The 55,753-nt window shown below is 72.1% G+C and carries 54 protein-coding genes and 1 riboswitch (1 of these 55 cut by a window edge); of the genes, 26 read left to right on the top strand and 28 right to left on the bottom strand.

Going from position 1 to position 55,753, the window contains the following annotated elements; all coding sequences use genetic code 11:
• From ABTX62_RS17995 to ABTX62_RS17960, 8 genes are all read right to left on the bottom strand, one after another.
• On the bottom strand, nucleotides 1–1,245 hold the 5' portion of the coding sequence (locus ABTX62_RS17995; RefSeq protein WP_352117066.1) for a cobyrinic acid a,c-diamide synthase CobB. Its footprint begins 132 nt before the window's first position; only the first 1,245 of its 1,377 coding nucleotides appear in the window; its start codon is at nucleotides 1,243–1,245; the stop codon falls past the left edge of the window.
• Nucleotides 1,242–1,841, bottom strand: coding sequence for a cob(I)yrinic acid a,c-diamide adenosyltransferase (cobO, locus tag ABTX62_RS17990; protein WP_352117065.1), 600 nt, complete (start codon nucleotides 1,839–1,841; stop codon nucleotides 1,242–1,244). The genes ABTX62_RS17995 and cobO overlap by 4 nt, the downstream gene beginning before the upstream one ends.
• Nucleotides 1,841–3,838 (bottom strand): putative cobaltochelatase, encoded by a 1,998-nt coding sequence (locus tag ABTX62_RS17985; RefSeq protein WP_352117064.1) that lies wholly within the window; start codon nucleotides 3,836–3,838, stop codon nucleotides 1,841–1,843. Before ABTX62_RS17985 ends, cobO begins: the two co-directional genes overlap by 1 nt.
• A complete protein-coding gene (gene cobN / locus ABTX62_RS17980; protein WP_352117063.1) occupies nucleotides 3,835–7,491 on the bottom strand; it encodes a cobaltochelatase subunit CobN in 3,657 nt (1,218 codons plus the stop codon). The genes ABTX62_RS17985 and cobN overlap by 4 nt, the downstream gene beginning before the upstream one ends.
• Nucleotides 7,488–9,035, bottom strand: coding sequence for a cobyric acid synthase (locus ABTX62_RS17975; RefSeq protein WP_352117062.1), 1,548 nt, complete (start codon nucleotides 9,033–9,035; stop codon nucleotides 7,488–7,490). Before ABTX62_RS17975 ends, cobN begins: the two co-directional genes overlap by 4 nt.
• Before the next feature lies 1 nt (nucleotide 9,036).
• Complete coding sequence (locus ABTX62_RS17970) at nucleotides 9,037–9,972, bottom strand: cobalamin biosynthesis protein (protein WP_352117061.1); 936 nt, start codon at nucleotides 9,970–9,972, stop codon at nucleotides 9,037–9,039.
• A 100-nt stretch (nucleotides 9,973–10,072) separates the two neighbouring features.
• Nucleotides 10,073–10,192, bottom strand: a riboswitch (cobalamin riboswitch).
• Between the two features lie 153 nt (nucleotides 10,193–10,345).
• Nucleotides 10,346–10,567 carry a hypothetical protein gene (locus ABTX62_RS17965; RefSeq protein ID WP_283972122.1) on the bottom strand — a complete coding sequence of 74 codons (222 nt, stop codon included), beginning with the start codon at nucleotides 10,565–10,567 and terminating at the stop codon, nucleotides 10,346–10,348.
• A 34-nt stretch (nucleotides 10,568–10,601) separates the two neighbouring features.
• Nucleotides 10,602–11,849: an inorganic phosphate transporter gene (locus tag ABTX62_RS17960; protein WP_352117060.1), complete on the bottom strand. Its 1,248-nt coding sequence runs from the start codon at nucleotides 11,847–11,849 to the stop codon at nucleotides 10,602–10,604.
• Nucleotides 11,850–12,438: 589 nt separating this feature from the next.
• On the opposite strand from ABTX62_RS17960, the gene ABTX62_RS17955 reads away from it, so the two are divergent.
• From ABTX62_RS17955 to ABTX62_RS17945, 3 genes are all read left to right on the top strand, one after another.
• Nucleotides 12,439–13,167: a class II aldolase/adducin family protein gene (locus ABTX62_RS17955; RefSeq protein WP_352117059.1), complete on the top strand. Its 729-nt coding sequence runs from the start codon at nucleotides 12,439–12,441 to the stop codon at nucleotides 13,165–13,167.
• Between the two features lie 81 nt (nucleotides 13,168–13,248).
• The gene (locus ABTX62_RS17950) at nucleotides 13,249–14,373 is read left to right on the top strand and encodes an alpha/beta hydrolase family protein (protein ID WP_352117058.1); all 1,125 of its coding nucleotides are present in this window, start codon (nucleotides 13,249–13,251) and stop codon (nucleotides 14,371–14,373) included.
• 271 nt (nucleotides 14,374–14,644) lie between these two features.
• A complete protein-coding gene (locus ABTX62_RS17945) occupies nucleotides 14,645–16,045 on the top strand; it encodes a hypothetical protein (RefSeq protein WP_502997971.1) in 1,401 nt (466 codons plus the stop codon).
• Between the two features lie 37 nt (nucleotides 16,046–16,082).
• Here the strand turns inward: ABTX62_RS17945 and ABTX62_RS17940 are convergent, their stop codons facing one another.
• Nucleotides 16,083–16,496: a VOC family protein gene (locus ABTX62_RS17940; RefSeq protein WP_352117056.1), complete on the bottom strand. Its 414-nt coding sequence runs from the start codon at nucleotides 16,494–16,496 to the stop codon at nucleotides 16,083–16,085.
• 252 nt (nucleotides 16,497–16,748) lie between these two features.
• On the opposite strand from ABTX62_RS17940, the gene ABTX62_RS17935 reads away from it, so the two are divergent.
• The 3 genes from ABTX62_RS17935 (at nucleotide 16,749) to ABTX62_RS17925 (ending at nucleotide 19,854) form a co-directional block, all read left to right on the top strand.
• Entirely contained in the window at nucleotides 16,749–18,347 is a 1,599-nt protein-coding gene (locus tag ABTX62_RS17935) for an ABC-F family ATP-binding cassette domain-containing protein (RefSeq protein WP_352117055.1), read from the top strand.
• 335 nt (nucleotides 18,348–18,682) lie between these two features.
• Nucleotides 18,683–18,901 carry a helix-turn-helix domain-containing protein gene (locus ABTX62_RS17930; RefSeq protein WP_010037790.1) on the top strand — a complete coding sequence of 73 codons (219 nt, stop codon included), beginning with the start codon at nucleotides 18,683–18,685 and terminating at the stop codon, nucleotides 18,899–18,901.
• A gap of 149 nt (nucleotides 18,902–19,050) precedes the next feature.
• On the top strand, nucleotides 19,051–19,854 hold the full coding sequence (locus tag ABTX62_RS17925; protein WP_352117054.1) for an enoyl-CoA hydratase/isomerase family protein: 804 nt from the start codon (nucleotides 19,051–19,053) through the stop codon (nucleotides 19,852–19,854).
• 27 nt (nucleotides 19,855–19,881) lie between these two features.
• Here the strand turns inward: ABTX62_RS17925 and ABTX62_RS17920 are convergent, their stop codons facing one another.
• Nucleotides 19,882–20,601, bottom strand: a complete 720-nt coding sequence (locus tag ABTX62_RS17920; protein WP_352117053.1) for a nucleopolyhedrovirus P10 family protein — start codon at nucleotides 20,599–20,601, stop codon at nucleotides 19,882–19,884.
• 87 nt (nucleotides 20,602–20,688) lie between these two features.
• On the opposite strand from ABTX62_RS17920, the gene ABTX62_RS17915 reads away from it, so the two are divergent.
• The 5 genes from ABTX62_RS17915 to amaP are packed head-to-tail and all read left to right on the top strand — an operon-like array spanning nucleotide 20,689 to nucleotide 23,046.
• Entirely contained in the window at nucleotides 20,689–21,162 is a 474-nt protein-coding gene (locus ABTX62_RS17915; protein ID WP_352117052.1) for an Asp23/Gls24 family envelope stress response protein, read from the top strand.
• Between the two features lie 45 nt (nucleotides 21,163–21,207).
• Nucleotides 21,208–21,390: a hypothetical protein gene (locus ABTX62_RS17910; RefSeq protein ID WP_352117051.1), complete on the top strand. Its 183-nt coding sequence runs from the start codon at nucleotides 21,208–21,210 to the stop codon at nucleotides 21,388–21,390.
• Complete coding sequence (locus tag ABTX62_RS17905; protein ID WP_352117050.1) at nucleotides 21,387–21,770, top strand: hypothetical protein; 384 nt, start codon at nucleotides 21,387–21,389, stop codon at nucleotides 21,768–21,770. The genes ABTX62_RS17910 and ABTX62_RS17905 overlap by 4 nt, the downstream gene beginning before the upstream one ends.
• Nucleotides 21,767–22,462, top strand: a complete 696-nt coding sequence (locus ABTX62_RS17900) for a DUF6286 domain-containing protein (RefSeq protein WP_352117049.1) — start codon at nucleotides 21,767–21,769, stop codon at nucleotides 22,460–22,462. Before ABTX62_RS17905 ends, ABTX62_RS17900 begins: the two co-directional genes overlap by 4 nt.
• A complete protein-coding gene (amaP, locus tag ABTX62_RS17895) occupies nucleotides 22,459–23,046 on the top strand; it encodes an alkaline shock response membrane anchor protein AmaP (protein ID WP_352117048.1) in 588 nt (195 codons plus the stop codon). The genes ABTX62_RS17900 and amaP overlap by 4 nt, the downstream gene beginning before the upstream one ends.
• 8 nt (nucleotides 23,047–23,054) lie before the next feature.
• On the opposite strand, the gene ABTX62_RS17890 is transcribed toward amaP, so the two are convergent.
• From ABTX62_RS17890 to ABTX62_RS17870, 5 genes are read right to left on the bottom strand one after another with little or no spacing between them, the layout of a single operon-like run.
• On the bottom strand, nucleotides 23,055–23,810 hold the full coding sequence (locus ABTX62_RS17890; protein ID WP_352117047.1) for an SDR family oxidoreductase: 756 nt from the start codon (nucleotides 23,808–23,810) through the stop codon (nucleotides 23,055–23,057).
• Nucleotides 23,811–23,815: 5 nt separating this feature from the next.
• Nucleotides 23,816–25,600 (bottom strand): glycoside hydrolase family 15 protein, encoded by a 1,785-nt coding sequence (locus ABTX62_RS17885; RefSeq protein ID WP_352117046.1) that lies wholly within the window; start codon nucleotides 25,598–25,600, stop codon nucleotides 23,816–23,818.
• 33 nt (nucleotides 25,601–25,633) lie between these two features.
• The gene (locus tag ABTX62_RS17880) at nucleotides 25,634–25,966 is read right to left on the bottom strand and encodes a hypothetical protein (protein ID WP_352117045.1); all 333 of its coding nucleotides are present in this window, start codon (nucleotides 25,964–25,966) and stop codon (nucleotides 25,634–25,636) included.
• Nucleotides 25,963–26,562 (bottom strand): sigma-70 family RNA polymerase sigma factor, encoded by a 600-nt coding sequence (locus tag ABTX62_RS17875; RefSeq protein ID WP_352117044.1) that lies wholly within the window; start codon nucleotides 26,560–26,562, stop codon nucleotides 25,963–25,965. Before ABTX62_RS17875 ends, ABTX62_RS17880 begins: the two co-directional genes overlap by 4 nt.
• Nucleotides 26,559–28,121 (bottom strand): sodium:solute symporter family protein, encoded by a 1,563-nt coding sequence (locus ABTX62_RS17870; RefSeq protein ID WP_352117043.1) that lies wholly within the window; start codon nucleotides 28,119–28,121, stop codon nucleotides 26,559–26,561. The genes ABTX62_RS17875 and ABTX62_RS17870 overlap by 4 nt, the downstream gene beginning before the upstream one ends.
• A gap of 178 nt (nucleotides 28,122–28,299) precedes the next feature.
• Between ABTX62_RS17870 and ABTX62_RS17865 the strand changes: the two genes are divergently transcribed.
• The 4 genes from ABTX62_RS17865 (at nucleotide 28,300) to ABTX62_RS17850 (ending at nucleotide 32,053) form a co-directional block, all read left to right on the top strand.
• Nucleotides 28,300–28,524 carry a DUF3311 domain-containing protein gene (locus ABTX62_RS17865; protein WP_352117042.1) on the top strand — a complete coding sequence of 75 codons (225 nt, stop codon included), beginning with the start codon at nucleotides 28,300–28,302 and terminating at the stop codon, nucleotides 28,522–28,524.
• 80 nt (nucleotides 28,525–28,604) lie between these two features.
• Entirely contained in the window at nucleotides 28,605–30,761 is a 2,157-nt protein-coding gene (locus ABTX62_RS17860) for a carbon starvation CstA family protein (RefSeq protein ID WP_352117124.1), read from the top strand.
• The gene (locus tag ABTX62_RS17855) at nucleotides 30,758–30,949 is read left to right on the top strand and encodes a CstA-like transporter-associated (seleno)protein (protein ID WP_502997970.1); all 192 of its coding nucleotides are present in this window, start codon (nucleotides 30,758–30,760) and stop codon (nucleotides 30,947–30,949) included. The genes ABTX62_RS17860 and ABTX62_RS17855 overlap by 4 nt, the downstream gene beginning before the upstream one ends.
• Before the next feature lie 162 nt (nucleotides 30,950–31,111).
• On the top strand, nucleotides 31,112–32,053 hold the full coding sequence (locus tag ABTX62_RS17850; RefSeq protein ID WP_352117041.1) for a hypothetical protein: 942 nt from the start codon (nucleotides 31,112–31,114) through the stop codon (nucleotides 32,051–32,053).
• A gap of 27 nt (nucleotides 32,054–32,080) precedes the next feature.
• On the opposite strand, the gene ABTX62_RS17845 is transcribed toward ABTX62_RS17850, so the two are convergent.
• From ABTX62_RS17845 to ABTX62_RS17820, 6 genes are all read right to left on the bottom strand, one after another.
• Nucleotides 32,081–32,881: an SURF1 family cytochrome oxidase biogenesis protein gene (locus tag ABTX62_RS17845; protein ID WP_352117040.1), complete on the bottom strand. Its 801-nt coding sequence runs from the start codon at nucleotides 32,879–32,881 to the stop codon at nucleotides 32,081–32,083.
• Between the two features lie 49 nt (nucleotides 32,882–32,930).
• Nucleotides 32,931–33,164: a metallothionein gene (locus tag ABTX62_RS17840; protein ID WP_078615365.1), complete on the bottom strand. Its 234-nt coding sequence runs from the start codon at nucleotides 33,162–33,164 to the stop codon at nucleotides 32,931–32,933.
• Nucleotides 33,165–33,243: 79 nt separating this feature from the next.
• Nucleotides 33,244–34,245 (bottom strand): DEDDh family exonuclease, encoded by a 1,002-nt coding sequence (locus tag ABTX62_RS17835; protein ID WP_352117039.1) that lies wholly within the window; start codon nucleotides 34,243–34,245, stop codon nucleotides 33,244–33,246.
• A 297-nt stretch (nucleotides 34,246–34,542) separates the two neighbouring features.
• Nucleotides 34,543–35,571, bottom strand: a complete 1,029-nt coding sequence (locus ABTX62_RS17830) for a CopD family protein (RefSeq protein ID WP_352117038.1) — start codon at nucleotides 35,569–35,571, stop codon at nucleotides 34,543–34,545.
• 171 nt (nucleotides 35,572–35,742) lie between these two features.
• Entirely contained in the window at nucleotides 35,743–37,269 is a 1,527-nt protein-coding gene (locus ABTX62_RS17825; protein WP_352117037.1) for a S8 family peptidase, read from the bottom strand.
• 62 nt (nucleotides 37,270–37,331) lie between these two features.
• A complete protein-coding gene (locus tag ABTX62_RS17820; protein WP_352117036.1) occupies nucleotides 37,332–38,858 on the bottom strand; it encodes a S8 family serine peptidase in 1,527 nt (508 codons plus the stop codon).
• A gap of 254 nt (nucleotides 38,859–39,112) precedes the next feature.
• Between ABTX62_RS17820 and ABTX62_RS17815 the strand changes: the two genes are divergently transcribed.
• The 3 genes from ABTX62_RS17815 (at nucleotide 39,113) to moaA (ending at nucleotide 42,252) form a co-directional block, all read left to right on the top strand.
• Complete coding sequence (locus ABTX62_RS17815) at nucleotides 39,113–39,469, top strand: DUF485 domain-containing protein (RefSeq protein WP_352117035.1); 357 nt, start codon at nucleotides 39,113–39,115, stop codon at nucleotides 39,467–39,469.
• Nucleotides 39,466–41,091, top strand: coding sequence for a monocarboxylic acid transporter (locus ABTX62_RS17810; protein ID WP_352117034.1), 1,626 nt, complete (start codon nucleotides 39,466–39,468; stop codon nucleotides 41,089–41,091). The genes ABTX62_RS17815 and ABTX62_RS17810 overlap by 4 nt, the downstream gene beginning before the upstream one ends.
• Nucleotides 41,092–41,262: 171 nt before the next feature.
• Nucleotides 41,263–42,252, top strand: coding sequence for a GTP 3',8-cyclase MoaA (gene moaA, locus ABTX62_RS17805; protein ID WP_352117033.1), 990 nt, complete (start codon nucleotides 41,263–41,265; stop codon nucleotides 42,250–42,252).
• Between the two features lie 226 nt (nucleotides 42,253–42,478).
• Here moaA and ABTX62_RS17800 read toward each other — a convergent pair whose 3' ends face one another.
• Both ABTX62_RS17800 and ABTX62_RS17795 read right to left on the bottom strand, forming a co-directional pair.
• Complete coding sequence (locus ABTX62_RS17800) at nucleotides 42,479–42,691, bottom strand: hypothetical protein (RefSeq protein WP_352117032.1); 213 nt, start codon at nucleotides 42,689–42,691, stop codon at nucleotides 42,479–42,481.
• A gap of 218 nt (nucleotides 42,692–42,909) precedes the next feature.
• Complete coding sequence (locus tag ABTX62_RS17795) at nucleotides 42,910–43,305, bottom strand: DUF3099 domain-containing protein (protein ID WP_352117031.1); 396 nt, start codon at nucleotides 43,303–43,305, stop codon at nucleotides 42,910–42,912.
• Nucleotides 43,306–43,549: 244 nt separating this feature from the next.
• On the opposite strand from ABTX62_RS17795, the gene ABTX62_RS17790 reads away from it, so the two are divergent.
• Nucleotides 43,550–43,825 carry a GlsB/YeaQ/YmgE family stress response membrane protein gene (locus tag ABTX62_RS17790; protein ID WP_352117030.1) on the top strand — a complete coding sequence of 92 codons (276 nt, stop codon included), beginning with the start codon at nucleotides 43,550–43,552 and terminating at the stop codon, nucleotides 43,823–43,825.
• Between the two features lie 56 nt (nucleotides 43,826–43,881).
• Here ABTX62_RS17790 and tyrS read toward each other — a convergent pair whose 3' ends face one another.
• From tyrS to ABTX62_RS17775, 3 genes are read right to left on the bottom strand one after another with little or no spacing between them, the layout of a single operon-like run.
• Complete coding sequence (gene tyrS / locus ABTX62_RS17785; RefSeq protein WP_352117029.1) at nucleotides 43,882–45,150, bottom strand: tyrosine--tRNA ligase; 1,269 nt, start codon at nucleotides 45,148–45,150, stop codon at nucleotides 43,882–43,884.
• A 56-nt stretch (nucleotides 45,151–45,206) separates the two neighbouring features.
• Nucleotides 45,207–46,601 carry a metallopeptidase TldD-related protein gene (locus tag ABTX62_RS17780; RefSeq protein ID WP_352117028.1) on the bottom strand — a complete coding sequence of 465 codons (1,395 nt, stop codon included), beginning with the start codon at nucleotides 46,599–46,601 and terminating at the stop codon, nucleotides 45,207–45,209.
• On the bottom strand, nucleotides 46,598–48,121 hold the full coding sequence (locus tag ABTX62_RS17775; protein ID WP_352117027.1) for a TldD/PmbA family protein: 1,524 nt from the start codon (nucleotides 48,119–48,121) through the stop codon (nucleotides 46,598–46,600). The genes ABTX62_RS17780 and ABTX62_RS17775 overlap by 4 nt, the downstream gene beginning before the upstream one ends.
• Nucleotides 48,122–48,390: 269 nt before the next feature.
• On the opposite strand from ABTX62_RS17775, the gene fabG reads away from it, so the two are divergent.
• From fabG to ABTX62_RS17760, 3 genes are all read left to right on the top strand, one after another.
• Nucleotides 48,391–49,095: a 3-oxoacyl-[acyl-carrier-protein] reductase gene (gene fabG, locus ABTX62_RS17770; RefSeq protein ID WP_283972159.1), complete on the top strand. Its 705-nt coding sequence runs from the start codon at nucleotides 48,391–48,393 to the stop codon at nucleotides 49,093–49,095.
• 5 nt (nucleotides 49,096–49,100) lie between these two features.
• Nucleotides 49,101–49,868 carry an enoyl-ACP reductase FabI gene (gene fabI, locus ABTX62_RS17765; protein ID WP_283972160.1) on the top strand — a complete coding sequence of 256 codons (768 nt, stop codon included), beginning with the start codon at nucleotides 49,101–49,103 and terminating at the stop codon, nucleotides 49,866–49,868.
• 162 nt (nucleotides 49,869–50,030) lie between these two features.
• Nucleotides 50,031–50,381 (top strand): hypothetical protein, encoded by a 351-nt coding sequence (locus tag ABTX62_RS17760; protein ID WP_352117026.1) that lies wholly within the window; start codon nucleotides 50,031–50,033, stop codon nucleotides 50,379–50,381.
• Here ABTX62_RS17760 and ABTX62_RS17755 read toward each other — a convergent pair.
• Nucleotides 50,359–51,051, bottom strand: coding sequence for a FadR/GntR family transcriptional regulator (locus ABTX62_RS17755; RefSeq protein WP_352117025.1), 693 nt, complete (start codon nucleotides 51,049–51,051; stop codon nucleotides 50,359–50,361). The two genes, ABTX62_RS17760 and ABTX62_RS17755, sit on opposite strands and share 23 nt — an antisense overlap.
• Nucleotides 51,052–51,121: 70 nt before the next feature.
• Between ABTX62_RS17755 and ABTX62_RS17750 the strand changes: the two genes are divergently transcribed.
• The 4 genes from ABTX62_RS17750 (at nucleotide 51,122) to ABTX62_RS17735 (ending at nucleotide 53,636) form a co-directional block, all read left to right on the top strand.
• Entirely contained in the window at nucleotides 51,122–52,489 is a 1,368-nt protein-coding gene (locus tag ABTX62_RS17750) for a CynX/NimT family MFS transporter (protein ID WP_352117024.1), read from the top strand.
• 66 nt (nucleotides 52,490–52,555) lie between these two features.
• Nucleotides 52,556–52,672, top strand: a complete 117-nt coding sequence (locus ABTX62_RS17745; RefSeq protein WP_097215821.1) for an SGM_5486 family transporter-associated protein — start codon at nucleotides 52,556–52,558, stop codon at nucleotides 52,670–52,672.
• A gap of 173 nt (nucleotides 52,673–52,845) precedes the next feature.
• Nucleotides 52,846–53,052 (top strand): hypothetical protein, encoded by a 207-nt coding sequence (locus ABTX62_RS17740; protein ID WP_352117023.1) that lies wholly within the window; start codon nucleotides 52,846–52,848, stop codon nucleotides 53,050–53,052.
• 65 nt (nucleotides 53,053–53,117) lie between these two features.
• Nucleotides 53,118–53,636: a SixA phosphatase family protein gene (locus tag ABTX62_RS17735; protein WP_352117022.1), complete on the top strand. Its 519-nt coding sequence runs from the start codon at nucleotides 53,118–53,120 to the stop codon at nucleotides 53,634–53,636.
• 58 nt (nucleotides 53,637–53,694) lie between these two features.
• Here the strand turns inward: ABTX62_RS17735 and serB are convergent, their stop codons facing one another.
• Entirely contained in the window at nucleotides 53,695–54,921 is a 1,227-nt protein-coding gene (serB, locus tag ABTX62_RS17730) for a phosphoserine phosphatase SerB (protein WP_352117021.1), read from the bottom strand.
• Nucleotides 54,922–55,753: the final 832 nt, after the last annotated feature.

Below are 55,753 nucleotides of genomic sequence, written 5' to 3'. Positions count from 1 at the left end.
CCAGGCGGGCTCCGTCCCCGACCCGGGCTCCACGACGGTCCGGTGGAACTCGTGCCCCCGCATCCGTGTCCCGGCCGCCGCGAGCACACTGTCGCCCACGGCCACGGCGTCCCGGTAGCCCAGGGTGAGCCGCTCGGTCATCCGCGCCCCGGCGTCCAGCACCCCGCACATCGGCAGTCCGTCCAGCTCCCGGCCCAGATACAGCAGCCCCGCGCACTCGGCGGCGACCGGAGAGCCGCTCTCCGCCAGGGCGGCAACGGCCTCGCGCAGCCGGGCGTTGGCGGACAGCTCGGCGGCGTACACCTCGGGGAACCCGCCCCCGATCACCAGCCCGGCGGTTCCTTCGGGCAGTTCCTCGTCCCGCAGCGGATCGAAGGTGACGACCTCGGCCCCGGCGGCGGCGAGCAGCTCGGTGTGCTCGGCATAGGAGAACGTGAAGGCGGGCCCACCGGCGACGGCGACGACGGGCGCTCGCTTCTCGTCCGACCGAGCCGGGTGGTGGGTGGGCGAGGCGGGGGTCCAGGGGGCGGAGCCCCCGGGTACGGCTCCGGCAGCACGTGCCAGCCCCGCCAACGCGTCCAGATCACACCCGGCGGCAACCTGCGAACCCATCGCCGCCACGGCCTCCACCGCGGCAGCGTGCCGCTCGGCGACCGGCACCAGCCCCAGATGCCGCGACGGCGTGTCCACCTGCGGAGCCCTCCGCAGCACCCCGAGCACCGGCACCCCGGCCTGCTCCAGCGCCTCCCGCAGCAACTCCTCGTGCCGGTCCGAGGCGACCTTGTTCAGGATCACGCCCCCGACCCGCACCTCCGGGTCCCAGGACGCGAACCCGTGCACCAGCGCCGCCACCGACCGCGACTGCGACGACGCGTCGACGACCAGCACCACCGGCGCCCGCAGCAGCTTGGCGACATGAGCCGTCGAGGCGAGCTCACCCTCTCCGGCGGCCCCGTCGTACAGCCCCATCACGCCCTCGACGACCGCGATGTCACACCCCCGCGCACCGTGCAGGAACAGCGGCCCGACCAACTCGGGCCCGCACAGGTACGCGTCGAGGTTCCGTCCCACCCGCCCGGTCGCGAGCGCGTGGTACCCGGGGTCGATGTAGTCCGGCCCGACCTTGTGCGGGGACACGGCGAGCCCCCGCGCGGCGAACGCGGCCATCAACCCCGTGGCGACGGTGGTCTTGCCGCTGCCCGAGGAGGGCGCGGCGATGACCAGCCGAGGGACGGAAGCACTCACCACTCGATGCCCCTCTGGCCCTTCTGGCCCGCGTCCATCGGATGCTTGACCTTGGACATGTCGGTCACGAGATCGGCGAAGTCCACGAGCCTGCCCGGCGCGTTCCGCCCGGTGATGACGACATGCTGGGTACCGGGCCGGTCCCGGAGTACGGAGATCACCTCGTCCGTGTCCACCCAGCCCCAGTGCATCGGGTAGGCGAACTCGTCCAGCACGTACAGCCGGTACGTCTCGGCGGCCAGGTCACGCTTGACCTGCTCCCAGCCCTCCCGGGCCTTGTCCTCGTTGTCCATCTGGGCATCGCGCTGCACCCAGGACCAGCCCTCGCCCATCTTGTGCCAGTCGACGGACCCGCCCTCGCCGGAGGCGCCGAGCACCCGCAGCGCGTTCTCCTCGCCGACCTTCCACTTCGCCGACTTGACGAACTGGAACACCCCGATCGGCCATCCCTGGTTCCAGGCCCGCAGCGCGAGCCCGAAGGCGGCGGTGGACTTGCCCTTGCCGACGCCCGTGTGCACGACGACCAGCGGACGGTTCCGGCGCTGCCGTGTCGTCAGCCCGTCGTCCGGCACCACACTCGGCTGTCCCTGCGGCATTACGCGGCCCTCCCCTGCACGTCCTTCACGAGCCCGGCGAGGCTGTCCGCCCGCAGCTCGTCCAATGTCACGGCCGTACCGCCCAGTTCACCCGCGAGCTGCCCGGCGAGCCCCAGCCGCACCGGCCCCGACTCGCAGTCCACGACCACCGAGGCGACCCCGTCGGCCGCGAACAGCCGGGCCGCGCGCCCGGCCAGCGCGACGGGCTCCGGGCCACCGGTGGCCCGTCCGTCCGTCACGACCACGACCAGCGGCCGCCGCGCGGGATCGCGCAGCCGCTCCACGCGCAGCACGTCGTGGGCGCGCAGCAGCCCGGCGGCGAGCGGTGTGCGCCCGCCGGTCGGCAGGGTCTCAAGCCGGGCCGCCGCAGCGTCCACGGACGAGGTCGGCGGCAGCGCGACGTCGGCGTCCGAGCCCCGGAAGGTCACCAGTCCCACCTTGTCGCGCCGCTGGTAGGCGTCCAGCAGCAGCGACAGCACGGCGCCCTTCACCGCGCTCATCCGCTGCCGTGCCGCCATCGAACCGGAGGCGTCCACGACGAACAGCACGAGATTGCCCTCGCGCCCCTCGCGGGCGGCCTGCCGCAGATCGTCCCGGCGCACGACCAGGCCCGGTCCGGAGCGTCCGCGCGCCCGCTGGTGGGGCGCCGCGGCCTGCACGGTGGCCGCCAGGTGCAGCTTGGTGAGCGCGCCCCGCGGCCGCCGGGCCCCGGTCGTCCGCCCCTGCTCGGTCCGCGCCCGCGAACGCCGCCCGGCGGCCCCCTCGCCGATCCCGGGCACGCTCAGCACCTTCGTCCGGAACGGTTCGGAAGCCCGTACGGCCGACTGCTCGCCGGCCCCCGAGGGCTGCGGCTGCCCGTTCTCCCCGGCCTCGGGCCGGGCCCCGGTGTCGCCGTCGCCCTGCGGAGCGTCGTCGGGTTCCGGCTGTCCGCCGCCCCCGCCCGGTCCGTCCGGCCCCGGGTCCGGGTCCGGATCGTCCTCGTCCGAGCCGCCGAACTCCTCCAGCGTCTCGTCCAGTTTGTCCTCGTCGAGCCCCGGCGCGTCGAAGGGGTTGCGCCGCCGCCGGTGCGGCAGGGCGAGCAGCGCCGCCTGCCGGACGTCCTCGGCGAGCACCTCCGTGCGCCCGGCCCAGGCCGCCAGTGCCGTGGCGGTCCGCGCCATCACGATGTCCGCGCGCATGCCGTCCACCTCGAAGGCCGCGCAGGTCGCCGCGATCTGCCGCAGCGCGCCGTCGCCCAGCCGCACGGACGGCAGCAGCTCCCGCGCCGCGATGATCCGCGCCCGTACGGCGGCCTCCTCCTCGGCCCAGCGCGCGGCGAATCCGCCGGGGTCGTCGTCGTAGGCCAGGCGCCGCCGGACGACCTCCACCCGCTGGTCCGGCTCCCGCGAGGCCGCGACCTCGACGGTCAGCCCGAACCGGTCGAGCAGCTGCGGCCGTAGTTCGCCCTCTTCGGGGTTCATGGTGCCCACGAGCAGGAAGCGGGCGGCGTGCCGCACGGAGACGCCCTCGCGCTCCACGTAGGAGGCGCCCATCGCGGCGGCGTCCAGCAGCAGGTCGACCAGGTGGTCGTGGAGGAGGTTGACCTCGTCGACGTAGAGGATCCCGCGGTGCGCGTCGGCGAGCAGGCCCGGCTCGAAGGCCTTCACGCCCTCGGACAGGGCCCGCTCGATGTCCAGCGCGCCGACCAGCCGGTCCTCGGAGGCGCCGACGGGCAGCTCGACCATCCGGGCGGGCCGCTCGACGCCGGTGCCGGCCTCGTGCGGCCCGTCCGGGCACGCCGGGTCGGGGGAGGCCGGGTCGCAGGAGAAGCGGCAGCCCGGGACGACCCCCACCTCCGGCAGCAGCGCCGACAGGGCGCGCACCGCCGTTGACTTGGCCGTGCCCTTCTCACCGCGCACCAGCACACCGCCGACCGCCGGTGAGACCGCGTTCAGCAGCAGCGCGAGCCGCAGGTCGTCCTGGCCCACGACGGCCGTGAACGGAAAGGGGGTGCTCACTTGTCGTCGCCCTCCAGGTCGCCTTCGAGTTCCAGGTAGGTGGCCCGCAGCCGTTCCAGCGTCTCGGCGTCCGGCTCGGCCCACAGTCCGCGCTCGGCGGCCTCCAGCAGCCGCTCGGTGATGCCCCGCAGCGCCCAGGGGTTGGACTTCTTCATGAAGTCCCGGTTCTCCGGGTCGAAGACGTACTCGGCGCTGAGCTTCTCGTACATCCAGTCGTCCACGACCCCGGCCGTGGCGTCGTACCCGAACAGGTAGTCCACGGTCGCCGCCATCTCGAAGGCGCCCTTGTAGCCGTGCCGCCGCATCGCCGCCATCCAGCGCGGGTTGACCACCCGGGCGCGGAAGACGCGGTGCGTCTCCTCGCCGAGCGTGCGGGTCTTCACCTGGTCCGGGGTGGCCGAGTCACCGACGTACGCCTCGGGGCTCGTCCCCGTCAGGTGGCGCACCATGGCGACCATGCCGCCGTGGTACTGGAAGTAGTCGTCGGCGTCGACCAGGTCGTGCTCGCGGGTGTCGACGTTCTTCGCCGCCACGGCGATCCGCTTGAACGCCGTCTCCATGTCCCCGCGCGCGGCCCGGCCGTCGAGCCCTCGCCCGTAGGCGTAACCGCCCCACACCGCGTACACCTCGGCGAGGTCCGCGTCGGAGCGCCAGTTGCGGGCGTCGATCAGCGGCAGCAGACCGGCCCCGTACGCCCCCGGCTTGGAGCCGAAGATGCGGGCGGTGGCCCGCCGGCGGTCCCCGTGCTCGGCGGTGTCCTGGTCGGCGTGCGCCCGGACGTGGTTGGACTCGGCCGGTTCGTCCAGGTCGGCGACCGTGCGCACGGCGTCGTCGATCAGCCCCACCACGTGCGGGAACGCGTCCCGGAAGAAGCCCGAGATACGGACCGTGACGTCGATGCGCGGCCGGCCGAGCTCGGCCAGGGGGATCACCTCGAACCCGGTCACGCGCCGCGAGGCGTCGTCCCACACCGGCCGGCAGCCCAGCAGCGCCAGAATCTCGGCGATGTCGTCGCCCTGGGTGCGCATGGCCGAGGTGCCCCACACCGTCAGACCGACGGACGTCGGGTACTCGCCGGTGTCCTGCAGATACCGCTGCACCAGCGAGTCGGCGAGCGACTGCCCGACCTCCCAGCTCAGCCGGGACGGAATGGCCTTGGGGTCGACGGAGTAGAAGTTCCGGCCCGTCGGCAGGACGTTGACGAGCCCGCGGGTCGGCGAACCGGACGGTCCGGCCGGCACGTAGCCGCCCTCCAGGGCCCGCAGGATGTGCCCGATCTCGTCGGTGGTCTTCTCCAGCCGCGGCACGACCTCGGCGCAGGCGAACTCCAGCACGGCGACGGCCTCGGGCAGTTCGGCGCCGAGGACCTCCCGGATCAGCGGCCCGCTCTCGGCGATGGCCCAGCCGCGCTCCTCCATGCCCTCCGCGATCCGCCGGCACAGCTGCTCCAGCAGATCGATCGCGTCGGCGGCGCTGCGGGCCGGGCCGTCCACCAGGTCGGTCAGCTCGACGGGCGCCTTCACCGCGGCACCCGGCTCGGCCAGCAGTTCCTTCTCCACCAGACCGAAGTGCCGCGCCAGCGACGCCCTGAGCCCCGGCAGCGCGTTGGCCTGGCCACCCCACACCTGCGAGGCGCGCAGCACGGCCAGCACGAGGTTGACGCGCGGCTCGCCGACCGGCCCGCCGCCCAGGATGTGCAGGCCGTCGCGGATCTGCACGTCCTTGATCTCGCACAGATAGCCGTCGATGTGCATGACGAACTCGTCGAACGCCTCGTCGTCCGGCTGCTCGTCGACATGCAGGTCGTGATGGAGTTCGGCCGCCTTGACCAGCGTCCAGATCTGGGCGCGCACGGTCGGGGCCTTCGTCGGGTCCAGGTCCGACACGAGCGCGTACTCGTCGAGGAGCTGCTCCAGCTTGGCCAGGTCGCCGTAGGTGTCGGCGCGGGCCATCGGCGGCACGAGGTGGTCCACGACCGTGGCGTGCCCGCGCCGCTTGGCCTGGGTGCCCTCGCCCGGGTCGTTGACGATGAACGGGTAGATCAGCGGCAGGTCTCCGAGGACCGCGTCCGGGGCACAGCCCCCGCCGAGCCCGAGGCCCTTGCCGGGCAGCCACTCCATGGTGCCGTGCTTGCCCATGTGGACGATGGCGTCGGTACCGAAACCGTTCTCCAGCCACCGGTAGGCGGCCATGTAGTGGTGGGACGGCGGCATGTCCGGGTCGTGGTAGATCGCGATCGGGTTCTCGCCGAAACCGCGCGGCGGCTGGATCATCACGACGACGTTCCCGAACCGCAGGGACGCCAGCACGATGTCGTCCCCGTCGACGTAGAGATTGCCCGGCGGCTCACCCCAGGCCTCGGTCATGGCGTCCTTCAGCTCCGGGTCGAGCTTCTCGAACCACGCCCGGTAGTCGGCCAGCGGCACCCGTGCGGGCGCGGCGGCCAGCTGCTCCTCCGTCAGCCACTCCACGTCGTGCCCGCCGGCGTTGATGAGCCGGTGGATCAGCTCGTCACCCTCGTCCGGATGTCCCTCGACGACGTACCCGGCGTCCCGCAGCGCGTCCAGCACCCGCACCGCCGAGGCCGGGGTGTCGAGTCCGACCGCGTTGCCGACCCGGGAGTGCTTGGTCGGGTACGCGGTGAAGACCAGCGCGAGCTTCTTCTCGGCGTTCTCCTTGTGCCGCAGTCGCGCGTGCCGTACGGCGATGCCGGCGACGCGCGCGGCCCGCTCCGGGTCGGCGACGTACACGGGCACGTCGTCCGGGCCCTGCTCCTTGAAGGAGAACGGCACGGTGATCAGCCGCCCGTCGAACTCCGGGATGGCCACCTGCATCGCGGCGTCCATGGGGGAGAGGGCGGCGTCCGACTCCGCCCAGGCCTGCCGTGAGGACGTCAGGCAGAGGCCCTGCAGCACGGGGATGTTCAGCTCGGCGAGGGCGCCGATGTCCCACGCCTCCTCGTCACCGCCGGCCGAGGCCTGCGAGGCGTGGGTGCCGCCGGCGGCGAGCACGGTCGCGACCAGGGTGTCCGCCCGCCCGAGGATCTCGTACAGCCCCGGGTCCGCGCCGCGCAGCGAACCGCAGTACACGGGCAGCGCGTTGGCGCCCCGCGCCTCGATCGCGTCGCACAGGGTGTCGACGAAGGCGGTGTTGCCGCTCAGGTGGTGGGCACGGTAGAAGAGCACGCCGACGGTCGGCCGGCCCTCCACCCGGGAGCGCCGGCCGTGCACGCTGTACTCCGGCATCTTGCGCGGCTCGACGAACCCCTCGCCCGTCAGCAGCACGGTGTCCGAGAGGAACCGGGCGAGTTCGGTGAGGTTGTCCGGCCCGCCCTCCACGAGGTACTTCAGCGCCTCGGCCACGACACCGGCCGGGACGGACGACTCGGCCATCAACTCCGCGTCCGGCACGGCCTCCCCGCCCAGCAGCACGGTGGGGATGCCGGAGGCCTTCAGGGCGGCGAGCCCGTCCTCCCAGGCCCGCTTGCCGCCGAGCAGCCGGACGACGGCGATGCCGGCGCCGTCCAGCAGGGCCGGAAGCTCCTCCCGGACGTCCACGCGGGTGGGGTTGCCGATCCGGTAGTCGGCACCGGAGGCGGCCCGGGCCGCCAGCAGGTCCGTGTCGGCGGTCGACAACAACAACACTGTGCTCATGCGGGCGCTCCCGGTGGAATGAAGGGCAGTCCTTGCGGCGCGCCGGACTCGATGAGCCGCCACAGCGCGTCCGTGTCCGCGTGCTGTTCGATCAGGTCGCCGAGCCGGTCGAGCTGCTCCTCGCGCAGAGCGGCGAACGAGGTGTCCGGCGCGGGCACGAAGCGGCGGCCCGCGGCGGCCGCCACCTCCCGCAGAAAGGCCCGCCGGAAACCGTCCGACTCCAGTGAGCCGTGCCAGTGGGTGCCCCAGGTCTGGCCGACCCGGCAGCCGTCCAGGAAGGGGACTCCTCCGGTGACGTCGGCGACGCCGTGATGGATCTCGTAGCCCTCCACCCGCTCGCCGAGGGCCTCGCCCGCAGGCCGGGTGAGGGTCTTCTCGCGGGCGAACCGCACCCGCACGGGCAGGATCCCGAGCCCGTCGACATGCCCCCGGCGGCTCTCGACGTCGTCCTCGATGTGCTCGCCGAGGATCTGGAAACCGCCGCAGACGCCGAGGACGGGCCGCTGTTCGGCGGCCCTGCGGGCCAGCGCGTCGGCGAGGCCGCGCTCGCGCAGCCACTCCAGCGCGAGGACCGTCCCGCGGGTGCCGGGCACGATGACGAGGTCGGCGTCGGACAGTTCCTCCGGCCGGTCCACGAACCGCACCACGACGCCCGGTTCGGCCGCCAGCGCGTCCACATCGGTGAAGTTGGACATGAGCGGCACGGCGCAGACCGCGACGCGCAGCACGTCCTCGCCGACCGGCGGGGCGACCAGGGACTCCCGCACCGCTCCCCGCAGTGAAACCCTCCCCCAAGCTCTCGACTCCGCTCGAGCAGGGGGGACCCCCATCCCGTCCTCCTCGTCGATCCCGAGGCCGTGGCGGAACGGCAGTACGCCGTACGTACGCCGCCCGGTCAGGTCGCGCAGCATGTCCAGACCCGGCTCCAGCAGGGAGACGTCCCCGCGGAACTTGTTGACGAGGAACCCGGCGACGCAACGCTGGTCCTCGGGCGACAGCAGCGCCACCGTCCCGAAGAACGAGGCGAACACCCCACCCCGGTCGATGTCGCCGACGACGAGCACGGGCAGCCCGGCGTTCCGGGCGATCCCCATGTTCACGATGTCCGTCCGCCGCAGGTTGATCTCGGCGGGAGAACCGGCCCCCTCACAGATCACCGCGTCATACGTGCCCCGCAACTGCTCCAGGCAGTCCAGCACCGTCCCGAGCAGTCTCCGCTGCCGCCCGCCGTGGTACCCGCGCGCACTCATCTCCCCGACCGGCTTGCCCAGCAGCACGACCTGACTGCTCTGCTCACCCCCGGGCTTGAGCAGCACGGGATTCATCAGCGCGGTCGGCTCGATGCGGCAGGCCTGCGCCTGCATGGCCTGCGCCCGCCCGATCTCGGCCCCCTCCTTCGTCACGAAGGAGTTCAGGGACATGTTCTGCGCCTTGAAGGGCGCGACCTTGACGCCCTGCCGCACCAGCCACCGGCAGATCCCGGCGGTCACGACGCTCTTGCCCGCGTCGGAGGTGGTACCGGCGACGAGAAGACCACCGCTCACGTCATTTCCCCCTCTTGAGCAACCGCGCGCCGGAGCACACCCCGAGCGCGAGCCAGGTGACGCGCCGCGACAGCCGCACGGCCCGTTCGACATCGCGCGTGCCGACGGCACGCCCTTGCGTGTTCAGCACGGGCCGGTGCTCCACCCGCCCGCCGTACGAGAGCGTCCCGCCCAGCCGCACCCCGAGAGCCCCCGCGAAAGAGGCCTCCACCGGACCGGCGTTGGGGCTCGGATGCTTCGCCGCGTCGGCCCGCCAGGCCCGCACGGCGCCCCGGGGGTCCGGCCCGGCCAGGGCCGCGAGGACCGCGGTCAGCCGCGCTCCCGGCCAGCCCGCGACATCGTCCAGCCGCGCGGAGGCCCACCCGTACCGCCGGTAGCGGGCGGATTTGTGTCCGACCATCGCGTCCAGGGTGTTGACGGCCCGGAACCCGAGCAGCCCCGGCACCCCGCCGACGGCTCCCCACACCAGGGCCCCCACCACCGCGTCGGAGGTGTTCTCGGCGACCGACTCGACCACGGCCCGGGCGATCCCGTCGGCGTCGAGGGCCTGCGGGTCCCGCCCGCACAGACGCGGCAGCCGGGCCCGGGCCGTCTCGACGTCACCGGCCTCCAGGGCACGCCCGACGGCACGCGCCTCCCGGGCGAGCGAAGTCCCCCCGACGACGGCCCAGGTGGCGGCACCCGTCAGCGCGACGGAGGTGACGGAGGAGGTCCGCACGGCACGCGCGGCGACGGAACCGAGGGCGACGGCCCCCGAGGTGCACACGGCGGTGTGCAGCGCGCCCCACCCGCGGTGGTCCCGCCACAACACCCGTTCCACGGCGCCCGCGGCCCGTCCGAACGCGGCGACCGGATGCCCTCGGCGAGGATCACCGAGCAGCAGGTCACCGATCAGACCGGCGGCGGCGCCGTACGCGAAGACGCGACCGGCACCCATGGGCTCAGCCGGCCGGAAGGGCAGGCGGAGGTGGGGTGCTGGAACGGGATCGGCAGCCGCGCATGGCGATACGTGTCCTCACTCAGGGTGTCCACGCCCTGGTTCGACGAGACCGGCGGCGAGAGTTCCTGGCTCCCGGGGATCGTCACCCCGGTGACAGTGGCGGGACCGCGCCGGAATCTCACCGGCTTCCTCTCCTGCCGCCGTACTGGCCCCGGCAGTCCACCACGGCCGGCAACCCCCGTCAACTTGCCGTTGACCTGCGAGGGGAGAGTGTGGAGAACCCCACACCGGCCCCTTCCCGCACACGACGACCGGGCGGCGCGGGACCGAAGTCCCGCACCGCCCGGCGGACACGAGGTGTGTCGGGCCGTCAGGCCACGATCAGGTAGATCCCGTAGCCCACGGCCGCCGCGCACGCCGCGAAGCACGTGTACGCTCCCGTGACCGCGAGCCCGGCGGACCCGCCCTGCGCCACCGCGCGCTCGCGGCGCGACAGGCCGGTGATGCCGAGGGTGAACAGGCCGACGAGGGCCACGGTGGCCACGAGGCTGACACCGAAGACGGAGCCGAGGGCCGCCCAGTCGATCTTCATATCGGAGACTCTTCCTTGTAACCGGTGGGCGGGGTCAGACCGTCGTGGTCGTGGTCGGCGTCCGTTCGGCGGTGGCCTGGGCCGGGAACGGGTGGACCGGCTCCTCGGCGACCGTGCCGCCCGCGGGCGGCGGCGTCACCGCGGCCATCGCCGCGGTCACCACACCGGCCGGCTCCGCCGCGTCGGTGTCGTTGACGTTCGTGTGGTCGACGACCTCACGCCGCGACAGCTTCCAGATCGCCGCGCTGGAGGCGATGAGGAAGACGGCCACCACGGCGGTGCCCCAGTTGCCGAAGCCGGTGACGTACTCGGCGAGGGCGGCCACCAGGGCGGCCGCCGGCAGCGTCAGGCCCCAGGCGACGAACATCCGCGTCGCGGTGGACCAGCGCACCACTCCGCCCTTGCGGCCGAGTCCCGCGCCCATGACCGAACCGGACACGGAGTGCGTCGTGGAGAGGGAGAAGCCGAGGTGCGAGGAGGCCAGGATGACCGTGGCCGCGGAGGTCTGGGCGGCGAAGCCCTGCTGCGGCTGGAGGTCGGTCAGTCCCTTGCCCATGGTGCGGATGATGCGCCAGCCACCCAGGTACGTGCCGAGCGCGATGGCGAGACCCGCCGAGAGGATGACCCACATGGGCGGGTCGGAGTCGGGGGCGACGGCGCCGCCGGCGACCAGGGCGAGGGTGATGACACCCATCGTCTTCTGGGCGTCGTTGGTGCCGTGGGCCAGGGAGACCAGGCCCGCGGAGGCGATCTGGCCGGCCCGGTAGCCCTTCTTGGACGCCTTGTCGTCGGCCTTGCTGCCGAGGGAGTAGGTCAGCCGTGTGGCGAGCATCGCCGCGACGCCCGCGACCAGCGGGGCGGCGATCGCCGGGATGAGCACCTTGGTGACCAGCACGTCGCCGTGCACCGCGCCGACGCCCGCCGAGGCGATCGTGGCGCCGATCAGGCCGCCCATGAGGGCGTGGGAGGAGCTGGAAGGCAGACCGACCAGCCAGGTCAGCAGGTTCCAGAGGATCGCGCCGACCAAGGCGGCGAAGATGACCTCGGGACGGATGCCGGCCTCGTCGACGAGGCCCTTGGAGATCGTGTTGGCGACTTCGACGGACAGAAAGGCGCCGACCAGGTTGAGAACCGCGGACATGGCCACTGCGGGCTTGGGCTTCATGGCGCCCGTGGAGATGGTCGTGGCCATGGCGTTCGCGGTGTCGTGGAAACCGTTCGTGAAATCGAACGCGAGTGCGGTTACTACCACAATCGCGAGGATCAGCGAGAAGCTTTCCATTTACCCAGGCAATCGTTCGAGGTCATTGACCGGATGAACGTAGGCAACCTGGATGAACGGAAGGTGAACTGAGAAGGTCGTGGGGGTGACCGCAGAAGGAGGTCGCGACTCCGTCCCGGAACGGCGGCCCCGGCGCCCGTTGGTCACGAGCCCCGCGCGAACCGCTTCAGCCGATCGAGCGACCCGCTGAAGAGATTTCGGTCACCCGGCAGGGAGTGGCTGCCGTTGCCAGGGGGGTGGCCGGCCGCGGAGGGGCCGCTGCCGCCGGTGCCGGTGATCCACCCGCGGGCGGTCGTGCGCATCACCGGTCGGCGGCCGGTCGGCCGCTCGGTCTCGTCGCCGAACCACTTGATCCGGCCGACCGTCCCCGCCCTGCCCGGGCAGGCCGTAGCGGCCGTGCTGCCTGTCCTGCGGGTTGTATGCGATGTGGCGCGCGGGCGGCGGTGTGTTCCGGCCGGTCCGGGACGGCGACGTGCACGGCGAAATTCCCCGGAGCGCGTCGGAGGATCGGTGCATGTCCGCAGATCTCCCGCCGCGTAACCTGCCCCGCCCGGCGGCGGGTTGAGCCTCCGCCTGGCAGGATCGGGGCATGGCTGAGCTGCGAGGCGACGGGCGGGGCACGGGAGGCGCACGGCAGGCCGGACCGGGCGCGGGGGAGCGGCGCGGGAGTGCGCGCCCCGAGGAGGCGCGGGCCTGGGAGGACCTCGTCGCGACGGCCCGCCGGACGGTCGCGGACGGACTCGTCGTCGGCACGTCCGGCAACGTGTCGGTGCGCGTCGGCGACACGGTCCTGGTCACGCCGTCGGGTGTGCCCTACGACCGCCTGGCGCCGGACGACGTGACCGGCGTCGACCTCGACGGCCGGCAGGTCCTCGGCACGCTCGTCCCGACCAGCGAGCTGCCCATGCACCTCGCCGTCTACCGCACGACCGGTGCCCTGGCCGTCGTCCACACCCACGCCGTGCACGCGACGGCCGTCTCGACGCTCGTGCGCGAGCTCCCGCTGATCCACTACATGGCCGCGGCGCTCGGCGGCCCCGTCCGGGTCGCCCCGTACGCCACGTACGGCACCGACGAGTTGGCCGAGAACATGCTCCGCGCCCTCGCCGGCCGCTCCGGTTGCCTCCTCCAGAACCACGGCACCGTCACCTACGGCGGCACCCTTGCCCAGGCCTACGACCGCACCGCCCAGCTGGAGTGGATGTGCCGTCTGTGGCTGACCGCCTCCTCGGTGCCGGGCCTGACCCCCGGCCTGCTGTCCCGGGAACAGCTCACCGAGGTGGAGGAGCGCCTGCGCGGCTACGGCCAGCGAGGCTGAGCCGTCCGGGCGGCCGCCGCGGACGTCACCCCGCCGTCGCCCCCACTGGTCGCCCACGGCATCCGCCAGGACACTGGAGCCGTGCGCACTGTCAAAGCGACGGCCGCTGCCGTCACCGCCATGATCGGAGCCGGTGCCGCCGCGGTGGCCGCCGGCCGGCTCGCCAGCGACGCCGCGCTCAAGGCGCCCCCCGGCAGGCCGCTGCCCACCGAACCCCGGCTCACCGTGCACGGCACCGCCGCCGGGCGCATCACCCTCACCCGGGACCTCGCCGCCCTGCGCCCCGGCCGTTACGGCCTGTCCGGGGACGGCTCCCACGCGGTCGTCGGCCCCGTCCTGACCGGCGCCTCGCACTCCGCCGACACCGTCGTGCGCCGGCTGGAGAGCGTCACGCACGGCACGCTGGCGTCCGGCGACAAGGTGTGGCTCACCCCGAACGTGTACGTCGGCAACCCGGGCGCTCTCGGGCTCGAACACGCCGACGTCGACATCCCCGGCGAACTCGGCGCCCTGCCCGCGTGGTTCGTGCCGGGCAAGCGGGACACCTGGGTGATCGCCGTGCACGGCCTGGGCACCACCCGGGAACTCGCCCTGAACGTCATGGGATTCCTGCACCGCAGCCAGTTCCCGGTGCTCGCCCTCGCCTACCGCGGCGACCTGGGCGCGCCCCGCCCGCCCGACGGGCTGAACCACCTCGGCGAGACCGAGTGGCGCGACCTCGACGCGGCCATCCGCCACGCCGTGCGCCACGGAGCCCGCCAGGTCGTCCTGCACGGCTGGTCCACCGGCGCCACCATGGCCCTGCGCGCCGCCGCGCGGTCCGGCCTGCGCGAGCGGATCTCCGGGCTCGTCCTGGACTCCCCGGTGCTCAGCTGGGAGGCCACCCTGCGCGCCCTCGCCTCGGCCCGCCGCACCCCGGGCGCGCTGCTGCCCCTCGCGGTCCGCGCCGCCCAGGGCCGCACCGGCCTGTCCGCCGACCGCGTCGCGGGCACCCTCCCGGCCGACGAGCTCCGGGTCCCGGTGCTCGTCCTCCACGGGCCGGACGACGCCGTCGCCCCCTGGCAGTTCTCGCGCCGCCTGGCCGACGCCCGCCCCGACATGGTCGCCTTCCACACCGTCCGCGACGCCCCTCACGGAGCCATGTGGAACGCCGATCCCAAGGCCTACGAGGAAGCCCTCAGGCGCTTCCTGACCCCCCTCATGTGACCTCTCATATGACCTCGTTCACATCCGCCGCCGGGGTGCGGCCCCTGTCGCGGCTTCTGGCGTTCCCCCCTCGTTCACGCCCCCTTCGCCCCGTCGCAACCACGCCCCCTCCCCCTCCCCGCCGATCGGTCGCGATGATTCCGTTTAGCGTCGTACCACTGGCCGGTTCCCGGCCCTCGACCACTTCCGGCAACCGGTGCGTTGGCCATCCCCGTCGCCCGCCGTGACATTCCGTTTGGGTTTTCGGACCGTCAACCGGAAGACTGCACCCGTGACGTCCCGTATCCCGCGCGACTCCAGGCTTCGACTCGTCCGCCCGCGACCCCTGGCCGCCGCCCCTCCAGCGATGAACCAGCGGCGCTCGCGCCGACCCGCACCACGCCCCCCGGAGGGCACTCCGGCACCGGCGGAACTGGCCAGAATGGCACGCTCAGGTCTCGCCGACGCGGCCCGCGTCGCCCGCTGGGCCGACACCGCGCTCGGCCCCGGCCGGGACAGCGCCACCGACGACGGCAAGGCCACCCTCTCCGACGCGACCGCGGAACGGGCCGCCCGCGAGCTGGGTCTGACCGCGGCTCAGGTCAGAGCCGACTGGGACACCGCCCGCCTCGCCGGTCTCGTCGAGGTGCACGGCGACAGCGCACGCCCCGGCTGGCGGTTGCGCGCCTGGGACCGCGACGACAGTGCCGTGCTGCGCGGCTGGGTCGCACTCTTCGACGCCTGGTCGCTCGCCCATCCGGAGCCCGCGGAGCACGAGCCCGCCGCCGTCGCCGAGGTCGTCTCGGCCATGCCGCAGGTGCTCTCCTTCCTCCAGCTGTCCGCCGGGCCCGTCCCCGTCGAGCAGCTCCTCGACCTCCTGGAGCAGCGCGTCACCGAGCTGCGCACCGCCCGCTGCGAGATCCCCTACGGCCCCCAGCCCGAGCCGCCGGCCGAACCGGAGCCCACCGACGCCCCGCTCGCCCCCCTGCTCGACTGGGCCCTGCGCGCCCTCGCCTTTGTCGGCGCCCTCACCTACGGCGACGGCCAGGCCACGCTCACCCCGCTCGGCAGCTGGGCCGTCTGGATCAAGCTGGAGCAGATCTGCGTCGCCGCGCAGAGCCCCGCCGGGAACATCGAGCAGGCCGCCGAGGACATGCTCCGCGGCTGTGCCCAGCTGCGCCCCAACGCGGCCCGTGCCGAGTACCGCGCCTGGCTCGCCGCCCGCCCCGTCGGCAGCGCCGTCACCGAGCTCCTCGGCGCCGCCCGCGGCGAGGACGCCCTGCTGCGCGGCCTCGCCTTCGAGGCGCTGCGCGTGGTCGGCGCGCCCGCCGAGCCGGACGTCCGCGCCGTGCTGACCGAGCCGACGCTCAGGCCGTATGCGCTGTTGTGGCTGGCCGAGCACGACGGGGCCGACCCGGAGGACGCCCACGAGGTCCTCACCCGCCAGGAGGCGACCTGGCTGTGGGTGGACACCGCCGCCGCCGTCGCCGACCACGGTGAGGCGCCGCTGCTCGTGCGCCACCTGGAGTCCGCGGTGCAGCCGACCGTCCCGATGCTCCTGGACGAGGTACGCGCCGTCGGCCACCCGCGCACCGTGCAGGTCCTGGTGGCCCTCGCCGCCGCGCACCCCGACCCGGCGCTGGCCAAGGCGGTGCGCCGGGCCGCCTTCCAGGTGCACACCGGCGGCAGCTGAGCCCCGCGGGGCGCCCCCGCGGCACGCCCCGCGGCGGTCAGCCCGCCATCTCGGGCGCGTACGTCCCGAAGCTCCACACGTTGCCCTCGAGGTCCCGGGCCATGTAGTCCCGCGATCCGTAGTCCTGGTCCGTCGGGGGCATCAGGATCTCCACGCCGTGGTCCACGGCGTGCCGGTGATGGCCGTCGACGTCGTCCACCACCACGTACACCCCCGTGGTGCCCGCGTTCTTCATGGCTGCGTCGAACACGCCGCCGCGGCCCTTGGTGCCGACCATCACCGCGCCGTTGCCCTGCGCCAGCTCGGCGTGTGTCACCGAGCCGTCCTCGCCCTCGTACACCGACAGCTCCGTGAAGCCGAAGGCCTCCGTGAGCTGCCGGATCGCCGCCTTCGCGTCGGCGTACAGCAGCGTGGGGTAGATGCTCGGGCGCCCGCCGGACGTGCCTGCCATGGCGATCACTTCCTCGTGTCTCGCTGCGTGTCCCCCCGCCGGGAGGAGCCGGAGTCCGGCCCACCGCTCAGTCTTCCACCGGGTGCTGACAGCGGCCCTGCGTCCGGCCGCCGGTGATCGAACACCCGCACACAGAAAAAGTGGTTGCACGTCCCCGTTAGACTGTCCTCATGGCCATTCTCCTCGCGCATTAGACGGCGGGAACGTCCTCAGCCGTCCATCCCGCCCCCGTATCCGCCCTGGAGTCTGTCCGTGATCTCCGCCTCCGGTATCGAGCTGCGCGCCGGTGCCCGCGTCCTCATCGAAAACGCCTCGTTCCGCATCGCCAAGGGCGACCGCATCGGCCTGGTCGGCCGCAACGGCGCGGGGAAGACCACCCTCACCAAGTGCCTGGCGGGCGAGGGCATCCCGGCCGGCGGCACCATCACCCGCTCCGGCGAGGTCGGTTACCTCCCGCAGGACCCCCGCACCGGCGACCTCGACATCCTGGCCCGCGACCGCATCCTGTCCGCCCGCGGCCTGGACGTGCTGCTCCGCAAGATGCGCGACAACGAACAGCGCATCGCCAACGGCCAGGGCTCCACCCGCGAGAAGGCGCTCAAGCAGTACGAGCGCCAGGAGACGGAGTTCCTCACCAAGGGCGGGTACGCCGCCGAGGCCGAAGCCGCCACCATCGCCGCCGCGCTCAACCTGCCCGACCGGGTGCTCGGCCAGCCGCTGCACACCCTCTCCGGTGGTCAGCGCCGCCGTATCGAGCTGGCGCGGATCCTCTTCTCCGACGCGGACACCCTGCTGCTCGACGAGCCCACCAACCACCTCGACGCCGACTCGATCGTCTGGCTGCGCGACTACCTGAAGACCTACCGCGGCGGCTTCATCGTGATCTCCCACGACGTCGACCTGGTCGAGACGGTCGTCAACAAGGTGTTCTACCTGGACGCCAACCGCGCCCAGATCGACGTCTACAACATGGGCTGGAAGCTCTACCAGCAGCAGCGCGAGGCCGACGAGAAGCGCCGCAAGCGCGAGCGGCAGAACGCCGAGAAGAAGGCGTCCGCGCTGCATTCGCAGGCCGACAAGATGCGGGCCAAGGCCACCAAGACCGTCGCCGCGCAGAACATGGCCCGCCGGGCGGACAAGCTGCTGGCCGGCCTGGAGGCCGAGCGCAAGTCCGACAAGGTCGCCAAGCTCCGCTTCCCCGAGCCCTCGCCGTGCGGCAAGACCCCGCTCATGGCCGAGGGCCTGTCGAAGTCCTACGGATCGCTGGAGATCTTCACCGACGTCGACCTGGCCATCGACAAGGGCTCGCGCGTCGTCATCCTCGGCCTCAACGGCGCGGGCAAGACGACCCTGCTGCGCCTGCTCGGCGGGGCGGAGAAGCCCGACACCGGCAGGGTCATCGAGGGCCACGGCCTCAAGCTCGGCTACTACGCGCAGGAGCACGAGACCCTCGACCCGGAGCGCACGGTCCTGGAGAACATGCGCTCGGCCGCCCCCGACCTGGACCTGGTGGAGGTCCGCAAGACGCTCGGCTCGTTCCTGTTCTCCGGCGACGACGTCGACAAGCCGGCCGGCGTCCTGTCCGGCGGTGAGAAGACCCGGCTCGCCCTGGCCACGCTGGTGGTGTCCTCAGCCAACGTGCTGCTCCTCGACGAGCCGACCAACAACCTTGACCCGGCCAGCCGCGAGGAGATCCTCGGCGCGCTGCGCACGTACAAGGGCGCGGTCGTCCTCGTCACCCACGACGAGGGCGCGGTCGAGGCACTCCAGCCGGAGCGGATCATCCTGCTGCCGGACGGCGTCGAGGACCTGTGGGGCGCCGACTACGCGGATCTCGTCGCTCTCGCTTGATCGAATGCGTGATCAACGGCGTATGGATCATTCGGCCCAGCGGTGATCCATCATCTGTGTGAGATCTCCTCGTACCGAGGTGTGTCCTACATCGATTTCGCGGCCGAGCCCCCGATTCTTCGGGGCTCGGCCGCGCCGCCTTTCTGACCTGGCCTTTTCCTCCACCATCCGTTCGGCCGTACGGACAGCACTCTCCGGAATCTCGCATTCCGAATGTGGGGGTGTGCTCCCGTCGTCACAACCTTGTCTCACGGACCTTGCCGAATGGGTGGCCATGACGGCCCGGAGGGGTGATCATGAGGAGACCAGAGCGCACTTCCCATGAGGAGGCACGGGTGGCCGAGACTCTGAAGAAGGGCAGCCGGGTGACCGGCGCCGCGCGCGACAAGCTCGCGGCAGACCTGAAGAAGAAGTACGACGCCGGTGCGAGCATCCGGGCGTTGGCCGAGGAGACCGGCCGCTCGTATGGCTTTGTGCACCGCATGCTCAGTGAGTCGGGTGTCACGCTCCGAGGGCGTGGCGGGGCGACCCGGGGTAAGAAGGCCACGGCCTGACCCCGGGTGGCCCCTCGGCTCCGATGGTGGCCACCCGGTCGGTCGTCTGATCGGCCGGGTGGTTACTGTGCAGTCACTTAAGCGTGGCCTGCTACGGCGGTGAAGCCGTCGTACGGCACGAAGGCGACCGCACACATCGGAGGCGTCCCATGGCTTCGCCCGACCAGGACCTCGTTCCCGTACTCGACAAGGACGGCGTACGGCTCACCGTCGACGACGCGATCGCCACGGTGACGCTGACCAACCCGGCCAAGCGCAACGCGCAGAGCCCCGCTCTGTGGCGCGCGCTGACCGAGGCCGGGCGGCAGCTGCCGGGCACCGTCCGCGTCGTGGTGCTGCGGGGCGAGGGCACGTCCTTCTCGGCCGGCCTCGACCGGCAGGCGTTCACGCCCGAGGGCTTCGACGGCGAACCGTCGTTCATCGACCTCGCGCGCGGCGCGGACGCCGAGTTGGACGCGACCATCGCCGAATACCAGGAGGCGTTCACCTGGTGGCGGCGCAGCGACATCGTCTCCGTCGCCGCTGTCCAGGGGCATGCCATCGGGGCGGGCTTCCAGCTCGCCCTCGCCTGCGACCTGCGCGTCGTCGCCGACGACGTGCAGTTCGCCATGCGCGAGACCGGCCTCGGGCTCGTGCCCGACCTGACGGGCACGCACCCGCTGGTGGGAATCGTCGGATACGCCCGCGCGCTGGAGATCTGCGTGACCGGGCGCTTCGTCATGGCCGAGGAGGCCGTGAACACCGGTCTCGCGAACCTCGCCGTGCCCGCCGACCAGCTCGACGCCACCGTCCGCGACCTCGTCTCGGCCGTGCTCGCCGCGCCCCGTGACGCGGTCGTCGAGACCAAGGCCCTGCTGCGCGGCGCCCAGGACCGCACCCACGAGGAGCAGCGCGCGGCGGAGCGCCAGTCCCAGGCCCGCCGGCTGCGGGACCTCGCGGGCATCGGGGACTGAGAGCGGCCTCACCGGACGGGAGCGCGGTCAGCCGATCGCGCTCACCACGACCGCCACCGTCGGGTGATCCGGCAGCACCCTCCTGACCGCCGTCCGGACCTCGCGGGCCACGTCCCTGGCCCGCTGGTCCGCACCCACCGCCAGCTCCAGCCGGACATGGCGGTGCGCCGGCGCGGCGTCCTCGGAGGGGCGTTCCTCGATGCGCACGGGGTGGCCCAGCGTGCCGGTCAGATGGAGCACGCCCCGGACTCCGAGCGCGGCGGCGGCCACCCGGGCCTCGTCGCCGCCCTCGGCCCGCGCGGCACCCGGCGGTTCGGGAAGAGGCGCGGCGGACCCCGCTCCAGCCGGCTCCTGATCGCCCAGCAGCCCCGTCACCCGCAGATCCACCTCCGTCACCGCCAGCCCGAGCCGGGTCGCGGCGGCCGCCAGTGTCGCCCGCAGCCGGGAGGCCGTCGCCGGCAACGGCTGCGCGGCCGTCGCCGCGAACTCCGCCGTCACCCGCAGCGGCCCCGGCGGCAGGGCGCTCGGCGGAGCCGGTACGGCCGGCTCCGCGGTGTCCTCCGTGTCGCAGAGCGCGACACGGAGCGCGGCCAGGCGTACGCCCGGCGTGTCCCACGCCGCGCTCCGCAGCACCGCCTCGGCTGCCCCCTCCGCGATCCACGCGCCGTCCCGCGCGTCACCCAGCGGCAGCAGCCTGCCGATTCCCAGCTGATGTCTCACTGCCTGCGTCCATCGATCGGCCGTCATTCCTCCAGCCTGCCGCATCAGAGGCGCGCTCCCGCGTAACCGTGCTTACGGTGGTGCCAGGACGACGACCGAAAGGGACGTACGGCGATGACTGACATGACCGACAACCGGGGCGGGGATTCCGAGACGCCCACGGCGCGCAGGAGCCCGCTGGTCAAGCGCGGTGGTGGTGACCCGGCTTCCCGGGGCCGGACGACCATCGCGGACGGCGTGGTGGAGAAGATCGCCGGGATGGCCGCCCGTGACGTCGACGGCGTACACGCCATGGGCAGCGGCCTGTCCCGCACCTTCGGCGCCGTGCGCGACCGCGTGCCCGGCGGCCAGAAGTCGGTGACGCGCGGTGTGAAGGCCGAGGTCGGCGAGGTGCAGGCGGCCCTCGACCTGGAGATCGTCGTCGAGTACGGCGTGTCGATCGCCGATCTGGCCCGCGACGTACGGGAGAACGTGATCACCGCCGTGGAGCGGATGACCGGCCTGGAGGTCGTCGAGGTCAACATCGCGGTGAGCGACGTGAAGCTGCCGGACGAGGAGGAAGAGGAACCGGAGCGCCGGATCCAGTGAGGTACGGGCATCGGACGGCACAACGGCTGAGGAGCTGAGGAGCGCATGAGTATGGCCGTGGTCGGCATGATCGCCGGCATGGCGCTGGCTTTCGCCGGATATTTCGGTGGATTCGGTGCCTTTCTGCTGGTGGCGGCACTGGGCGCCGTCGGCTTCGTCGTCGGGCGGTTCCTGGACGGTGACATGGAACTCGGCGACTTCTTCCGGCCCCGTGAACGGCGGCGGTGACGCCGGTGAGCACGGGGACCGGTGAGCTCGACAGACCTCGCACCGTCGTCCCGCCGGGCGAGCGCGGCGCGACCCGGATCGCCGACCGGGTGGTCGCGAAGATCGCCTCGCAGGCGGCCCACGAGGCCGTGGGCACGCTGCCGCCCGACGCCGACCGGCCGTCCGCGTCGGTCGTCGTCCACCACGAGGTGGCCCACGTCCGGGTCCACATCGACCTGGACTACCCGTGCGACATCGGCGCCCGCTGCCGAGAGGTGCGTCACCAAGTCGTCGAGCGGGTGGGTTCCTTGGCGGGCATGCAGGTGCCGGAGGTCGTCGTCCAGGTGGAGCGGCTGCATCTGGCCGCCGCGCCCGGCGCGTTGGAGGGGAGGACGCGATGAGCGAACCCGAGGGCACACAGCCCCCCGAGGGCACCACACAGCGTCTGCCCGTCCTCGGCCGGCAGGAGACGGAGAACGGCGACGGACCCGGCCGTTCCCCGACGCCGGCCGCCGAGGGACGACCGTCGGCGGCCCGGGACGAGGACGGCCGCGCGGGCCGCTTCTGGTCGGCGCGCCGTGTCCCCGCGGGCATCGTCGCCCTGCTGCTCCTGGGCCTTTCCGGGCTGTTCCTCTACGACGTCGTCTCCGTGCGCGCCGGCCGGCCCGGCATGTACTGGCGCCGGGAACTGGCCCGGCAGCTCGCCGAACGGCCCCTCGACGACACCTGGGTGCGCGTCGGCGCCGGGGTGGCCGCCGTCCTCGGTCTGTGGCTGCTGACCCTGGCGGTCACACCCGGCCTGCGGGCCGTGCTCCCGATGCGGCGCACACACGCCGACGTACGCGCCGGACTGCACCGGGCCGCAGCCGAGACCGCGCTGCGGGACCGGGCCGTGGAGGTGGCCGGTGTGCAGTCGGCGGAGGCCCGGGTGCGCCGCCGGCGGGCGAAAGTCCGCGCCGTGTCGCACTTCCGGGAACTGGACGACGTACGAACCGATCTGGACGCCGTGCTCGGCGACGCGGTGAACGGCCTGGGGCTGTCCAAGCCGCCCTCGCTGTCGGTACGCGTCCGACGGCCCGGCCGGAAGGGGTGAGAGCGGTGCTCAGGAGCGTCAACCGCGTGTTCCTCGGGCTGATCGGCCTGATCCTGCTGGTGCTGGGCGGCTCCGTCCTTGCCGTCGGCCTCGGCGCCCCGGTGCCCTCGTGGTGGATCCACGACAGCGAGCACGACGTGCTGCTGAGCGACGCCGAGCGCACCCGCTGGCGTGACGACGGCTGGTGGTGGCCGGTCGTCATCGCCGCCCTCGCGGCCCTGCTGCTGCTCGCCCTGTGGTGGCTCGTCGCCGTGCTGCGCCGACGCCGCCTCGCCGAGGTCCTCGTCGACACCGGCGACGGTGAGGGAGCGCTGCTGCGGGGCCGGGCCCTGGAGGACGTTCTCACCGGGGAGGCGACCCGCGTCGACGGTGTGGACGGGGCCCATGCTCATCTCAAGGGCCGTCGCAGCGCCCCCGAGGCCCACGTACGCCTCGCACTGGAACCGCACGTGGACCCGGGGGTGGCCCTGAACGACTTCACGACCGGTGCCCTGACCCATGCCAGGGCGTCGGCGGGCCTTGCATCACTTCCGGTGGAAGTGCGGATGAAGGGCGTCAAGCGCGGGGCGGAACGGGTGAGTTGAGCGCGGCGTCAGAATCCGTGCCGCGCGCCGCCGTCGACCGGCACCATGACCCCGGTCAGATACGAGGCCGCCGGTGACATCAGGAACGCCGCCACCCGCCCGAACTCCTCCGGCGCCCCGTACCGCCGCAGCGGGATGCGGGACTCCGAAGCCGCCCGGGTCGCCTCGGGGTCCGCCGACAGCGCATCCAGCTGCCGTACCCGGTCGGTGTCGATCCGGCCGGGCAGGACACCGACCACCCGGATACCGCGCGGCCCCAGCTCGTCGGAGAGTGATTTGGCGAAGCCCGCCAGCCCCGGCCGCAGCCCGTTCGAGATGGTCAGCCCCGGAATCGGCTCGTACACCGACCCGGACAGCACGAACCCGATGACACCCCCGGCCTCCATCTCGGTGGCCGCGGCGCGAGCCAGCCGTACCGCGCCGAGGAACACCGACTCGAACGCCGTCTGCCACTGCTCGTCCGTGGTGTCGGCGGCGAACCCGGCCGGCGGCCCGCCCACGCTGACGAGGACGCCGTTGAAACGGCCGAAGTGCTCCCGCGCGGCCCCGATCAGCCGGGCCGCCGCCTCCGGGTCGGCGTTGTCGACGGCGACCCCGACCGCGTTCGGTCCCAGCTCGGCCGCCGCCTCGGCCACGCTCTTCTCGTCCCGCCCCGAGACGACCACCTTCGCCCCGTCCGCGACGAGCTCGCGCGCGGTGGCGTTGCCGAGGCCGCGGGTGGCCCCGGTGACGACGTACACCCGGTCCTTCAGTCCAAGATCCATGGCCCCTATCCTGCACCGTCCTCACCGAACAGGGCGAGGGCGGTGTTCACCAGGCCGATGTGGCTGAACGCCTGGGGGAAGTTGCCGAGCTGCCGGCCGGTCACCGGGTCGAACTCCTCGGACAGCAGCCCGACGTCGTTGGCGTGCCCCACCAGCCGCTCGAACAGCTCGCAGGCCTCCTTCGTACGGCCCGTCATGTGCAGGGCGTCCGCGAGCCAGAACGAGCACACCAGGAAGGCGCCCTCGCCACCGGGCAGCCCGTCGACCTCGCCGTCGTCCGTGCTGTAGCGGCGCAGGAAGCCGTCGTGGGCCAGCTCTTCGCGGACCGCTTCGATCGTGCCGATCACCCGCGGATCGTCCGGCGGCAGGAAGCCGACGCGCGGGATGAGCAGCAGCGCGGCGTCCAGTTCGCGCGAGCCGTAGGACTGCGTGAAGGTGTTGCGTTCCGCGTCGTAGCCCTTGTCGCACACCTCCTGGTGCACCTCGTCGCGCAGGGCGCGCCAGCCGTCGAGGTCGCCGCTCAGTTCCGGATGGCGCTCCAGGGTGCGTACGGCGCGGTCGGCGGCCACCCACACCATCACCTTCGAGTGCACGAACTGGCGACGGCCACCGCGTACCTCCCACAGCCCCTCGTCCGGCTGCCGCCAGTGGGTCCGCAGGAAGTCCAGCAGGGCCGTCTGCAGCGCCCACACGTCCGGCTGGGCCGACAGGCCCGACTCACGGGCCAGGGAAAGGGAGTCCATGACCTCGCCGTAGACGTCCAGCTGCAGCTGGTTCACGGCGTCGTTGCCGATGCGCACGGGGGCCGACCCGTCGAAACCGGAGAGCCACGGCAGCTCGAACTCGGGCAGCCGTCGCTCACCCGCCAGGCCGTACATGATCTGCAGGTCGGCGGGATCGCCCGCGACCGCGCGCAGCAGCCAGTTCCGCCAGGCCTCGGCCTCCTCCTGGTAGCCCGCCGCGAGCAGCGTGTTCAGGGTGAGGGTGGAGTCGCGCAGCCAGCAGTAACGGTAGTCCCAGTTGCGTACTCCGCCCGGCTCCTCCGGCAGCGACGTCGTGGGGGCGGCGACGATGCCGCCGGTGGGGGCGTAGGTGAGCGCCTTGAGCGTGATCAGGGAGCGGACGACGGCGTCCCGGTGGGGGCCGTTGTAGCGGCAGCGCGACACCCAGGCCCGCCAGTCCTCCACGCTGTGGCGCAACGCGTCGTACGGGTCCACGAGCGGGGGGCGCTCCTCGTGGGAGGGGTGCCAGGTCAGGACGAAAGCGACCTTTTCCCCCTTCGTGACGGTGAACTCCGCGTGCGTGGCGAAGTCCTCGCCCCAGCTGTGCACCTCCGGCTCGCTGCGCAGCCAGGTCGAGTCCGGGCCGGCCACGGCGACGCGGTGGCCGTCGGACCGGCGCATCCAGGGGACGATCGAGCCGTAGTCGAAGCGCAGTTTGAGGACGCTGTGAAGCGTCACCTCGCCGTCGAGGCACTCGACGACGCGGACGAGGTCGGGGGCGCGGTCCCGTTGGGGCATCAGGTCGGTGACCCGGACCGCCCCGTGCTCGGTCTCCCACTCGGTGTCCAGGACGAGGGTGTCGTGGCGATAGGCGCGCCGGGTGCAGCGGTCCGCCCCCACGGGGGCGATGCGCCAGTGGCCGTTGTCCTCGTCGCCGAGCATTCTCGCGAAGCAGGCGGCCGAGTCGAAGCGGGGCAGACACAGCCAGTCGACGGATCCGTCCATGCCGACCAGGGCGGCGGTCTGTTCGTCGCCGATGAGCGCGTAGTCCTCGATATGGGGGTGCACGGAGTGCGGGTTCCCGGCAACCCGCCCCGGCAATCAGGACGGGGGCCAGAGAAGTGACAGGCCCGAGGCGGCCGGGGAGCCGGTGCCGGAGAAGATGACACCGGGGTCCGACGGTGCCTGGTTGAGCACCCACAGGCCGATCAGGGTCGCCAGGGCGAAAACGACCGCGACCAGCACGGCGAGCACGAGCCGCCGTCGGCGTTCGCGCCGCAGCCACTCGCCGCGTGCCGTGCGGTACGCGTCCGGGTCGGGAAGCACCCCACCCGCCAGAGCCTCGAGCGCCTCGCGCAACTCACTTTCGGTGCGGTCGTTGCCGGTCCGGTCCGGGCTGGTCCCACGCGACGGAGTCGCATCTCGATTCGTCATCGCCGGGCCTCCATCGCCTGGGTCAGGGCGGCGAGGCCGCGTGCCGTGTGCGTCTTGACGGAACCGCCGGAGATGCCCATCGCGGCGGCTATCTCGCTCTCCTTCAGCCCCAGCCAGTGCCGCAGCACCAATGCCTCGCGCTGCCGGGGCGGCAGCTGCTGGAGTGCGTCGATGAGCACGCGCTGGTCGTCCCGCAGCAGCGCGGCGTGCTCCGCGGAGGCGACCGCCTCGTCCGGCGGGTTCGGTGGGTTCTCCTCGTGTCTGCGGGCGACTTGGAGGTGCCGTATCCGCATCCGCGTCAGATTGCAGACGGTGGAGCGCAGATACGCCTCCGCCGCGGCCGCGTCCCGCAGGCGCCGCCACTTGCGGTAGATCTGGTAGTACGCCTCGGCCACCACGTTCTCCGGGTCGTCCGCGCCGAGCAGGACGGCGAGGCGCAGCATCGAGGAGTAGTGCACCTCGAAGAGGCGGGCGACGCCGGCCTCCCGCTCCACGTCGTCAGGATCGCTCACCGCGGGGACGAGTGGCTCGGCCTGGGCGGCCGCCGGTGCGGGGACCGGTGGCAGGGTGACCGGGGTGTTCTGTCTGCGTCTCACGGAGTGTTCGCTCCCGTCTCCGGGCGCCGCCTGACGGTCAGGCGGGACGGCAGGTCTGTCGCGTCGGCGCCGCGGGGGACGCCGAGACGTGTCAGCGCGGCGGTACCGGCCACCGCGACGGTCAGGTTGAGCAGCAGGGCGGGGAGCCCCGCGTAGACCTCCGGCGGCCCGGCGCCGGCACCGAGCGGCACGATCGAGGAGAAACCCTCGCGCACCACCAGATACGTCCCCGACGCCATGCCCACGGCCCAGCCGGCGATCAGCGCCCGCCGGTGCAGCCACCCGGTGAACAGCCCGACGGCGACCGCCGGGAAGATCTGCAGGATCCACACGCCGCCGAGCAGCTGGAGGTTGATGGCGTCCTGGTCGCGCAGCCCGAACACGAACGCCACAGCCCCCACCTTCGCGGTGAGCGACACCGCCTTGGCGATGCGCACCTGCCGCTTCGGCGTGGCCGTCGGATGGACGTACTCGACGTACACGTTGCGGACGAAGCTCGTGGCGGCCGCGATGGACATCACGGCGGCCGGGACCAGCGCACCCACGGTGATCGCGCCGAACACCAGTCCGGCCAGCGGCCCCGGCATCAGCCGGTCGACCAGCATCGGCACGGCGGCCTCGGCCCCGCCCTCGGGTGCCCGCACCCCGGTGGCGAGCGCCGCGATGCCGAGGAAACCGAAGAGCGCGAGCAGCGCCGTCCAGGCGGGCAGCGCCACGGCGGCCCTGCGTACGGTGCGCGAACTGTCGGCGGCGAACCCGGCGGTGAGCACGTGCGGATACATCAGCAGCGCGAGCGCCGAACCCAGCGCGAGGGTGGCGTAGGCGGGCTGCTGCTCGGGGGAGAGCAGCAGGGCGGAGTCGGGCGTGTCCGTCCCGGCCAGCCGCCGCGCCGCCTTCTCGAACACCGCGCCCGGTCCGCCGAGCCGTTGCAGGACCAGCCAGCACACGGCCGTGAGCGAGACGAACACGGCCACCGCCTTGAGCGCCGAGATCACCGCGGGCGCGCGCAGCCCGTGCCGGTACGTGGCCACGGCCAGCCCCGCGAACAACGCCACCATCACCAGGTCGCCGGCCGCTCCCCGGGGATAGAGGCCCCCGGCCGTGAGCACGGCCCGCAGGCCGAGCAGCTGCAGCGCCAGGTAGGGCATGGTCGCGAGGATCCCGGTCAGCGCCACCACGAGCGCCAGCGGCGGTGAACCGTACCGCCCGCGCACGAAGTCGGCAGCCGTGACGTACCCGTGGCGGCGGGCCACCGACCACAGACGGGTCAGCAGAACGAAGGCGAGCGGACAGACGATCACCGTGTACGGAACCGCGAAGAACGCGGGGGCGCCGTTGCCGTACGCCAGTCCGGGGACGGCGGTGAACGTGTACGCGGTGAAGATGGTGCCGCCCAGCAGCAGCCAGGTCCACCCGGGTCCGAGGCTGCGGTCGGCGAGTGCCCAGCCCTCCAGGGACGGCAGCCGGTCGACGGGGCGCAGACGGCGTGCGGTGACGGCGAGCAGTGACGCTCCGCCGATGACGGCGAGGAACGTCGTGGTCATGGCGCCATCCGCCATGGGTCACCGTCCTTGGTGTGCCTGGACTCTCGCCTACTGGTTGCGCGGGCGGCCGGTTCGGAGGACAGAGGAAGAAGGAAAACCGGCCGGAAATCTCCTGGAAATCCGCTGTCAACCGTTCTCGGCGGAAGCGCAACTCTTGCACAGACCGACCGCACACGGGAGAGGAGCACAGGTCATGGCACGGACCGGCCATCCACGGCTACGACGCGTAGCCGTCGCCCTCCTGCTGCTCGCTCCCGCCGCGGGACTGCTGTGGGTCCCCTGGTACGCCGGTGCGAGCCCACGGCTGGCGGGAACGCCGTTCTTCTACTGGTACCAGCTCGCCTGGATACCGGGGTGCGGCCTCTGCCTGCTCGCGGCCTACGCGCTGACACGGCGCGACGACCGCCACGGTCCCTGATCGCGCCGCCCTCCCCGTACCACTTCGTAGCACCACCCGACACACCGCTCCAGGTGAGGAGTCGCATGCCCACGTCAGCCATGCCCGGATCCGCTGCGCCGGCGCCGGAGGGGCCACCGCCCCGGCGGTCCCGCATGACCCCCAGGTCGATCCTCATGTGGACCGCCGTCGCCCTGGTCGGCGCGGTCGGCTGGGGTGTCCTCGCACTCTCGCGCGGCGAGGAGATCTCCGCCGTGTGGCTGGTGATGGCGGCCCTCGGCTCGTACGCCATCGCCTACCGCTTCTACTCGGGGTTCATCGCCCGCCGGGTCCTGGAGGTCGACGACACCCGCGCCACTCCGGCCGAGCGGCTGGAGGACGGTGTCGACTACCACCCGACCGACCGCCGGGTGCTGTTCGGCCACCACTTCGCGGCCATCGCCGGCGCCGGCCCGCTGGTGGGTCCGGTACTGGCCGCGCAGATGGGCTATCTGCCAGGCACGATCTGGATCATCGTGGGCGTGATCTTCGCCGGCGCGGTCCAGGACATGATCGTCCTCTTCCTCTCCATGCGGCGGGACGGCAAGAGCCTCGGTCAGATGGCCCGGGACGAGATCGGCAGGGTGGGCGGTGCGGCGGCACTGATCGGTGTCTTCGCCATCATGATCATCCTGCTCGCGGTGCTGGCCATGGTGGTCGTCAACGCGCTGGCCGAGTCGGCCTGGGGCACCTTCTCGGTCACCATGACCATCCCCATCGCCCTCTTCATGGGCTTCTACCTGCGCTATCTGCGGCCGGGCCACATCGTGGAGATAAGTGTCATCGGCGTCGTCCTGCTGCTGCTCGCCATCCTCGGCGGCGGCTGGATCCAGGACTCGTCGATGGCGGAGTACTTCGTCTGGAGCCCCGAGACCCTGGTCTTCTGCCTGATCGGCTACGGCTTCGTCGCCTCCGTGCTCCCCGTGTGGATGCTGCTGGCTCCCCGTGACTACCTGTCGACCTTCATGAAGGTCGGCACCATCGCCCTGATGGCCGTCGGCGTGGTGATCGCCGCCCCGACCCTCAAGGCCGAGCCGGTGACGGAGTTCGCCTCGACCGGCGCCGGACCGGTGTTCGCCGGGGGACTCTTCCCGTTCCTCTTCATCACCATCGCCTGCGGCGCCCTGTCCGGCTTCCACGCCCTGGTCTCCTCCGGCACGACGCCGAAGCTGATCCAGAAGGAGTCCCAGGTCCGGGTGATCGGGTACGGCTCCATGCTCACGGAGTCCTTCGTCGCCGTCATGGCGCTGATCGCCGCCTGCGTCCTGGAACCGGGCCTGTTCTACGCGATGAACTCCCCGGCCGCGCTGCTCGGCCCGACGGTGGAGACGGCGTCGGAAGCGGTGAAGAACCTCGGCTTCAGCATCACGCCGGACCAGCTCGCCGCGGCGGCCAAGGCGGTCGAGGAGCACTCCCTGGTCGGCCGCTCCGGTGGCGCGCCCACCCTGGCCGTCGGCATGTCGGAGATCTTCGCCGGGGTGTTCGGCGGTGCCGGAATGAAGGCCTTCTGGTACCACTTCGCCATCATGTTCGAGGCCCTGTTCATCCTGACCACGGTGGACGCGGGCACCCGCGTGGGCCGCTTCATGCTCCAGGACATGCTGGGCAACGTCTGGAAGCCGATCGGCCGGGTCACCTGGAAGCCGGGCATCTGGATCACCAGCGCCCTGGTCGTCGGCGCCTGGGGTTACTTCCTGTACGCCGGTGTCACCGACCCGCTCGGTGGCATCAAGCAGCTCTTCCCGCTGTTCGGCATCGCCAACCAGCTGCTGGCCGCGGTCGCCCTGGCCGTCACCACGACCATGCTCGTCAAGACGGGCAAACTGCGCTGGGCGTGGGTGACCGGCATCCCGCTGGCCTGGGACGTGGCCGTCACCTTCACCGCCGGGTGGCAGAAGATCTTCTCGGACGACCCGAAGATCGGCTTCTTCGCCCAGCGGGACGTCTACGCGGACGCCATCGACGCGGGCAAACTGCTGCCGGGCGCCACCGACATGGACGACATGCACACCATCGTCCTCAACAACACCGTCGACGGCGTGATCATGGCGGTCTTCCTGCTGCTGGTCCTCGTCGTCCTGGTCAACTGCGCGGTGGTGTGCTTCCGCGCGCTGCGCGCCACCGAGCCCCTGCCGACGACCGAGGCCCCGTACGTCGCCTCCCGCATCGATGCCCCCGAGCAGCGGAACACCGAGCCGCTGGTGGGGGCAGGCCCGTGAGCACCGTACGGAAGATGCTGGACACCGTGCTCTGGTACGCGCGCGAGCTGACCGGCGAGACGGAGTACGACCGCTACTGCGAGCGGCACCGGCGCCACCACCCGCACGCTCCGGTGCCGACCCGACGCGCCTACCACCGGATGCGCACCACGCAGCGCGAGTGCGAGGCACCCGGCCGCTGCTGCTGATCCCGCGCGGCGGCATCCCCCCGCACGGTTGCCCGACCGCGTGACGTCCTGCGTCGCGTGGTTCCCCGGCCGCGCGGCGGGCGTGCCCCTCCCCAGCCCTGACGGCACGCCCGCCGCGCGACCCACCTCGCCCCGCTCCGCTCCACCTTCGCCGAGACCGAGATGCCCAGACGCCGCCCTGCCCTGTTGATCCGCCCCGAACTCGACGACGACCTCCTGCACGCGACCCTCGCCGAACTGCGGCCGGCCCTCCAACTGCACGGGCTCGGCGCGGGCAGCAGCCGTCCCGTCTGGAAGCCGGCCGCCCGGCTGCTGCGCGCCACCGGATGGGACTGGGACCGCAGAGCACACCGGGTGTCGGTCCTCGCCCGGAACGTTCCGGCCGCGATCCCCGAGCGCTGGGTGGCCGACCGGCCCGGCCACGGCGACGCCCTGCTGCTGTCCGCCTGCGCCGCCGTGGCCCGGGTCCCGGCCGGTGACCCTTCCGCCGTTCTTCGGGCCGAACAGGCGTGCCTGCGTGCCGCCGAGGCCTGCCCCGGGGATCCGACGCCCTGGCTGGCCCTGTTCTCGCTGATGCGAGCCTGTGCCGTACCGGTCCGTGACGCCGTGCCCGTGTGGACCGAGGCAGTCAACCGCGCACCGTGGCACCGTGGCGCCCACCACCAGATGCTGGGCTATCTGTCGCCGCGCGGCCACGGCACGCTCTCCGACATGCTGGACTTCGCCCGGCAGAGCGCGGTCCAGGCCCCGCACGGCTCGCCGCTCGCCGTGCTGCCGGTGGCGGCCCGCGTGGAGCTCGGCGCCCACCGCCAGGGTCTGACGGGCCTCGCCGCCATCTGCGCGAGCGGTCACTGGAACGAGCTGCGCGCGGCCGAGGAGCTCGACCGGGCCCTGTCCGGCTGGTTCCACACCGCCGTCGAGCCCCACGCCGAAGCGATGACCGACCTCAACCTGCTCGCCTTCGCCCTGACCCGCGCCCACCGCCCGGATGAGGCCGCACTTGTCCTGCGGCGCGTCGGCCGCCACATGACACGCCATCCGTGGGACCTGCTGCCCGAGCCCGAACGGGCCTTCCTCTACTGGCGGGACGGCGCGGCCGGCTGACAACGGCCAAGACCATGACCGACGGTGTCACGCCGTGGCCGGCTGCGACTCCCTGTCCTGCGCCGTCGTGGCCGCCGCCTCCTGAGCCCGCTCCCGGGCCTCGCGGCGGGCCAGGACGACCCACCCGACCGGGACGGCCGCGGCGAACAGCCACCACTGGACGGCGTAGGCGTAGTTCAGCGCGGCGTCCTCCTTGCCGGGGTCGCCCAGCAGCTCGGGGAGGTCGCCCTTGGGCTCGGGAGCGGTCTGGGCGATGTAACCGCCGAGCACCCGGGCGTCCAGGCGGCGGGCCTGCTGCTCGCTGTTGATCAGCATGATCTGCCGGTCGGGCAGGCCCTGGAGGTTCTTGATGCCGCTCGCCGCGGTCGTCTCGTCGGGCATCAGCCGCCCCTCGACGGTCACCTCGCCGCTCGGCGGTGCGGGGACCTTCGGGAACGTGGTCTGGCTCGGGCCCTCGGAGGGGATCCAGCCGCGGTTGACCAGCAGCACCTTGCCGTCGTCGAGGACGAAGGGGGTCAGGACGTGGTAGCCGACCGCGTCGTCGGAGTTGGTGCGGCGCCGGACCACGACCTCGCCCTCCGTGTCGAAGCGGCCCTTCGCCGTCACGGTGCGGTAGCGCTCCGCGCTGGTGACGGTGTGCCCGGGTCCGGTCAGCCTCTCCACGGGCACCGGCTCGGCCGCCAGCGCCTCGGTGACCAGCTCGTTCCGGGCGGTGCGCTCCTCGTAGCGGTGCATCTGCCAGATGCCCAGCCTGATCATCGTGGGGATGAGGAGCAGGGCGATCAACGTGAGGATCACCCACTGCCGGGACATCAGGAAGCGGTACACCCCACGACCGTACAACTCGGTCGTGGGGTGCGTTCGGGTGGGTACGGGTTCATACCTTGTCGACAATTCCTGCCTTTCCCTCCGCGCGGGCGCAGTGGGCGCCGCAGTACCAGTGGCCCTCGACCTCGACGCCCTGGCCGATGATCTGCACCCGGCAGTGCTCGCAGATGGGGGCCATGCGGTGGATCGCGCAGGAGAAGCAGTCGAAGACGTGCACCGCGCCCTGCGCGTGCACCTCGAAGGTCATTCCGTACTGATTGCCACAAACCTCACAGGTCGCCATGCGCCACAGGGTGGGCCGTCGCCCCCGCGCGGGCGAGCGGTCGCCGGGCGAGTCGCCCGGTTATCACCCGTCCGTACGGTCATCCCCCCGACGCCGGCTCCACATCCGCGAGGAGTTGCCCGAACGCCGCCTCGTCCACCACCGGCGTACCGAACTGGCGGGCCTTGACGACCTTCGACGTGCCCGAGTCCGGGTCGTTCGTGACGAGCAGACTGGTCAGCCGGGACAGACTCGTGGCCACGTGCAGCCCGGCCTCGGTCGCGCGGTCCTCCAGCAGATCCCGCTCGACGGAGGTGTCACCCGAGAAGGCGACGCGCATGCCCTGCTTGAGCCGCCCGCCCGGCTCGTAGCGGCCGGGGTTGGGATAGGGGCAGGCGGGGCGCTTGCGGGCCGGGCGCCAACTGCTCGGCCGGTAGGTGCCGTATCCCCCCGGGCCCGCCTGCTGCCCGATGCGGGGCGCGGCGGGGCGGTCCGTCCACTCGGTCAGCGGCCGGCACTCGTGCAGCGGCAGCCGTACGTTGTTCGCCGCCGCGGCCCGCAGGCTCGGCCGGAACGCCTCCGCCAGCACGCGGGCGTCGTCCAGCGCGTGGTGGGCCCGCTGCTGGACGACGCCGAAGTGCGCGGCGAGGGACTCCAGCTTGTGGTTGGGCAGCGGCAGCCCGAGCTCCTTGGAGAGCGCGATGGTGCACAGCCGCTGCCGCACCGGCACCTCGCGCTCGGCGCGCGCGTACTCCCGGGCGATCATCTGCCAGTCGAAGACGGCGTTGTGGGCGACGAGCACGCGTCCCGCCAGCCGGGCCGTGAACTCCTCGGCGATGTCCGGGAAGAGGGGCGCGCCTTCGAGCGCCTCGCTCGTCAGCCCGTGGATCCACACGGGGCCCGGGTCACGCTCCGGGTTGACCGTCGTGTACCAGTGGTCCTCGACCTCGCCGCGCTCGTCCAGCCGGTAGACCGCCGCGGAGATGATGCGGTCGTCCCGGGCCAGGCCCGTGGTCTCCACGTCAACGACCGCGTACCCCTTGGGATACGCGGTCGGCCACGGCGTGGCTGAGAACACTGCGGTCGTCAGGTCTTCCAGCATGGTTCCTGAGGATACGGGCCACGACCGACACCGCGGGACGCCAGGGGCGATCGTCCGTTCTTCCGATACTCCCTCAGGCGTCTTGTCCGGTCTGTCTGTTCGTGGGGCGTACGTCTGATCGACACTCAGTCGATCAGCGGGGCGTCCCCTACGCCGTCGTCCGTCGTCGCCCCGTACCGGACCGGCGGATACCGGCCGTCCCGTCCCGGCCGGCCGACGGCGCGCTCGGGGCGCCCGGCGCGCGGGTACCCGGCCGCGACGAGAGGCGGGGTGCGGGCCGTCCGACAGGCGGCGGCGTCACCAGCGGATGGGCACCGGAAGCACCGTCAGCAGCCCGGACGCCGCGACGACCAGGCCCAGGGCGACGACCTCCGCCCGGGCCGGGGCGCAGGCGGTCCAGGGGTCGGCCGCCCGGCGCAACCGCCGCCGGGCGCACAGGGCGAGGGCGGCGACGGCGGCCACGAGAACCACCTTGGCGAGCAGCGCCCGCCCGTACGCCGTCCCCGTCAGCTGCTCCAGGATGGTCTCGGGCGGCATCCGGCGCAGGGAACTGCACACACCCGTCGCGGTGATGACGGCGAGCAGCACGACCGCCACGCGCGCGTAGAGCCCCAGCAGCGCCACGCCCGCCGCCGTGCCGTCGCGGACGCGCCGGAGCCGCAGGACGCGCAGCGCGTGCAGCAGTCCGCCCGCCCACAGCGCCGCACAGAGCAGATGGACGAGCGTCAGCCCGGAGCCGATGAGGGGGCTGTGCTCGGTCGTGGGGTGTGCGCGCAGGGCCTCGGCCACGACCACGGCGGCCAGCGGCCACACCTGGGTGACCGGCCGGCGCGACACGGCGCACAACCCCGCCACCAGGAACGCGTTGACCTCCAGCAGAGCGAGCTTGCCGTCCCGGGAGGCGTAGAGGCCCCCGACGTCGATGTCCGCCAGGTCGTCCGGCACGAGATTGCCGGTGGCCACGACCGAGGCGAGCCCGAGGGCGGCGAGGAAACCGGCGGTGGCCGCGAGCGGGGACCAACTGCGGGGCACGCCCAGGGGATCGTTCTCCGGTCCGGGCAGCGATCGCGCCAGCCGGTTCACGAACATCTCGCCGACGGGTATGCACAGCGCCGCGAACAGCGCCGTGCGCAGCAGGCCCATGCCGCCTGCGCCGGGCGGTCGTGCCTCCCCGGTGCCGTGCAGCGCGGCGGAGGGGCCGAGCAGCGGGATCAGCGCGGCCAGCGTCACCAGCGCCAGGACCGCCGACGCCCGGCCAGCGCCGGGCCTCGGGGCGGCGGGCCCGAACGGATCGGCCGGCCCGGGGGTGGGTCTTGTCAAGGTCACCCCGGGATCTTCACCAACCTTCACACGGCCGGGCAAGTCGGCGGGACGCGATCGACCCTGGCATGCCGCCGGCCGGCGCAGCCGTACCTCCCTGGGCACGTCCGCCGGCCGTGGACACGAAGCGGGCCGGGCGGGTGTCCCCGCCCGGCCCGGAACGCCCTTGCACGGGCTCTACTTGGTGACCGCGTCCAGTGCGTCCGCGATGCCCCAGCCGTAGAAGCCGTTGCGGTTCTTCGAACCCTCGCACACCGCGTCGATCTTGCCGTCGGCGTCGATGTCGTACGGGTCCGTGCACGGGGTGGCGTCGGCCTCCGCGTACAGCAGGGCCTTCACCAGGGCCGGAGAGGCGTACGGGTGCGTCGACTTGATGAGGGCGGCGACACCCGCGACGTGCGGGGACGCCATCGACGTACCGGCCATGTAGCCCCACTTGCCGCCCGGCAGCGTGCCCAGGATGAGGCCGCTCGTGGCCGGCGCGTCCGGCTTCTGGTAGGCGGTCGAGTCACCGCCCGGGGCGGCTACGTCCGCGACGCCCAGACCGTAGTTGGAGAAAGACGACTTGATGCCCTTCGCACCCGTCGAGGCGACCGTGACGACCCCCGGCAGCTGGGTCGGGATGTCGAGGCACTCCGAGGGGTCGACGACCCGGTCGCCCGGCGTGGTGTCGTTCGGGGACGACGGGTCGGTGATCTCGTCGGCGGCCAGGTCGTAGTTCTCGTTGCCGGCCGCGGCGACGTTGACCGCGCCCTTCCTCTCCGCGTACCGCGAGGCCCGCGTGAGGGCCTCCACAAGCGCCTTCTGGTCCGGGTCGTTCTTGCAGTTGAAGTACCAGGGGTCCGTGTAATAGCTGTTGTTCGTCACGTCGACCCCGTGTTCGGCCGCCCACACGAAGCCGCACACCACGGCCTCGGTGTAGAAGAAGCCGGCCGTGGTGGACACCTTGATGCCGGAGACCTTCACGCCGGGCGCGACACCGGTCATGCCGACGCCGTTCTTGGCGGCGGCGATCTCACCGGCGACGTGGGTGCCGTGCGGGCTCTCCGCCGCGCTCGGCCGCCAGGCCCCGTCGGAGGTGTCGGGCTTGCCCGTCACGCAGTTGACCGACGCCTCGCGGTCGAAGTTGGGCGCGATGTCGGGGTGGGTGTCGTCCACACCGGTGTCGATCACGGCGACCGTGACCTTGTCGCTGCCCAGCGACTTCTCGTGCGCCTTGTCCGCCTTGATGGCGGGCAGGTCCCACTGCAGGGACTCCAGCGGGTCCTGTCCGGCGGCCCCCTCGGCCTTCGCGACCTCGGCCGCGCTCAGCACCTTCGGCGCGCCCAGGTCGCCCGTCGACGCCGAGGGCAGCGGCGCGGTGCGGGTGGCACCCGCCGACCCCACACCGCGCACCGTGCGCATGGTCTTGGCGAAGTCGGCGTTCGAGGAGTGGACGACGATGACGCCGATCTGGTCGTACGACGTCACGATGGTGCCGCCGGCCTTGGCGACGGCCTTCTTCACGTGCCCCGAAGTGCCGTACCCCGGCTTGACGTTGACGACGTAGCTGAGCGGGGTCGCGTCGGCCGGGGCCGCAGCGGGAGCAGGGGTGTCCTCGGCGGCCGTGGCCATGGTGTTCGGCAGGAACGCGAGGGCCGTGGCCATGGCCATCCCGGCCGGGATCGCGACGGCGCGACGGTAGCGCGCGTACGGCGCAGTCATGGTGTCTCCAGTTCGTTCACGGTACGAGCTGATCTCGCGGAAGGTCTCGGTGGCGGTTCGGGTCACTTGACCGCGCGCAGCGCGTTGACGATGCCGTGGCCGTAGAAGCCGTTGACGCGCTTGCCGCCCTCGCAGACCGCGTCCTGGGTGCCGTCGCCGTCCTGGTCGTAGGAGGCGGGGCAGGCGGTCTTGTCGGCCTGGGCCTTCATCAGGGCCTGGAGCTGGGCCGGAGACGCCCAGGGGTGCTCGGACTTCAGCAGCGCGGCGACGCCGGAGGCATGCGGCGAGGCCATAGAGGTGCCCTGCAGGAAGCCCCACGCGCCGTTCGGCATGGTGGACAGGATACGGCCGTTCTTCGAGGGCGTGTCGGGTATCTGGTAGCGCGCGTCGCCGCCCGGCGCGGCGACGTCGACGACGCCCTTGCCGTAGGTCGAGAAGTACGACTTCTCGTTCTCGACGCCCGTCGAGCTCACCGTGACGACACCCGGCAGCTGGGTCGGCACGTCGAAGCACTCGTGCGGGTCGATGGTGCGCTCGACCGGGGTGGAGTCGTCGGGGCTGGAGTCGTCGACGATCGCGTCCGCGTCCAGGTCGTGGTTGGAGTTGCCCGCCGCGGCGACGTTGAGCGTGCCCTTCTTCTGGGCGTACAGCTGCGCCCGGTTGACCGCGTCGACGATGGCCCGCTGGTCCGGGTCGTCCATGCAGTTGTACAGCCACGGGTCGACGTAGTAGCTGTTGTTGGTGATCTCGACGCCGTGGTCGGCGGCGAACACGAACGCGCACACGACGCTCTCCGGGTAGAAGAGGCCGTTCGCCCGGTCGGTCACATTGATGCTGGACACCTTCACACCGGGAGCGACGCCCGCCACGCCGACGCCGTTGCGGGCGGCGGCTATCTCACCCGCGACATGCGTGCCGTGGTAGTCCTCGGGGGTGTAGGGCCGCCAGGCGCCCTCGCTGGTGTCGGGCTTGCCGCCGGCGCAGTTGGCGGACTGGGACGCGGAGAAGTTCGGGGCGATGTCGGGGTGGGTGTCGTCCACCCCGGTGTCGATCACCGCCACGGTCACCTTGCGGCTGCCCGGGTTGATCTGTGCGGCCTTGTCGGCGCCGATCGCGCGCAGGTCCCACTGGTCCGCCTCGAGAGGCTCGCTCTCGGGCGTCTTCGCCGAGGCGGCCTCGGTGCGCTTCGCCTGGGCGGCCGTCAGGTACTCGACCGCGCCCTCCTCCTTCGTCCCCGCGGCCGTCAGGGGCGCCGTCCGCGTGGCACCCGCCGACCGGACCCCGCGCGCCTTGCGGATCGTCTTGGCGAAGTCGGGGTTCGAGGAGTGGACGACGATCACGCCGATCCGCCCGTACGTGGTCACGACCGATCCGTCGGCCTTTGCGATCGCCTTCTTCACCGACGCGATCGTGTGGCGGTCCAGCTTGGTGTTGACGACGTACGCCAGCGTGGGCGCGTCCGCCGTCGTGGCCGACTCCGTGTGCGGGGCCGCCGACGCGGTGGCCGGCAGGAAGCCCAGCGAGGCCGTCAGGGACAGCACGACGGGCACGGCGAGGGCGAGCCGGCGTCTGGAACGCAAATGAGACATGGGGTCTCCACATCCTCCGGAAACGAAACCGGCCCGAGGCACAGGTGGTGCTCGGGCAGGTACATGACGTGGTGGTGCAGGGCGAAGCTATCCCGGCCCCTCGCTGGCCAGCAACGCTTTGTCGAAACGACTTCGGAAAGAACGCCGGGCCGTTGAACCGGTTCTCGCGTGCCGCCGTGACGTTGAGCAGGGAGCGCGAGGACACTCGCCCCCGTCCCCGTTCACAACCGCTTCCTTCATTGCGAGGAGACTCCGTGGCCACCGACGCACCGCCCCCCTCGAAAGAGCAACACAAACTCCCCTCACCCGAGGAGTTCACCGAGGTGCACGAGAGCGCGGAGTTCGGTGAACTGCGCCGCGCGTACCGCTCGTTCGCCTTCCCGCTGACCGTCGGCTTCATCGCCTGGTACCTGCTCTACGTCCTGCTCTCGAACTACGCGGGCGGCTTCATGGGCGCCAAGCTGTTCGGCAACATCAACGTCGCCTTCGTCCTCGGCGTCGCCCAGTTCGTCACCACGTTCCTCATCGCCTGGTGGTACTCGCGGCACGCCGCCGCGAAGCTCGACCCCAAGGCCGAGGCCATCAAGACCCGGATGGAGAGCGGCGCATGAGCCCCGTACAGCAGACCTTTCTCGCCGCGAACGAGGCCAGTGAGCACCGCCCGCTGATCATCACCCTGTTCGCGCTGTTCGTCCTCGCGACCCTCGGCATCACCGTCTGGGCGGGCCGCCAGACCAAGGACGCCGCCGACTTCTACGCCGGCGGGCGCCAGTTCAGCGCCTTCCAGAACGGCCTCGCCGTCTCCGGCGACTACATGTCGGCCGCGTCGTTCCTCGGCATCGCCGGCGCCATCGCCCTCTTCGGCTACGACGGCTTCCTCTACTCCATCGGCTTCCTGGTCGCCTGGCTGGTCGCCCTGCTCCTGGTGGCCGAGCCGCTGCGCAACTCCGGCCGCTACACCATGGGCGACGTCCTCGCGTACCGCATGCGCCAGCGCCCGGTCCGCACCGCGGCCGGTACGTCCACGATCGTGGTGTCGATCTTCTACCTGCTGGCGCAGATGGCCGGCGCGGGCGTCCTCGTCTCGCTGCTGCTCGGCATCACCTCCGACGCCGGCAAGATCCTCATCGTCGCCCTCGTCGGCCTGCTGATGATCGTCTACGTCTCCATCGGCGGCATGAAGGGCACCACCTGGGTCCAGATGGTCAAGGCCGTGCTGCTCATCGGCGGCACCCTCCTGATCACCTTCCTGGTGCTGCTGAAGTTCAACTTCAACATCTCCGACCTGCTCGGCACGGCCGCCGAGAACAGCGGCAAGGGCGCCGCCTTCCTGGAGCCCGGTCTCCAGTTCGGCGCGACCGGCACCTCCAAGCTGGACTTCATCTCCCTCGGCATCGCCCTGGTGCTCGGCACCGCCGGTCTGCCGCACATCCTGATCCGCTTCTACACGGTGCCCGACGCCAAGGCCGCCCGTAAGTCCGTGAACTGGGCGATCGGCATCATCGGCGGCTTCTACCTGATGACGATCGCGCTCGGCTTCGGCGCCGCCGCGCTCATCTCGCAGGAGGAGATCATCGCCTCCAACCCGTCCGGCAACACGGCGGCACCCCTGCTCGCCCTGCACCTGGGCGGCGTCGACTCGACCTGGGGCGCGATCCTGCTCGCGACGATCTCCGCGGTGGCCTTCGCGACGATCCTCGCCGTCGTCGCCGGCCTCACCCTCGCCTCGTCGTCCTCCTTCGCGCACGACATCTACGCCAACGTCATCCGCAAGGGGCAGGCCTCCGGTGCCGAGGAAGTGCGCGCGGCCCGCTGGGCGACCGTCTTCATCGGTGTCGTCTCCATCGGTCTGGGCGCCCTCGCCCGCGACCTGAACGTGGCCGGCCTGGTCGCCCTCGCCTTCGCGGTCGCCGCGTCCGCGAACCTCCCGACGATCCTCTACAGCCTGTTCTGGAAGCGCTTCACCACCCAGGGTGCGCTGTGGTCGATCTACGGCGGTCTGATCGTCGCCGTCGGCCTGGTGCTGTTCTCGCCCGTCGTCTCCGGCGACCCCAAGGCGATGTTCCCCGAGGTCGACTTCGCCTGGTTCCCGCTGAAGAACCCGGGCATCATCTCCATCCCGTTCGGCTTCCTCATGGGCTGGCTCGGCACGGTCCTGTCCAAGGAGGAGCCCGACGTCAAGAAGTACGCGGAGCTGGAGGTCCGGTCCCTGACCGGCACCGGAGCCCACTGAGCACGACCCGTCCCGCGCGGCCGTGTCGTAGGAACCTCCAGGTTCCGCGACGCGGCCGCGTCCCACGTCGTGGGATCGGGGTCTGTGGCGTTGTCGGTGGGGTCACGTAGGCTCGCAGGTGTCGGAGAAACAGTGCCGCACGCACGATCCGCGACGAGGGAGGGGGCCCACGTGCTCATCGACACCTACGGCCGGGTGGCCACCGACCTGAGGGTCTCACTGACCGACCGGTGCAACCTGCGCTGCACGTACTGCATGCCCGAGGAGGGCCTGCAGTGGCTGGCCAAGCCGGACCTGCTCGACGACGACGAGATCGTCCGCCTGATCGACATCGCGGTCACCTCCCTCGGGATCGAGGAGGTGCGCTTCACCGGCGGGGAGCCCCTGCTGCGTCCGGGCCTGGCCGGCATCGTCGAGCGCGTCGCGGCCCTGGAGCCGCGCCCCCAGATGTCCCTCACCACCAACGGCATCGGCCTCAGGCGCACGGCCGCCGCCCTGAAGGAGGCGGGCCTGGACCGGGTCAACGTCTCGCTGGACACCCTCCGCCCGGACGTCTTCAAGACCCTCACCCGCCGCGACCGCCACAAGGACGTCATCGAGGGCCTGCACGCCGCCCGCGACGCCGGTCTCACCCCGGTCAAGGTCAACTCGGTCCTGATGCCCGGGCTCAACGACGACGAGGCCCCCGACCTGCTGGCCTGGGCCGTGGAACACGACTACGAGCTGCGCTTCATCGAGCAGATGCCCCTGGACGCCCAGCACGGCTGGAAGCGCGACGGCATGATCACCGCCGGGGACATCCTGACCTCCCTGCGCACCCGCTTCGAACTGACCGCCGAGGGTGAGGAGAAGCGCGGCTCGGCCCCCGCGGAACGCTGGCTGGTCGACGGCGGACCGCATGTGGTCGGTGTGATCGCCTCCGTCACCCGCCCCTTCTGCGCGGCCTGCGACCGCACCCGCCTCACCGCCGACGGCCAGGTCCGCACCTGCCTGTTCGCCCAGGAGGAGACGGACCTGCGCGCCGCCCTGCGCTCGGGCGCCCCGGACGAGGAGATCGCCCGCCTCTGGCGTCTGGCGATGTGGGGCAAGAAGGCGGGAGCGGGCCTCGACGACCCGACGTTCGTCCAGCCCGACCGGCCGATGTCGGCCATCGGAGGCTAGTGCCGCAGCAGGCGACGTTTGCCCCGTCGCGACGCCCGGCACGCTCCCCCGTTCTCGGCTTCGCTCGAACGGGAGGGGCCCCCACCGCCGCACCGGCCGAAAGCCCAAGTACGTCCAGTACGAGGACTTCCGGCCGGCCCGCCGAGAGCACGCACCGGACGCCGCTCCTCCATGGGTAACTGCCTGCCGCGGCACCAGACGTCGGAGCCGGGAGTCCCGGGACCCGTCAGTCCTGGGACTCCCACTCCTTCAGCAGGACCACGTCCTTCAGAAAGCCCCGCACCCCGAGGAACTGCGACAGATGCTCGCGATGCTCCTCACAGGCCAGCCACGTCTTGCGCCGCTCCGGCGTATGGATCTTCGGGTTGTTCCACGCCAGCACCCACACGGCGTGGGTACGGCAGCCCTTCGCGGAACAGATGGGCGTCTCGTCACTCACAGCTTCGTCTCACAGAAAAGGCGACGCCGAGCAGCCACGGGGGGAGCTGCCCGGCGTCGGTCCGTCGCTCCGACGGGGGATGCGGAGCGCGTACGAAGTATGTCACGGGTAGCCCCGAGCCCGGCACTGGAACAGCATGATTGATCTGAGCTTTTCTTGAGCTTGGCGGGAAGATGGCTTCCCTTCCTGATCTCCCGTGGTCTCACCCCGGGAGACCCCTATCGCTCGTGCGACTCGCTCCGCGCACCCGGCACCGTCCCGGACACGGCATCTTCCGCGACGGGTTCCGCCGGACCGTCGTCCGGCCCCGACGGTGCGATCATCGGACGCGCCGGCGGCGCCACGAACGTCGACGGCAGAGACGGCGCGTTCTCGCGCCCGGCGTTCGCGATCACCACCGCGATGTACGGCAGCACCAGCCCGAGCACCAACGCCACGACGGCGACATGCCGTTCGACGTTCCACAGGGTGGCCGCGAGGATCACGGAGATCGTGCGGACCGTCATCGAGATCACGTAGCGGCGCTGCCGCCCGCGTACGTCTTCCTGGAGTCCCGCCCGGGCACCGGTGATCCGGAAAACCTGGACGTTGCCGTCGCCACGCTGCTTCCGCATCGCATTCCACCATCCGCCCGTATCGGAGTTTCCCCGCCCCGTAGCCGCCCACGGCCGGTCGGGGAAACCTGACCGGGACACCTCCCACGCTACGCCGCGCCCGCGCCCGCCACGAGGCCGGGTGCGCCTCACCGGGGCGGACGGGCCTGCGCCGTCGCGCGTACGGCCCTCTCGGCATGCGGCGTGGGACGCCTGGGCCGACACTGACGGTAGTGCTCACGTCGAGCCGTACGAGGAGGCAGCGATGGGCTGGTTGTGGGCGATCATCGTAGGACTGGTGCTCGGTCTGATCGCCAAGGCGATCATTCCGGGCAAGCAGCATATTCCGCTGTGGCTGACCGTCATCCTGGGCATGATCGGCGGCATCGCCGGCAATGCCATCGCCCGGGCGGCCGGTGTCGACGCCACGGCGGGCATCGACTGGTGGCGGCACGTCTTCCAACTGGTGGCCGCGGTCATCCTCGTCGGTCTCGGTGACCGGGCCTGGACAGCGGCCCGGGGGGACAGACGCAGGGCCTGACAGGGCCAAGGGGACGGCTTCCGGCACCGCCGGAGGCCGCCCCCTTCACCGTGCTCTCAGGCGCCCGTGACCTCGACCGCCGCCAGGTTCTTCTTGCCCCGGCGCAGTACCAGCCAGCGGCCGTGCAGCAGGTCCTCCTTGGCGGGGACGGCGTCCTCGCCGGCGACCTTGACGTTGTTCACGTAGGCGCCGCCCTCCTTGACCGTGCGGCGCGCGGCCGACTTGCTGGCCACCAGACCGACCTCGGTGAAGAGGTCGACGGCCGGGCCGAGCTCGGCGACCTGGATGTGCGGCACCTCGGAGAGGGCCGCGGCCAGCGTCCTCTCGTCGAGCTCCGCCAGCTCGCCCTGCCCGAAAAGGGCCTTGGACGCGGCGATCACGGCGGCCGTCTGGTCGGCGCCGTGCACCAGCGTCGTCAGCTCCTCGGCGAGGGCCCGCTGCGCGGCCCGGGCCTGTGGACGCTCCTCCGTCTGCCGCTCCAGCTCCTCCAGCTCCGCACGGGAGCGGAAGGACAGGATGCGCAGGTACCGGGAGATGTCCCGGTCGTCCACGTTCAGCCAGAACTGGTAGAACGCGTACGGCGTCGTCATCTCCGGGTCGAGCCAGACGGCGCCGCCCTCGGTCTTGCCGAACTTGGTGCCGTCCGCCTTGGTCATCAGCGGCGTCGCCAGCGCGTGCACCGTCGCGTCGGGCTCCAGACGGTGGATCAGGTCCAGGCCCGCCGTGAGGTTGCCCCACTGGTCGCTGCCGCCCTGCTGCAGCGTGCAGCCGTGGCGCCGGTAGAGCTGGAGGAAGTCCATGCCCTGCAGGAGCTGGTAGCTGAACTCCGTGTAGCTGATGCCCTCGGAGGACTCCAGGCGGCGGGCCACGGAGTCCTTCGTCAGCATCTTGTTGACGCGGAAGTGCTTGCCGATGTCCCGGAGGAACTCGATCGCGGAGAGTCCCTCCGTCCAGTCGAGGTTGTTGACCATCACGGCCGCGTTCTCGCCCTCGAAGTCCAGGAAGGGCTCGATCTGGGCGCGCAGCTTGGCGACCCAGCCGGTGACCGTCTCCGGGTCGTTCAGCGTGCGCTCCGCGGTCGGGCGCGGGTCGCCGATCAGGCCCGTGGCCCCGCCGACCAGCGCCAGCGGACGGTGACCGGCCTGCTGGAGCCGGCGCACGGTGAGCACCTGCACCAGGTGCCCCACATGCAACGACGGCGCCGTCGGGTCGAAACCGCAATAGAACGTGACGGGACCGTCCGCGAGCGCCTTGCGCAAAGCGTCCTCGTCAGTGGACAGGGCGAACAGCCCGCGCCACTTCAGCTCGTCGACGATGTCCGTCACGGTTCTCGTGTCTCCTCGATGATCTTCGGGCAGTCGGGTGACAGCCGACTACGAGGTTATACGCCCTGGCTGACCGAGCTCATATTGAAATCGGGGACGCGCAGCGCGGGCATCGCCGCCCTGGTGAACCAGTCGCTCCACTCCCTCGGCAGGGTCTTCTCGGTCCGTCCCGCCTCCGTGGCGCGGCCCAGCACCCCGACCGGTGACTCGTTGAACCGGAAGTTGTTCACCTCGCCCGTCACCTCGCCGTTCTCGACGAGGTAGACGCCGTCCCGGGTCAGGCCCGTCAGCAGCAGCGTCGCCGGGTCGACCTCCCGGATGTACCACAGGCAGGTCAGCAGCAACCCGCGCTCGGTGTCCGCGACCATCTCGTCCAGGGAACGGTCCTCGCCGCCGTCCAGGACGATGTTGTCGATGCCCGGTGCGACCGGCAGCCCGGTCAGGCCCGCGCTGTGCCTGCTGGTCGTCAGGTGCCGCAGCTTGCCCTCGCGCATCCACTCGGTGGCCGCGAGCGGCAGCCCGTTGTCGAACACCGACTGATCGCCCCCCGAGGAGTGCGCGATCACGAAGGGCGCCGACTCCAGGCCCGGCTCGTTCGGGTCGCTGCGCAGCGTCAGCGGCAGGTCGGTGAGCTTCTCGCCGACCCGCGTGCCGCCGCCCGGCTTGGAGAACACCGTGCGGCCCTCCACCGCGTCCCGGCCGGACGCCGACCACATCTGGTAGATCAGCAGGTCCGCCACGGCCGTCGGCGGCAGCAGCGTCTCGTAGCGCCCCGCCGGCAGCTCCACACGACGCTCGGCCCACCCCAGGCGTACGGCCAGCTCCGCGTCCAGCGCCGCTGGGTCGACGTCCTTGAAGTCCCGGGTGGAGCGCCCGGCCCACGCGGACCGGGTGCGGTCCGGGGACTTGGCGTTCAGCTCCAGCGTCCCGTTCGGCTGGTCGTGCCGCAGCCGCAGCCCCGTGGACGTGCCGACGTACGACGACACCAGCTCGTGGTTGGCGAAGCCGTACAGCTCACGGCCGCCCGCACGCGCGCGTGCGAAGGCCTCGCCGAGCGCCGGGGCGAAGTCGGCGAACACGGCCGAGGAGGTCTCGGCGGGGGCCTCCGTGAACTCCGGTGACCGCTCCACGCCCGTGACCAGTGGCTGCGCGTCCTCGGCGGGTGCGGCGCCGCGCGCCGCGGCCTCGGCGGCCCGCACCAGGGGCTCCAGCTCGTCGGCGGTCACGGCCGACCGTGACACGACCCCGGAGGCCGTGCCCTCCTTGCCGTCGACCGTGGCGACGACGGTGAGCGTGCGCCCGCGCGTGACGCCGTTCGTGGTCAGCGCGTTGCCCGCCCAGCGCAGGTTGGCGGTGGACTGCTCGTCGGCGATGACGACACAGCCGTCCGCCCGGGACAGTTCGAGGGCGCGCTCGACGACCTCGTGCGGCTTGCTGGAACGCGCGCTCATCGACCGGCCTCCTGGGTCGTGTTGAGGATGCTGACGCCCTTGAAGAGGGCCGACGGGCAGCCGTGCGAGACGGCGGCGACCTGGCCCGGCTGGGCCTTGCCGCAGTTGAAGGCGCCGCCGAGCACATAGGTCTGCGGCCCGCCGACCGCCGCCATCGAGCCCCAGAAGTCGGTGGTGGTCGCCTGGTAGGCGACATCGCGCAGCTGCCCGGCGAGCCGCCCGTTCTCGATCCGGTAGAAGCGCTGACCGGTGAACTGGAAGTTGTAGCGCTGCATGTCGATCGACCAGGACCGGTCGCCGACGACGTAGATGCCGCGCTCGACGCCGCCGATGAGGTCCTCGGTGGACATCCCGGCCGGATCCGGCCGCAACGACACGTTGGCCATGCGCTGCACCGGCACGTGTCCGGGGGAGTCCGCGTAGGCGCAGCCGTTGGACCGCTCGAAGCCGGTGAGCTTCGCGATGCGCCGGTCCAGCTGGTAGCCGACGAGCGTGCCGTCCTTGACCAGGTCCCAGGACTGGCCCGCGACGCCCTCGTCGTCGTACCCGATGGTGGCCAGGCCGTGCTCGGCGGTGCGGTCGCCGGTGACGTTCATCAGCTCCGAGCCGTAGCGCAGCCTGTTCAGCTGATCGAAGGTGGCGAAGGAGGTGCCCGCGTAGGCGGCCTCGTAGCCGAGGGCCCGGTCGAGCTCGGTGGCGTGCCCGATGGACTCGTGGATGGTCAGCCAGAGGTTGGACGGGTCGACGACCAGGTCGTACAGGCCCGGCTCGACGCTCGGCGCGCGCATCTTCTCGGCGAGCAGCTCCGGGATCCGCTCCAGCTCGCCCTCCCAGTCCCAGCCGGTGCCCCGCAGGTACTCCCAGCCGCGTCCCACCGGCGGCGCGAGGGTGCGCATCGAGTCGAACTCGCCGCTCGACTCGTCGACCGAGACCGCGTTGAAGACCGGGTGCAGCCGCACCCGTTGCTGCGTGGTCACGGTCCCGGCGGTGTCGGCGTAGAACTTGTTCTCGTGGACCGTGAGCAGCGAGGAATCGACATGGTCGACCCCGTCGGCCGCCAGCAGCCGCGCGCTCCACTCCGCGATCAGCCCGGCCTTCTCCTCGTCGGGCACGCAGAAGGGGTCGATCTCGTACGACGAGATCCATGTCTTGTCCGCGTGCACCGGCTCGTCGGCCAGCTCGACGTGCTCGTCGGACCCGGCCGCCTTGATCACCTGGGCGGACAGCCTGGCCATCGCCACCGCCTGCCCGGCGACCCTGGCGGCGGCGTCCATGGTGAGGTCGACGCCGGAGGCGAAGCCCCACGTACCGCCGTGCACCACCCGCACCGCGTACCCGAGGTCGGTGGTGTCCGACGACCCGGCGGGCTTGGCGTCCCGGAACCGCCAGGAGGCGCCCCGCACCCGCTCGAACCGGAAGTCCGCGTGCTCGGCGCCCAGCGCACGCGCGCGTGCGAGGGCCGCGTCGGCGAGGGCGCGTAGGGGGAGGGCCGTGAAGGCCTCGTCGATGGTATGAGGCACCGCCGTCTCTTTCTGTCGAGGTGACCGTGGTTGCCGTGCGTCTGACTGCTCCGATCATGTCGTCCATCCCGCGCGCGGGCCATGAGTTTGATGGGTCGGACAAGAGGCTTTCTGTAGGGATCCGACAGCGAGTCCCCTACGCCACTGTCGGTGCCCGATTCTCCGCGGGGCTGCCCGGACCGATAGGTTTTCGAGGAAGCCGCCTGTCGTCACCGCCTGTCGTCCAGGCGCCGGGCGGGGTATCAAACCGCTATGGAAAGGGTGATCCGTTGAGCCGCTCGGTTCTCGTCACCGGAGGCAACCGGGGCATCGGCCTCGCCATCGCCCGCGCTTTCGCCGATGCCGGCGACAAGGTCGCCATCACATACCGTTCGGGTGAGCCGCCCACGGGCTTCCTGGCGGTCAGATGCGACATCACCGATGCCGAGCAGGTGGAGCAGGCCTACAAGGAGATCGAGGAGGCGCACGGCCCCGTCGAGATCCTCATCGCCAACGCCGGCATCACCAAGGACCAGCTCCTGATGCGCATGTCCGAGGAGGACTTCACCTCGGTCATCGACACCAACCTCACCGGCACCTTCCGCGTGGTCAAGCGCGCCAACCGCGGCATGCTGCGCGCCAAGAAGGGCCGCGTGGTGCTCATCTCGTCGGTCGTCGGGCTGTACGGCGGTCCCGGCCAGGCGAACTACGCCGCCTCCAAGGCCGCGCTGGTCGGCTTCGCGCGTTCCCTCGCCCGTGAGCTGGGCTCGCGCAACATCACCTTCAACGTCGTCGCGCCCGGCTTCGTCGACACCGACATGACCAAGGCGCTCACCGACGAGCAGCGCGAGAACATCGTGAAGCAGGTTCCGCTCGGCCGGTACGCCCAGCCGGAGGAGATCGCCGCGACGGTGCGGTTCCTCGCCTCGGACGACGCCTCGTACATCACTGGAGCCGTCATTCCCGTTGACGGCGGACTGGGAATGGGTCACTGATCACCATGAGCGGAATTCTCGAGGGCAAGCGCGTCCTGATCACCGGTGTGCTGACGGAGGCCTCCATCGCCTTCCACACCGCCAAGCTGGCCCAGGAGCAGGGCGCCGAGGTCATCCTCACGGCGTTCCCGCGGCCCACGCTGACCGAGCGCATCGCCAAGAAGCTGCCCAAGCCCACCAAGGTCATCGAGCTCGACGTGACGAACGACGAGCACCTCGGCCGCCTGGCCGACATCGTCGGCGAGGAGCTCGGCGGCCTCGACGGGGTCGTCCACTCCATCGGCTTCGCCCCGCAGGACGCCCTCGGCGGCAACTTCCTCAACACGCCGTTCGAGTCGGTGGCCACCGCCATGCACGTCTCGGCGTACTCCCTGAAGTCGCTGACCATGGCCTGCCTGCCGCTGATGCAGAACGGCGGCTCCGTCGTCGGTCTGACGTTCGACGCGCAGTTCGCCTGGCCCCAGTACGACTGGATGGGCCCGGCCAAGGCCGCCCTGGAGGCCACCAGCCGCTACATGGCCCGTGACCTGGGCAAGCAGAACATCCGCTGCAACCTGGTCTCGGCCGGCCCGCTCGGTTCCATGGCCGCCAAGTCCATCCCGGGCTTCGGCGAGCTGGCGTCCGTGTGGGACTCCCGCTCCCCGCTGGAGTGGGACCTGAAGGATCCGGAGCCGGCCGGCCGCGGTGTCGTGGCGCTGCTGAGCGACTGGTTCCCGAAGACCACGGGCGAGATCATCCACGTGGACGGTGGTCTGCACGCCATCGGAGCCTGATCCCCCCCGCGTCCGGCGACGCCCCGTTTCCCGCAACGCGCGGGGAGCGGGGCGTCACCCGTTCGGCTCAGCAGGCCGGGCGGGCCAGGCCCGCACCTGGGCACCCTGGAGTACGCGTTCACCACGCGAGCCCCTCCCCAGCACGGCCGAGGAGGTCCCCTTGTGCGCTTGTCCCGCCGAATGGCCTCACTGTCCGTCGTCGCCGCGCTCGTGCTGACCGTGGCGTACGAGGCGGTGCCCCGCGGGCGCGTGCCGGCCGACGAGCGTGAGTCCGCCGAGCCCTTCGGCGCGGCCTGCCGGATCCGTGTGACCGGCTCCAGGGTGACCGTGTACTGCCACAACCCGTACCCGGAGACCGACCGCGTGAGCCTGCACGTGGAGTGCGCACGCTGGTGGGACATCGACACCGACAGCTCGCCGGTCGCGGCCGGACCCGCGCAGACCGTGCGGCTGACCGGACGGTGCTGGAAAGAGGTCGGCGACGTGTGGATCAGTCACCGGAGGGAGAACTGATCCCGCCCAGCCGGCACAGGAAGGGATAGCGCGCGGCCTCCGCCGCCGCCGTGTCCGGCTCGCCCGCGCGAATCGCCTCCAGCAGCCGCCCGTGGTCCATGTGGGTCTCCGGGGTCAGCCTCTCGCCGACGTCCTCGCGCAGCCAGTCCCGCAGCACCTCGCCCAGATCCGCGTACATGGCCGTCATCACGTCGTTGTGGGAGGCGGACACCACGGCCAGGTGGAAGGTCGCGTCCGCGGTCACGAACGCCTCCTTGTCGCCCGACTCCCAGGCCTCCTCGCGCCGCAGGAGCAGCGCGTCGAGCTGCTTGAGGTCCCTCTCCGTGCGCCGCTCGGCGGCGAGCCGGGCGGCGGCCGACTCCAGCGTGGAGCGCAGCTCGGCGATGTGCCGGGGGTCGGCCTCGGCGAACCGCCGCTGCATCACACCCGCCAGCTCGCTCGTCGCCACGACGTACGTGCCGGAACCCTGGCGGATGTCCAGCAGCCCGTTGTGCGACAGGGCCCGAACGGCCTCACGGACCGTGTTGCGCGCGACGCCCAGCTGCTCGACCAGTTCGGGCTCGGTCGGGATCCGGGAGCCGACGGGCCACTCGCCCGAGGTGATCTGCGCCCGCAACGCGGCGATGACCTGCTCGGACAGGGCCGAACGACGAGGATGGCTCAGGGGCATGGCACACCTTCCCACGCGCGGGGTGCCGGAGGGCAGCCGGTGATTGGACAGTCAATCATCCCATGATTCTATGATGGGTCTCATGCCTCGTGAGGAAACCCGGACGACGACGCCCCCGCCCGTACGCAGCTCGGCCGCGCACGACGCCGGGAAACCGGGCGGCGCGTCCACGCGCGTGTGGACGATGCGGCTGCTCGTCCTCGGCATCGTGCTGTCCGCGCTGAACCTCCGTCCCACCATCACCAGCCTGGGCGCCCTCCTGGAGGAGGTCCGCGACGGGCTCGGCATGAGCGGCAGCGTGGCCGGACTGCTCACCTCCGTGCCGCCGCTGTGCTTCGCCGCCTTCGGCGTCATGGCCCCGCGGCTGGCCCGCCGCTTCACCGCAGGCGCCGTGGTGTGCGCCGGCATGGCCGCCATCGCCACCGGCCTGATCGTCCGCCCCTACGTCGGCGGCACGGCCGGCTTCCTGGCCGGCAGCGCCCTGGCCCTGATGGGCATCGCGGTCAGCAACGTCCTGATGCCGGTCATCGTCAAGCACTGGTTCCCCGACCGCGTGGGTTCCATGACCGGCCTGTACTCGATGGCCCTCGCCCTCGGCACCGCCCTCGCGGCCGCCGTGACGGTGCCCCTGACCGACGCCCTCGGCGGCAGTTGGCAGACGGGTCTGGCCCTGTGGGCGGGGCTCGCCGTGGCGGCGGTCCTGCCCTGGCTGCCCTTCGTCCGGGGGCGCGTCACACCGCCCGGGGCGGGGGAGGAGGCCGAGGCCGCCCGGACCGGCGGCGACGGGCCCGCCCAGGCCCGGGAACCGCAGGTTGCCGCCACGGCCGAGCACGCGCGCGAGGAGGCGCCCCGGCTGCGGATGACCCGCAGCCGTACCGCCTGGGCCCTGGCCGTCTTCTTCGGACTCCAGGCCACCGCCGCCTACATCACCATGGGCTGGATGGCGCAGATCTTCCGGGACGCCGGTGTGCCCGCCGGCACCGCCGGCCTGCTGCTGGCCGTCACCATGGTCATGGGCGTGCCCCTGGCCTTCGTCATACCCCGCCTGGCCACCCGGCTGCCCCACCAGGGCCCGATCGTGCTCGCCCTGGGCGTCTGCGGCCTCGCCGGCTACGCGGGGCTGTACCTCGCGCCCGCCGCCGGAGCCTGGGCCTGGGCCGTGCTGCTGGGCATCGCCAACTGCGCCTTCCCGCTCGCCCTGACCATGGTCGGCATGCGGGCCAGGACCGGCCCCGGCGTGGCCCGGCTGTCGGCGTTCGCGCAGAGCACCGGCTACCTGATCTCCATCCCCGGACCGCTGCTGGTGGGCGTCCTCTACCAGCACAGCGGCGGCTGGGGCCTGCCGATCGCGCTGATGAGCGCCCTGATGATCCCGCAGATGGCCGTCGGCTTCCTGGCCGGCCGCGACCGCACGGTGGAGGACGAGGCCGCCCGCTGAGCCCCGCCCCGGACCCGGGGACACCCCGGGGCACCCGGCGGGCACCCCGGGTGGGAGACTGGCCCCATGCCAGTGCTCGACCCGAACCCCCAGCACGGTCAGAAGAAGATGCTGCTCGTCTTCGGCGCCTTCTTCGCGATCTTCATCGTCATCGCCGTCATCGCGACCATCGCCTCACCATGACCGGCGCACACCCGGCCCAGGCACCCATGGTGGGGCTGGCCCCCCTGTCCCCTAGGGGGTGAGGGTCAGGGTCGAGTGGGTGGATCACCGGATGGGTCGGCAGCCGCGGATTCCGTAGCTTCGAGGGTGTGACCGCGAGACGGTCACCGACCACTCGGAGAGCGGAGGCACCCATGTCGGTCCCCACGCACACCCGGCCCTGCCCGGCGACCCGGGGCGGTGCCGCCGACCGGCTGCCCTGGTGGGCCCTCGCCCTGCCCGTCCTCGCCTTCACCGCGCTGCTCGCCCTGATCCTGAACCCGTCCGACGCGCACGCGGCCACCGGCGGGCCCGCCATCGCCCACCTCCTGGAGCGAGTGCAGCAGCTGACAACCCGCTGATCACAGCCGAAGCCGGTGGTCAACTCCCTGCGCCACATGGCGTGTTTCATGCGAAGCTGGATCTCATGAGCGTCGCAGAACCCCGCAGGATTGTCCTCTTCCGCCATGCGAAAGCCGACTGGCCGCAGGTGACCGATCACGAGCGTCCGCTCGCCGACCGGGGCCGTATGGACGCGGCGGAGGCCGGGCGCAGGCTGACCGACACCGGTCTCGCCTTCGACCTGGCCCTGTGCTCCACCGCGGTCCGGACCCGGGAGACATGGAAGCTCGCCGTCCAGGAGTTCCCGCAGCGGCCGAAAACCGTCTACGAGGAGCGGATCTACGATGCCTCGCCGGGCGAGCTGATCGCTCTGCTCAACGAGACCCCCGACGACGCGCAGACCATCCTCCTGGTCGGGCACAACCCGGGTATCCAGGGCCTCGCCGAAGTCCTGGCGGGCTCCGGCGAGGACGAGGCCCGGGAGCGGATGGCCCGCCGCGGTTTCCCGGCCGCCGCCTTCGCCGTGCTGTCGTTCACCGGCGCGTGGAAGAGCCTGGAGCCGGGCGTGGCCACGCTGCGGGACTACTGGGCGCCGGCCGAGTGACCGTCCTCGTGTGACAGGGGCCCGGCGCCGGTGCGGTGCCGGGCCCTTCCCGCGTGGTTCAGCCGATGTCGAGGATGTCCGCCGCCTCGACCTCTTCGCGTGTGATGCCCAGCAGGTACAGGACCGTGTCCAGGAACGGGAAGTTCACCGCGGCGTGCGCGGCCTCCCGCACCACCGGCTTGGCGTTGAAGGCGACCCCGAGACCGGCCGCGTTCAGCATGTCCAGGTCGTTGGCGCCGTCACCGATCGCCACCGTCTGCGACAGCGGTACACCCGCCTCCGCGGCGAACCGGCGCAGCAGCCGGGCCTTGCCCGCCCGGTCGACGATCTCGCCGGTGACCCGGCCCGTCAGCCGGCCGTCGACGATCTCCAGGGTGTTGGCGTGGGCGAAGTCCAGCCCGAGCCGCTCCTTCAGATCGTCGGTGACCTGGGTGAAGCCGCCCGAGACGACACCGACCTGGTAGCCGAGCCGCTTCAGCGTACGGATCAGGGTGCGGGCGCCGGGCGTCAGCCGTACCTCGCTGCGCACCTTGTCCACGACCGAGGCGTCCAGCCCTTCCAGCAGCGCCACGCGCGCGTGCAGGGACTGCTCGAAGTCCAGTTCCCCGCGCATCGCGGCCGCCGTCACCTCGGCGACCTTGTCCTCGCACCCGGCGTGCGTGGCGAACAGCTCGATGACCTCGTCCTGGATCAGCGTCGAGTCGACGTCCATCACGACCAGGCGCTGGGCGCGCCGGTACAGGCCGGCGGCGACGACCGCCACATCGATGCCGAGCCTGGCCGCGTCGGTCACCAGGGCGGTGCGCAACGGCTCGGTCTCCACGCCGGAGACGGCGAACTCGACGGCGGTCACGGGGTACTTGGCGAGCCGGAAGATACGGTCGATGTTGCCGCCGGTCTTCGTGATCCGCGCGGCGATCGCCGCCGTCGCCTCGGCGGTGAGCGGGTGCCCGAGCACGGTGACCAGGGAGCGGCCCAGCCCGCGCGGGCGGTTGTCGCCGAGGCCGGAGATGATCTCCGCCTGCATCTTCATCGACTCGGCCCAGCTGTGGACGGTCGCCCGCAGGTCCCCTTCGAGTCCGGGCGGCGGCTCGGTCACGAGCGCGCACAGCACCATCCGGCCACGGGTGACGACCTGCTCGATGTCGACGACGTCGACGGAGTAGGCGGCGAGGGTGTCGAAGAGACCGGCGGTGATGCCCGGCCTGTCCTTGCCGAAGATCTTCACGAGGAGGGTGGGGACGTCGGCAGGGACGTCGGAAGACGAGGTCTGCGAAGCGCTCATGGTGGTTCCACCGTATCCGGCGGGCGGGGCATACCGCCCTGGAGGTCCGTCTGGCGGACAGCGAACACCGCATGTCGCCTCGGTGGCGTGAACCCTACGCACCGGAACGGCGTCCTGTTCCCTTCGCCGGTCACCTCCCATCCCGCGGCTTCCGCGGAGGAGGCGGAGGCGGCGGCGGCCCGTCGTCGGGCCGGGCGGGCGGCCCGTTCCCGGCCCTCGGCCCCGGCGCCTGCCGGGGACCACGCGGCGGCGGGCCGACGGGCCGCACGACGGTGGGAGCGCCGTGCACGTCGCCGGGGGCGGGGGGCTCCTCGTCCGCCGTGCCGTGTTCGGGCCCGGGCCCGGACCCGACATCAAGGGGCCGCTCCGCCCCGGGCGGCCGGGCGTCCTCCGGTTCCCGCAGTTCGTCAGGCACCCGGAGGTAGGGATTGGTGCCCGGATTCGGTGGCCGGTACGGCGTACCGGGCGCGTACGGCCCGGCCTCCTCGTCCTCCGCAACCCACCCGCCTCGCGCACCTGGCCACCCGGCACCGGGGTCGTTCCCCGGTCGCCGTACCACGTCACCACGTCGCGGCACCCCGTCCGGCCCGGGGGCGCCCGGCGTCTCGGTCTGTCCGGTGCGGGGGTGGTTTCCGGTCCGCCGTGTCGTGTGGCCAGGGTGTGGCCACGGTTGTGCGGCGTTGTGGTCGTGTGCTGTCGGCCCGGGGGCGCCCGGCGTCTCGGTCTGTCCGGTGCCGGGGTGGTTTCCGGTCCGCCGTGTCGTGTGGCCAGGGTGTGGCCACGGTTGTGCGGCGTTGTGGTCGTGTGCTGTCGGCCCGGGGGCGCCCGGCGG

Source organism: Streptomyces sp. NPDC096046, from assembly GCF_040303285.1.
Classification (GTDB): domain Bacteria; phylum Actinomycetota; class Actinomycetes; order Streptomycetales; family Streptomycetaceae; genus Streptomyces.
The sequence above is the reverse complement of the archived record's forward strand: the minus strand, read 5'-3'. Positions and strand labels throughout refer to the sequence as shown.

Excerpts from the sequence above, each read along its gene's own strand:
- cobO (WP_352117065.1), bottom strand. The coding sequence starts at position 1,841 with ATGCCGCAGGGACAGCCGAGTGTGGTGCCGGACGACGGGCTGACGACA.
- cobN (WP_352117063.1), bottom strand. The coding sequence starts at position 7,491 with ATGAGCACAGTGTTGTTGTTGTCGACCGCCGACACGGACCTGCTGGCG.
- ABTX62_RS17970 (WP_352117061.1), bottom strand. The coding sequence starts at position 9,972 with ATGGGTGCCGGTCGCGTCTTCGCGTACGGCGCCGCCGCCGGTCTGATC.
- ABTX62_RS17965 (WP_283972122.1), bottom strand. The coding sequence starts at position 10,567 with ATGAAGATCGACTGGGCGGCCCTCGGCTCCGTCTTCGGTGTCAGCCTC.
- ABTX62_RS17960 (WP_352117060.1), bottom strand. The coding sequence starts at position 11,849 with ATGGAAAGCTTCTCGCTGATCCTCGCGATTGTGGTAGTAACCGCACTC.
- ABTX62_RS17955 (WP_352117059.1), top strand. The coding sequence starts at position 12,439 with ATGGCTGAGCTGCGAGGCGACGGGCGGGGCACGGGAGGCGCACGGCAG.
- ABTX62_RS17940 (WP_352117056.1), bottom strand. The coding sequence starts at position 16,496 with ATGGCAGGCACGTCCGGCGGGCGCCCGAGCATCTACCCCACGCTGCTG.
- ABTX62_RS17925 (WP_352117054.1), top strand. The coding sequence starts at position 19,051 with ATGGCTTCGCCCGACCAGGACCTCGTTCCCGTACTCGACAAGGACGGC.
- ABTX62_RS17920 (WP_352117053.1), bottom strand. The coding sequence starts at position 20,601 with ATGACGGCCGATCGATGGACGCAGGCAGTGAGACATCAGCTGGGAATC.
- ABTX62_RS17915 (WP_352117052.1), top strand. The coding sequence starts at position 20,689 with ATGACTGACATGACCGACAACCGGGGCGGGGATTCCGAGACGCCCACG.
- ABTX62_RS17910 (WP_352117051.1), top strand. The coding sequence starts at position 21,208 with ATGAGTATGGCCGTGGTCGGCATGATCGCCGGCATGGCGCTGGCTTTC.
- ABTX62_RS17900 (WP_352117049.1), top strand. The coding sequence starts at position 21,767 with ATGAGCGAACCCGAGGGCACACAGCCCCCCGAGGGCACCACACAGCGT.
- ABTX62_RS17890 (WP_352117047.1), bottom strand. The coding sequence starts at position 23,810 with ATGGATCTTGGACTGAAGGACCGGGTGTACGTCGTCACCGGGGCCACC.
- ABTX62_RS17880 (WP_352117045.1), bottom strand. The coding sequence starts at position 25,966 with ATGACGAATCGAGATGCGACTCCGTCGCGTGGGACCAGCCCGGACCGG.
- ABTX62_RS17870 (WP_352117043.1), bottom strand. The coding sequence starts at position 28,121 with ATGGCGGATGGCGCCATGACCACGACGTTCCTCGCCGTCATCGGCGGA.
- ABTX62_RS17865 (WP_352117042.1), top strand. The coding sequence starts at position 28,300 with ATGGCACGGACCGGCCATCCACGGCTACGACGCGTAGCCGTCGCCCTC.
- ABTX62_RS17860 (WP_352117124.1), top strand. The coding sequence starts at position 28,605 with ATGCCCGGATCCGCTGCGCCGGCGCCGGAGGGGCCACCGCCCCGGCGG.
- ABTX62_RS17850 (WP_352117041.1), top strand. The coding sequence starts at position 31,112 with ATGCCCAGACGCCGCCCTGCCCTGTTGATCCGCCCCGAACTCGACGAC.
- ABTX62_RS17840 (WP_078615365.1), bottom strand. The coding sequence starts at position 33,164 with ATGGCGACCTGTGAGGTTTGTGGCAATCAGTACGGAATGACCTTCGAG.
- ABTX62_RS17835 (WP_352117039.1), bottom strand. The coding sequence starts at position 34,245 with ATGCTGGAAGACCTGACGACCGCAGTGTTCTCAGCCACGCCGTGGCCG.
- ABTX62_RS17825 (WP_352117037.1), bottom strand. The coding sequence starts at position 37,269 with ATGACTGCGCCGTACGCGCGCTACCGTCGCGCCGTCGCGATCCCGGCC.
- ABTX62_RS17820 (WP_352117036.1), bottom strand. The coding sequence starts at position 38,858 with ATGTCTCATTTGCGTTCCAGACGCCGGCTCGCCCTCGCCGTGCCCGTC.
- ABTX62_RS17810 (WP_352117034.1), top strand. The coding sequence starts at position 39,466 with ATGAGCCCCGTACAGCAGACCTTTCTCGCCGCGAACGAGGCCAGTGAG.
- ABTX62_RS17795 (WP_352117031.1), bottom strand. The coding sequence starts at position 43,305 with ATGCGGAAGCAGCGTGGCGACGGCAACGTCCAGGTTTTCCGGATCACC.
- ABTX62_RS17790 (WP_352117030.1), top strand. The coding sequence starts at position 43,550 with ATGGGCTGGTTGTGGGCGATCATCGTAGGACTGGTGCTCGGTCTGATC.
- ABTX62_RS17780 (WP_352117028.1), bottom strand. The coding sequence starts at position 46,601 with ATGAGCGCGCGTTCCAGCAAGCCGCACGAGGTCGTCGAGCGCGCCCTC.
- fabI (WP_283972160.1), top strand. The coding sequence starts at position 49,101 with ATGAGCGGAATTCTCGAGGGCAAGCGCGTCCTGATCACCGGTGTGCTG.
- ABTX62_RS17755 (WP_352117025.1), bottom strand. The coding sequence starts at position 51,051 with ATGCCCCTGAGCCATCCTCGTCGTTCGGCCCTGTCCGAGCAGGTCATC.
- ABTX62_RS17750 (WP_352117024.1), top strand. The coding sequence starts at position 51,122 with ATGATGGGTCTCATGCCTCGTGAGGAAACCCGGACGACGACGCCCCCG.
- ABTX62_RS17745 (WP_097215821.1), top strand. The coding sequence starts at position 52,556 with ATGCCAGTGCTCGACCCGAACCCCCAGCACGGTCAGAAGAAGATGCTG.
- ABTX62_RS17740 (WP_352117023.1), top strand. The coding sequence starts at position 52,846 with ATGTCGGTCCCCACGCACACCCGGCCCTGCCCGGCGACCCGGGGCGGT.
- ABTX62_RS17735 (WP_352117022.1), top strand. The coding sequence starts at position 53,118 with ATGAGCGTCGCAGAACCCCGCAGGATTGTCCTCTTCCGCCATGCGAAA.
- serB (WP_352117021.1), bottom strand. The coding sequence starts at position 54,921 with ATGAGCGCTTCGCAGACCTCGTCTTCCGACGTCCCTGCCGACGTCCCC.